Genomic DNA, 55,412 nt, shown 5'->3' with positions numbered 1-55,412 from the left:
GACGAGATCGTAGAAAAACTGTTCGACGGCACGCCCCCGCGCAAGTTCCTGCGCGGCTTCGATCGGCCGAACATCCATCTGGCCTTTGCCGCCAAGGACAGCCCGCGCAAGCAGATCCTGGATTTCGCAGACGCACGCCGCGGCCAGTCGGGCATCGTTTATTGCGGCACCCGCAACAAGACCGAAGTGCTGGCGCAGGCCCTGCGCGAACAGGGCCACAGCGCCTGTCACTATCACGGCGGGATGCAGGCCGAGGACCGCCGCATCGTCGAAACCCGCTTCGCGCGCGAGGACGGGCTGATCGTGGTGGCCACCGTGGCCTTCGGCATGGGCATCGACAAGCCCGACATCCGCTGGGTCGCCCATGCGGACCTGCCGAAATCGATCGAGGCCTATTACCAGGAAATCGGCCGCGCTGGCCGCGACGGTGGACCGGCCGAGACTCTGACCCTGTTCGGCCCCGATGACATCCGCCTGCGCCGCAGCCAGATCGACGAGGGGCTCGCCCCGCCCGAACGCCGCGCCGCCGACCATGCCCGCCTGAACGCGCTGCTGGGTCTGGCCGAAGCGCTGCACTGCCGCCGCCAGACTCTGCTGGGCTATTTCGGGGAAGAGGCCCAGCCCTGCGGCAAATGCGACCTGTGCGACAGCCCGCCCGAGCTTTTCGACGGCACCACCCCGGTGCGCATGGCCTTGTCTGCCATCCTGCGCACCGAGGAATGGTTTGGTTCGGGCCACCTGATCGACATCCTCTTGGGCAACGACACCGACAAGATCCGCGCGCGGCGGCATGACGAATTGCCCACCTACGGCATCGGCAAGGACTGGTCGCGCCCGCAATGGCAGGCGATCTTCCGGCAGATGATGGGCCACGACCTGGTGCGCCCCGACCCCGAACGCCACGGCGCCCTGCGCATGACCGAGGCCGCCAAGCCGATCCTGAAGGGCGAGGCGCAGATCACCCTGCGCAAGGACACGCTGCGCAAGGCCACCCGGCGGCCCGCGGTCAAGATGATGGTCTCGGACGAGGACGCGCCCCTGCTGTCGGCGCTCAAGGCCAAACGCCGCGCCCTGGCCGAGGCCGCCCGTGTGCCCGCCTATGTCATCTTCCCCGACCGCACGCTGATCGAGATGGCGGAAAAACGCCCCATGACCCTGGACGAGATGGCCCGGATCGGCGGTGTCGGCGCCAAAAAGCTGGACCGATACGGCGACACCTTCCTTGAGGTGATCGCGGGCGAGGCGCAGGCGCTGCACCCGGCGCGCCGCAAGCTGGCCGGGCGCGAACAAGGCGATATCTACGACCGACTGCTCGAGGTGCAGGCGCAGCTGGCCCGAGGCCCCAACGGGATCGACAAACCGCTGAGCTGTTCCGCCTCGCAACTGGCCAAGGTGGCACAGATGCGCCCCGACGACGAACGCGCGCTGGAGCAGGTGCTGGGCGACCGCCGCGCCGAACGTTTCGCGGCCGCCTTTCTGGACGTGCTGCGCGCGGCGGGCTAGGTATCGACGGGCAGGCACGAACACGGGGGCAGACATGCTGGTGGTGATCTCTCCGGCCAAACGGCTGGACTGGGCAGAACGGGACGTGGCGCCGACCCGGCCCGATTTTCAGGACGACGCGATCCGGCTGGCGAAGACCGCGCGCAACCTGACGCTGGGGGACCTGAAAAAGCTGATGAGCCTGAGCGACGATTTGGCCCGGCTGAACCGCGACCGGTTCCGCGCCTTTGCCGAGGCACCACAGCCCGAGGCCACCCGCCCGGCCGCGCTGGCCTTTGCCGGCGACACCTATCAGGGGCTCGAGGCCGCCTCGCTGGACGCTGACGAACTGGCCTGGGCGCAGGACCATCTGCGCATCCTGTCGGGGCTTTACGGCCTGCTGCGCCCGCTGGACGCCATTCAGCCACATCGGCTGGAGATGGGCAGCCGGCTGAAGACCCGGCGCGGCAAGAACCTGTACGACTACTGGCGCGACCAGCTGAGCAAGGCCCTGAACGCGCAGGCCGAGGCGCTCGGCACCGACGTCCTGGTGAACTGCGCCAGCCAGGAATATTTCGGCGCGGTCGATCCCAAGGCGCTGAAACTGCGGGTCATCACCCCGGTCTTCATGGAGGACAAGGGGGGCACGCCCAAGATCGTCAGCTTTTTCGCCAAGAAGGCCCGCGGCGCCATGGCACGGTACATCATCCAGCACCGGCTGACCGATCCCGCCTCGCTGACCGAATTCGACACAGGGGGCTATGCCTATCGCGCAGACCTGTCCGCGCCGGACAAGCCGGTATTCGTGCGCCCCTATCAAGGCTGACCGCTCCTCGCGGCACCCCGAGCCATCTGGACGATCGCGGCCGCGCCGGAGGTGGCGGCGGGGCACGACCCGTTGATCCCGACAGACCCCCCGTCTGCAGCCCCGAGCGTTTCGGCATTCGCGGCGCGGGCGGCATCTTGCGCGGCCCCGGCCTTCAGGACCGTTTGCCTGGGCCCGACGACAACGGCCAGCACCTTCGCAGCGGCATCGGAAGTCGCCACAGCCGACCCGCCACGCACAGCCATGACCGGCGTGAACGGACGTGCCAGCTTCGGCGGGGCGGCAGGTTGCCACGCACCCACGACGTCGGGACCGCTCAGCCCGCTTCGGCAGGTTCGGCGAGGACGGGCTGAGCTTCGTCGGGGCAATGCGTCTGGATCATCTCGCAGATCAACTTCTTTTGCAGGGGCTTGGTCAGGAAGTGATCCAGACCCGCCGCAAGGATGTTCTCTCGGTCGCCCATCATCGCATGGGCCGTCAGGGCCACGATCGGGACGTGCCGGCCCGTTCCGATCTCTTTGCGCCGGATTTCCTCGGTCGCCTGCTTGCCGTCCATCTTCGGCATCGAAATATCCATGAAAATCAGGTCGGGCTCAAATTCGTCATAGGCCGCGACCGCCTCGAGCCCGTTGGCCGCCAGCCGCAGCTCGATGTTCAGGCCCTTGGTCATTTTCGTCAGAATCAGCTGGTTTGTCCGGTTGTCCTCGGCCGCCAGAACCCGCATGAGCCGTCGGTCCCCGCTTGCCCTGCGCACCGGGGGCGGGGCAGCCTCCGCCGCCTTGGGCCGCGGCAATACCCCGCCGCCCAGATCCATCAGGCGCGAGAACAGTTCGGCCCGCGGGATCGGCTTTTGCAGAACGCCCTGGATCAGGTGGTGGTTGGGGTCGGCATGAATGATGCCCGGATTCGCCGAAATCAGCACGATCGGCACCTTGTCCCAGCCCCGGCTGCGCAGCGTCGCCGCCAGTTCCAAACCATCCATGTCGGGCAGATCATGGTTGCACAGCACCAGATCCACCGACCCCTGCATCGCCGACAAGGCCTGGGTGCCGGTGACGCAATCCGTCACCTCGGCCCCGAGCCGCCGCAGCTGCTTGCCCAGAATCGCCCGGTTGATGGCAAGATCCTCGACCAGGACGACATGTTTCAGCCGGTCCGCAAGATCCGGCGGCGGAGCGGGCTGCGCCCCCTCGGCGGTGGGCAGCGTCAGGCGGAACCCGAAACAGGAGCCTTTGCCCGGATCGCTTTCAACCCAGATGGCACCGCCCATCATCGTGATCAGCCGCTTGCTGATGGCCAGCCCCAGCCCGGTGCCATCGAACTCGCGGGATTTGGCGTCCTCGATCTGGTTGAACTCGCCGAAGATGTGGTCGATCTTGTCGGCCGGAATCCCGATGCCCGTATCCTCGATCGCGACGTGGATGTCGCATGTCTTCCGTTCGGCATTCGGCACCCCGGTGACCCGGATCAGCACATGCCCCTGAGGCGTGAACTTGACCGCGTTGCCCACCAGGTTGGTCAGCACCTGCCGCACGCGGCCCGGATCGCCCACGAACAGCGTCGGCAGGAACAGGTCGTAATCGACCAGCAGGGTCAGGCCCTTGTCGCGCACCGTGGGCTGCAGCAACGTCGCGACCTCGAGGATGCAGCGCTCCAGGTCGAATTTCTCGGGATGCAGTTCAAGCTTGTCGGCCTCGATCTTGGAATAGTCCAGAACGTCGTTGATGATGACCAGCAACGCCTCGCCCGAGGCGCGGATCGTATCGACATAGAGCCGCTGTTCGTCGTTCATCGGAGTTTCCGACAACAGATCGGTCATCCCGACGATGCCGTTCATCGGGGTTCGGATTTCGTGGCTCATGTTTGCCAGAAAGGCCGACTTGGCCCGGTTGGCCGCCTCGGCCTTGTCGCGCGCGGCCTGCAGTTGCGCCTCGTGCTGGACCGAGGCGGTGATGTTCAGCGCCAGGCTGACCACGTCGCCCCCTTGACCGCGCTGGTCGATCAGCTTGATGTACTGCCCGTTCCACAGCTGGATCACCTCGGGCGGCGGGGTCATCCGGGCCCAGCGCCGCCGCATCCGGGCTTTCCACGCCTCGGCCTGTTCGTCGGCGATGATGATGATCCCCTCGTCGGTCAGCAGATCGAGTATGCGTTGATACGAGACGCCCGGCGCGACCTCGTCCAGCCCTTCGAACACGCTCAGATAGGCGGTATTGGCGCTGATCAGGCGGTCATTGCCGTCAAAGAACGCGAACCCGTCCTGAATGGTCTGGATCGAATGCCACAGGCGACGCTCGGCCACCTCGATCTTGGCTTGAGCGATGGTCAGATCGGATTTGACCCTTTCGTTTTCGTCCCGGACGGTCTCAACCTCGGCCTGAGTTTCGCCGATCCGCTTGGTCAGCGCCAGGGCATACTCACCAAGCTTTCGGTTGGCCGATGACAATTCGGCCTGTTTCAATGCCAACATACGCTCGGCGGCCAGCCGCGCCCGCCGTTCCTGTGCCAGTTTTTCTGCAAGACCCATGATCACCTTCCCGGTCCGTTCGGACACAGGATTCCGGCAGAGCGTGAAAATCTGTTTAAGGCGCCTCAGCCGCGCCCTTCGCGCAACCAGCCGGCCAGCAGGAAGCCCCCGGCCAGCAACAGCACCAGCCAGGGCGGCAGCAGGCCCGCCTGGGTCACGTCGCGGGTTTCATAGGCGTTGCGCGGGGTCAGCCCGATCCAGCCGCGCCCGGCCGCCGGTCGCCCCGCGCGCACGTTGCGGATGGTCGGCAGCCCGTCCTCGACACGGATCGCGCCGCCACGCAAGGAGGCCATGACCGGCGCGAGGATCTCGGGGGTGGCGATGGTGCGCTCGAATTCCCGCGGCGCGGCCGGGCCCAGGCCGATCACCGCGGTCAGATCCCCTTCCTGCAGGCGATAGAGGCCGATCTCGGGGCCGAAATACTGCGCCTCGAACCGGCCGGGCGACATCTCGCGCAGCGGCACCTCGAACGTTTCGCCATTGGGTCGGGTGACGGTGACGGGGCCGACCTCTTCGTTCAGGGTCTGGCGGATGATGCGCATCGACTGGCCGTTGGCCTCGGCCCACAGCGCCTCTTCCTCCAGCTCGGGCTCTTTCATCATCCAGTGGGCCAGGCGGCGCAGCAGTTCCAGCTGCGGGCCACCGCCCTCGTATCCGCGGCTCCACAACCAGGCGTGGTCCGAGGCCAGCAGCGCCACGCGCCCTTCGCCCACCCGGTCCAGCACCAGCAGCGGGCGGTCGTCGACTCCGGTCATCAACACCTCGCCCGTGCGGTGTTGGACGTCGATCTGACGCAGCCATGCACCCCAATCCCCGTCCTCGCCCAGATCCGAGGTCACCGGGTGCCGCCGCCCCAGATCGGTCACCTTGGGCACATAGCGCTCCTCGATCACGCGGGCCGTGGGCTGTGCGGGCAGGATCGCGGACAGGGGCGATCGGAAGATGCTGTCGGCGGTCGCGAAATCCGGCCCGGCCGCGATCAGCACCGCCCCGCCGTCGTTGATGTAGTTGGTCACATTGTCCAGGTAGATCGCCGGCAGGATGCCGCGCCGCTTGTAGCGGTCAAAGATGATCAGGTCGAAATCGTTGATCTTCTCCAGAAACAGCTCGCGCGTGGGGAAGGCGATCAGCGACAGTTCGTCCACCGGCACGCCGTCCTGTTTCTCGGGCGGGCGCAGGATGGTGAAATGCACCAGATCGACCGAGCTGTCGGATTTCAGCAGATTGCGCCAGGTGCGCCCGCCCGGATGCGGCGCGCCCGAGACCAGCAGAACGCGCAGCCGGTCGCGCACGCCGTTCATCTGGATCAGCGCGGTGTTGTTGCGGTCGGTCAGCTCGCCTTCGGCCTGCGGAACGGTGAACTGGATGACGTTGCGCCCGCCATGCGGCAGGGTCAGAGGCAGCTCGACATCCACGCCGATCGGAATGCTGAACTGCTGTGGCTCCCCGCCGTCCACGGCAATCTCCAACGGGGCCGAGGCGGCACCGGCGGGCGCCGCGCCGCTGTCTTCGACCCGCAGGGTCAGCGTGACCGGCTCGCCGATGATGGCAAAGGCGGGGGCGTTGCGCACGATCAGGCGGCGGTCCCAGTCCTGCGCGCGCCCGGTCAGCAACAGGTGCATCGGCGCGGGCAGGTCCGGGGCCTGATCGACGTCATGCACGATGCCGTCCGACAGGACCAGAATACCGGCGATGCGCGCGCGCGGTTCCTCGGCCAGCGCCGCGTTCAGCGCCGCCATGACCTGGGTGCCTTCGTCCCCGTCGCCGTCGCCCACGGTGATGCGGCGCAGTTCGGTGTTGTCGCGGGCCTCGATCTCGGCGGCCAGGGCCTCGGCGGTCTGCGCGGTCTGGTCGGCGCGGTCCGACAGGGTCTGGCTGGCGCTTTCATCCTCGATCATCAGCACGATGTCGGTCAGCGGGGCGCGGTCCTCGATCTGGTAGACCGGGCCGGCCAGCGCCGCCAGCAGCACCAGCGCCGCCAGCCCACGCAACGCCCAACCCGACAGCCCGCGCCACAGCGCCAGAACCGTCGCGGCCAGAGCGACCGCCCCGACAACCGCCAGAACGGGCCACGGGATCAGCGGGTCAAAGATGACGGAACCGGTCATTGGCCCAACCTGTCAAGCAGAGCAGGCACGTGCACCTGATCGGATTTGTAGTTCCCGGTCAGCACGTGCATGACCAGATTGACGCCGAACCGGTTGGCCAGCTCGCGCTGGCGTTCTCCGGCATAGCCGCGCCCGACCGGCAGCAGCGCCTGCCCGTTCCGGTCGATCGCCCAGGCTCCGGCCCAGTCGTTGCCCCCGATCACCACCGGGGTGACGTTGTCGTTGAGGTTGCGGAAGGGCATGCCCTCGATCTGTTCGGCGTCGGGTGGCGCGGCCTCGACCCAGACCTCGGTTCCGGCATAGCGGCCCGGGAAATCCTGCAACAGATAGAAGGTTCGGGTCAGGACGTGATCGCGCGGAACAGGCTCCAACGCGGGGATATTCAGCGGGGTCGCCAGCTGTTGCAGCTTGCGCCCATTGGGGCTGGCCGCGCCGAACCCGGCGATGTCGGCATCGCGCGTGTCGAACAGGATCATCCCGCCCGATCGCAGATAGGCGTTCAGCTTGGCATAGGCCTCAGCCGAGGGCTGGGGCTGATCCGGCGTGATCGGCCAGTAGAGCAGCGGGAAGAAGGCCAGTTCGTCACGCTCGAGGTCCACGCCCATCGGCTCGGCCGGTTCGACGGATGTGCGATAGGTCAGGGTCTGCGACAGGCCGCGCAGCCCGGCATGGGCGAGGTCGTCGATCTGGTCGTTTCCGGTCAGGACATGGGCCAGCACCAGATCCTTGGTCGCCTGCAAGGCGAATTCGGTCTCCTCGGGCGTCTGCGCCTCCGCCTGCGGCGCGATCAGAACCGCGCCCAGCGCCACCGCCGCCGCCCGCGCCAGCCCCAGACGCCCCGACAGCGCCAGCGAGGCCACCACGTCAACCGCCAGCAGGATCAGGGCCAGGCTCAGCAGCAGGCCTCCGACCGGCGTTTCGGCGCTGACCTCCTGCCCCTTGATGGGCACATCCGCAGGCCAGCTGATCGGGCGCAGCACGCTGTCCTCGGTCAGCACGTTCAGGGCCAGCTTCTGCTTGCCGCTTTCATACAGACCCGGGCGCAGGTCGGGGCCCAGGGCGCCGGATACCAGCGCCGGGCCATCGACACCGGCCAGATTGCCGGCGTCGGACAGGGTTCCGAACCCGTCCATCACCTGAATCGGCTCCCATGTGGTGCCTTGCAACTGTTCGACCTGCCGCGTCTTGGCGGCCGAGGCCACGGCCAGCCGATCCAGCATTTCGACGAACAGGCCCGACAGCGGCAGCGTCGACCATTCGGCATCGGCGGTGACGTGGAACAACACCACCTGACCCAGACCCAGCGGCTTGCGCGTCACCAGCGGCGTGCCATCCGACAGCGCGGCGATCACCCGGTCGGCCAGGTTCGGATCGGGCTGCGCCATCACCTGGGTGCTGACGGTCACGTCGTCGGGGATGCGCAACCCGTAGAAGGGCGAGCCCTCCTGGAAGGGCGCCAGCCCCTTGGCCTCGCCCCAGCTCATCGCGCCGCCGACCGAGCGGCCACCGCTGCGCAGCCGCACCGGCAGCAGCGTGTCTTCGGCATCGCGGCCCAGATCGCTGGCGGCCATGTGCGGACCGGCAAAGCGCAGCAACAGCCCGCCCTGCTCGACCCATTCGACCAATCCGGCCTGTTCGGCGGGGGTCAGCTTGGCCACATCGGCCAGCACGATCACATCCGGGTTGGCGGGCAGAACCTCGGTCAGCCCGCCCTCGACGAAATCGGCGGTTGGGATCAGCACCTGTGTCAGGTAGTGCAGCGGCGACAGCAGCTCCAGCCCCTCGCGGTTGACGGTTCCGGCGATCAGGGCGACCTCGCGCCGGCGCAGGCTGTCATCGGTCAGCGACACCGCCCCGGCCGACCGCTGGCCCTGCAGCTCGAACCGCGTGATGCGGGCGCGCAGTTCGGATGGCAAGGCCAGATCGGCCTGTGCTTGGGTCGCGCCGCTGTCAAAGCTGACCTCGACCGATTGCAGCAGGCGCATCACGCCCGCCGGGTCGCGCCCCTGCGCATTGATGGTGACGGTCTGCGCCGGACCGGGTGTGGCGCGCACCGCGGTCAGCCGGATCGCCCCGTCCTGATAGGTGGCTGGCCGCAGCGCCAGGATGGGCGCCGCCGCGCGATAGACCGTGACCGCGCCCCGCGCCTCCAGCGCAGTCAGCAGGGTTTCGCGGCCCGGATAGTCCAGCTTGTCCGTGAACCAGTGCGTGTCGAAGCCGCCCTCGACCGCCGACAGGTCGGTCAGGGCCTGTTCGATCTGAGCCGTGTCCGGCTGCCACGGCTGCGGAACCAGTCCGGGCAGGCGATTGCGCCAGGCTTCGGCGGCCTGGAAGACCGGCGGTTCCGGCTCGGTCAGTCGCAGAATCGACACGGGGCGCCCGGCCCGTCCGGCTTCGGTCAGCTGCGCGTCGATCTGATCCAGCGTGGCGGGCCAGCGCGTGGCCCCTGCCCAGCTGGCATCCAGCACCAGCAGCAGTGGCCCCGATCCGGTCTGGTCGCGCGACGGGTTCAGAACCGGGCCGGCCAGACCGATGATGATCGCCGCCGCCGCCAGCATCCGCAGCAGCAGCAGCCACCACGGGGTGCGGTCGGCTACGCTCTCGTCGTCCTTCAGGCCCAGCAACAGGGTCACCGCCGGGAACAGCCGGCGGATCGGCGCGGGCGGCACGGCGCGCAGGACCAGCCACAGGATCGGCAGGGTCAGCAGACCCAGCAACACCCATGGCGCGGTAAAGCCGATGCCCGCCAGAACCGTCATCGCGCCCCTCCGTCCAGCGCACGATAGAGCCACAATAGTGCCGCCTGCGCGCTGTCGCTTGTATGGTGCAGCCCCAGCTGCCAGCCGGTCACTCGGCACAGGCGCGTCAGGTCATCCTTGCGCCGCGCCAGCCGCGCCAGATACCGCTCTCGCAGGTCGCCCGCCTTCAGTGTCTCGTGCCGGACCGTACCGCCGACGCTTTCGAAGATGGTGCGCCCGCGATAGGGGAAGTTCTCCTCGCCCGGGTCCAGAACCTGCAGCAGCACACCGCGCACGCCGCGGTCGGCGGCCTTAGTCAGGGCCAGTTCGACCTCATCCAGCGGGCCCAGAAAGTCAGAGATGAACACGGCGCGGGCATGGGGGATCATTGCGCGGTGCTCGGGCGGGGCATAATCGGCCTCGGTATCTTCGGAAAGGGCCTGCGCCAGCCGGATGATCTGGGCGTTGCCGCGCCGGGGCGGCAGGGTGGTGCCGGTCAGGCCCACACGCTCGCCCCCGCGCACCAGCAGGATCGCCGTGGCCAGCCCCAGAAGGCGGGCGCGGTCGGCCTTGGTCGGCAGCGGTTTGTCGGACGCAAAGCGCATCGAGGCGCCCTGATCGACCCACAGCATGATCGACTGCGCGATCTGCCACTCGCGTTCGCGCACATATTGCTGATCGCCGCGGGCCGAGCGCCGATGGTCGATCATCCGCCGGCTGTCGCCGATCTGGGCCGGCCGGTATTGCCAGAAATCATCGCCCAATCCCGAACGCCGCCGGCCGTGATCGCCCAGCAGCACGGTTCCGGCGAGGTGTTCGGCCCGCGCCAACAGCGGCGGCAGCCGGGACGCCTCGGCCTCGGATCTTTCGCGAAGGGTGCGGGCCGCGTTCACGCCGCCGCCTCGGCCCGGACAAGCCCGGCCGCGGTGGTTTCGATCAGGTCGGCCAGGCTGTCACCGCGCGCCCGCGCGGCGAAGTTCAGCGCCATCCGGTGGCTGAGCACCGGGCGCGCCATGTCCAGCACGTCTTCGGCATTGGGGGCCAGCCGGCCCTGCAGCATCGCCCGCGCCCGCACCGTCATCATCAGCGCCTGCGCCGCGCGCGGACCGGGGCCCCAGGCGACGGTCTCGGACACGCGCTCGGACACGCCGGGTTCCTCGGGGCGGAACGCGCGCACCAGATCGAGGATCAGTTCGACCACCGACTCGCCCACCGGCATCCGGCGCAGCAGAACCTGCGCGGCCAGCAATTCTTCCTTGGTGAAGATCTGGTGCGCCTCTTCCTCGGCCACGCCGGTGGTGGCCAGCAGGATGTCACGCTCGGTCTGGCGGTCGGGATAGTTCACGTCGATCTGCACCAGGAACCGGTCAAGCTGCGCCTCGGGCAGCGGATAGGTGCCTTCCTGTTCGATCGGGTTCTGGGTGGCAAGCACATGGAACGGCACGCCCAGCGCGCGATCCTCGCCCGCGACGGTCACCGTGCGTTCCTGCATCGCCTGCAGCAGCGCCGACTGGGTGCGCGGGCTGGCGCGGTTGATCTCGTCCGCCATCAAGAGTTCACAGAAGATCGGGCCAGGAATGAATCGGAAATGGCGGCTGCCATCCTCGGCGGTGTCCAGAACCTCGGACCCCAGAATGTCGGCCGGCATCAGGTCGGGGGTGAACTGGATGCGGTTGCCATGCAGGCCCATGACGGTGGACAAGGTTTCGACCAGCCGCGTCTTGCCCAGGCCCGGCAGCCCGATCAGCAGGGCATGACCGCCACACAGCAGCGCCGTCAGCGTCAGGTCGACGACCCTCTCCTGCCCGATGAAGCGGCGGGTGATCGAGGATTTGGCCTGTTGCAGTTTCTCTTCCAGCGCTTCGATCTCGGACACGAGGTCGGCGGGTTCGGTCATGACTTTCCCTTCCGTGGACTTATTATAGATGAAGTGTATCGCGCTGCGAGGAAATGGCAAAAACAATGAGCGGACAAAATCCTGTGAAACCGTCGCCCGAGGGTCTGGCGGCCTCGGTCAAGGCAGTCAAACCGCGGGGTCTGCCCCCTGTGGACAAGTGGAATCCTCCGTTCTGCGGCGATCTTGACATGCGCATCGCGCGCGATGGCACCTGGTATTATCTAGGGTCGCCCATCACCCGGTTCGAGTTGGTGAAGCTGTTTTCATCGATTCTCAAGAAAGAGGGGGATGCCTATTTCCTGGTCACCCCGGTCGAAAAGGTCGGCATCACGGTCGAAGACGCGCCATTCGTCGCGGTCGATTTTGACCGCTCCGGCGCGGGCGAGGATCAGGTTCTGACCTTTACCACCCATGTCGGCGATACGGTGACGGCCGGGCCGGATCATCCGATCCGGGTGGTCATCGACCCGGAAACAAACGAGCCCAGACCGTATATATTGGTGCGGTCGAACCTCGAGGCGCGGATCGACCGCAAAAGCTTCTATCGGCTGGTGGACATCGCCACCCATCACGACGGGCAGTTCGGCGTCTGGTCGGGCGGGCAATTCTTTGCCATCGCGCCGTCGGACGCGGTGGGCGACGGCTAGGCCGTCTGCCGCCCGGGTCGGTCCTGCGCCAGCACCACGGCCAGCGCCACCACCGCCGCGCCCAACGCACGGGTCCAGTTCCACTCCTCGCCCAGCACCAGCATGATGACCATCACATAGAACGGGGCCACGTTGATGTGGAACGAGGCCAGCGCCACGCCCAACTTGCCGACCGAGGCGATGAACAGAACCTGGCTGAGGCCCAGCGATATCAGCGCGTAGATGACCAGCATCCCGGCCTGCTGCGTGTCGATGGGACGTTGCGGACGAATGTCGAACCCGGCCAGGCTGGCCAGCCCGATCAGAACCGAGGCCACGATCGCGCCACCGGCCAGCGTGATCGTGGTGCGGCCGGTCTGGCTGAGGTCGGGGAAATCGCGTGACGTGGCCATGCTGCCCCAGCAGAACAACGTGGTCGACCCCACCGCACAGAGCGCGCCCAGCCCCAGCTGCGCGGGCGCGATGGCGCTGGTGGCGATCAGCCCGCCGATGATCGAAACGACCACGCCCAACGCGAAGTTCCACCGCAATCTGCGGGTTCCCGCCGCCAACTCGAGCAGCGTCGCAATCAAAGGCGCGCAGGAGGCGATGATGGCAACCGTCACGGGGTCGGTCAGCTTCTGCGCCAGGATGATCAGGAACATGCCCAGCCCCAGGCCGAAACCGCCGACCCGCACCGCATGTCCCCAGCGGGCGCGCAGCACGGCGCGGGGTCCGTCGATCCAGATCCAGACCGGCACCATCACCGCCACCGCCAGCAGCGCTCGCGCCGCCCACAGGGCGACGGGCGGCCAGGACTGCAACAGGATCTCGGCCGCCGGGAATCCGGCCGCCCAGGTCAGCATCGACGCCACCGCCAGCCCGTTTCCGGACAGGGCGGATTGCCGCGCGCCGGGCGCAGCGAAACTGGGCCCGCGAACGGGGTCCGGACTCATCGCCATCGGTTTCAATCCTTTTGTTGGTGCAGCGCCACGAAAATGATTCGCTGCAATACCCCGACCCTTCACAATCGGCCCGCGCCGGTCTGGCCGATTTTCGACATATTGTCGTTTTCAAACCCTTCCTCTGCACGCCGCACGCCACTATGGTCGGCGCGCCGTCGGACCGAGGGGACAATGCCCAGATTTGCCGCCAATATCTCGCTGCTCTTTGCCGAGCTGCCTTACCTCGACCGGTTCAAGGCGGCAGCGGATGCAGGGTTCAAGGCGGTCGAGATTCTGTTTCCCTATGACCTGGCGGCCAAGGAAACCCGCCGCGCGTTGCTGGCAAACGGGCTGGACCTGGTGCTGATCAACGCGCCGCCGCCCAACTATGCCGGCGGCCAGCCCGGCTATGCGGCCGTGCCCGGGGGCGAGGGGCGGTTCCAGTCCGACATCCGCCGCGTCCTGCGCTATGCCGAGGCGCTGAAGCCCGGCCTGATCCATGTGATGGCGGGCTATGCCTCGGGGGCGGACGCGCAGGACTGTTTCATGCGCAACCTGCAATGGGCCGCGGATTTTGCGCCGCATCAACGGTTCACGATCGAACCGCTGAACCCGGTCTCGCAACCGGGATACTTCCTGAACGACTATGATCTGGCCGCCGCGTGCCTGGACCGGATCGACCGCCCGAATGTGGGCCTTCAATTCGACAGCTTTCATGCCCGGATGATCCATGGCGATGCACAGGCCGTCTGGGACAGATTCCGCGGCCGGATCGTACATATTCAGATCGGATCGGCCCCCGACCGCTCGGAACCCGGCCGGGACGAGACCGATTTCCCCGCCCTGTTCGCAGCGATCGACGACAGCGGCTATGACGGCTGGGTCAGCGCCGAATACACGCCTTCGACCCGGCGCACCGCTTCCTCTCTGCGCTGGATGCAATAGGCCTGTGCGCCTGCGCACTGGAAATCACATTTCGAGTGCTGCATATGAAAAGGCAAATCAGCAGAGGAAGTGCCGCATGATCCCCGCCCGCTTTGCCCCCGTCCTGTTCGGATTGATCCTGTCTGGGTTGATGTCCTGCATCGTGACCTGCATCGCAACGGTCAAAGAAATCGGGCTGGGCCCCGAGACCTTTGCCAGCTGGATGGGCGCGTGGAGCATCAGCTGGCCGGTGGCCTTCGCAGTGGTTCTGTTCGTGGCTCCGCTGACCCGTCGGCTGGTCGCGCTGTTGGTCAGGCCCGAGGCCTGACCTGCCGCAAAGATGGCCCGCCGGGCCTGATGAGCGGCACGGCGCTTGCCTAATGCGCCTCGGCCCAGTTGGCGCCCTTGCCCGCATCCACCGTCAGTTTCACGTCCAGCTTCACCGCCGGATCGGGCGCGTTCTCCATCACGTCGCGTGCAATCTCGATGGTCTTGTCCACCGCATCCTCGGCCACTTCGAACAACAGTTCGTCATGCACCTGCAGCAGCATCTTGGCCGGCAGCCCGTCGATCGCCTCGGGCATGCGTACCATCGCCCGACGGATCACATCGGCCGCCGTGCCCTGGATCGGCGCGTTGATCGCCGCCCGGCGCGCGAACCCCGCATGCGGCCCTTTGGCATTGATTTCCGTCGTGTGGATCTTGCGCCCGAACAGCGTCTGCACATAGCCATGCTCTTTGGCAAAGGCGATGGTGTCATCCATGTAGCGCCGGATGCCCGGGAAGCGTTCAAAATAGCGGTCGATGAAGCCCTGCGCCTCGGCCCGCGGAATGCGCAGGTTGCGCGCCAGGCCAAAGCCCGAAATGCCGTAGATCACGCCGAAATTGATCGCCTTGGCCTTGCGGCGGATCTCGGGCGTCATCTCGTCCAATGGCACGTCGAACATTTCCGAGGCGGTCATGGCGTGAATGTCCAGCCCGTCGGCAAAGGCCTGTTTCAGGGCCGGAATGTCAGCGACATGTGCCAGAATACGCAGCTCGATCTGTGAATAGTCGAGCGACACCAGAACATTGCCCGGCTCGGCGATGAAGGCCTCGCGGATGCGGCGGCCTTCTTCTGTACGCACCGGGATATTCTGCAGATTGGGGTCGGTCGAGGCCAGACGCCCCGTGTTCGCCCCGGTGATGGCATAAGACGTATGCACCCGCCCCGTGTCGGGGTTGATATGAGTCTGCAACGCGTCGGTATAGGTCGATTTCAGCTTGGACAGCTGCCGCCAGTCCAGCACCTTGCGTGGCAGCTCATGCTCGGTCGCCAGATCTTCCAACACGTCGGCGCCGGTCGAATACTTGCCGGTCTTGCCCTTCTTGCCACCTTCCAGGCCCATCTTTTCAAACAGGATCTCGCCCAGCTGCGCGGGCGAGCCGACATTGAAGGTTTCTCCGGCCAGCTCGTGGATTTCAGCCTCCAACGCGGCCATTTTCTGGGCAAAGGCGTTCGACATGCGGCTCAGCACGTCGCGGTCGACCTTGATGCCATGCATCTCCATCCGGGCAAGAACCGGCACCAAGGGGCGCTCGAGCGTTTCATAGACGGTGGTCACCTGAACCCGGTGCAGCTGCGGCTTGAACAGCTTCCACAGGCGCAGGGTGATGTCGGCATCCTCGGCGGCATAGGCGGTGGCCTCGTCGATCGGCACCTTGTCGAAGGTGATTGCCGATTTGCCCGAGCCCAGCAGCGGCTTGATCGGGATCGGCGTATGACCCAGATAGCGTTCCGACAGCGTGTCCATGCCATGCCCATGCTCGCCCGCATGCATGGCATAGGACATCAGCATCGTATCGTCGATCGGGGCCACCTCCACGCCATAGCGCGCAAAGATCTTGGCATCGTATTTCATGTTCTGCCCGATCTTCAGGATCGACGGATCCTCAAGCACCGGCTTGAGCAGCGCCAGCGCCTCATCCAGCGGCATCTGCCCCTCGGCCAGCGCGTCCGAGCCGAACAGGTCGTCGCTGGCCCCGTCGCGATGAGTCAGCGGGATGTAACAGGCCTCGCCCGGCTCGATGCACAGCGAGATGCCGACCAGATCGGCCACCATCTCGTTCAACCCGGTGGTCTCGGTGTCCACCGCCACCCAGCCGCGTTCCTGCGCCTGATCGATCCATTTCCGCAGGGCCGCGGCATCGCGCACGCATTCGTATTTGCTGGCATCGAACGGGATCTCCTCGGCCTGCGGCTCGTCTGCCGCCGGGGCCGGTGTATCCGCGATCACCGGCGGCTCGACCCTCAACTTGTCGGCGATCCGCTTGGAAAGCGTGCGGAATTCCATCTCGGCCAGGAACGACAACAGCTTGTCCGGGTCCGGGTCGCGCAGCTCCAGATCGTCCAGCGTGAAATCCAGCGGCGTCTTGCAGTCCAGCTGCACCAGCTTCTTCGACAGCTCGATCTGGTCGCGTTTCTCGATCAGGGTCTGGCGGCGCTTGGGCTGCTTGATCTCCTCGGCGCGGTCCAGCAGCGTCTCCAGATCGCCGAACTCGTTGATCAGCAGCGCCGCCGTCTTGATCCCGATCCCCGGCGCGCCCGGCACGTTGTCCACGCTGTCACCGGCCAGCGCCTGCACATCCACCACACGCTCGGGGTAGACGCCGAATTTCTCGAACACCCCCTCGCGGTCGATGCGCTTGTTCTTCATGGCGTCCAGCATTTCGACACCGTCGCCCACCAACTGCATCAGGTCCTTGTCGGAACTGACGATGGTCACCCGGCCCCCTGCCTTGCGCGCCTGACAGGCCAACGTGGCGATGATGTCGTCGGCCTCATAGCCCTCCAACTCCTTGCAGGGAATGTTGAAGGCCTCGGTCGCCTGCCGGGTCAGCGGGATCTGCGGGCGCAGATCCTCGGGCATCGCCTCGCGGTTGGCCTTGTAGAGGTCATACAGATCGTTGCGGAAAGTGTGCGAGCCCTTGTCGAAGATCACCGCCAGATGGGTCGGCGCATCGGGGCCGTGGTCGCCATCCACGTACCGTTGCAGCATGTTGCAAAAGCCCGAAACGGCGCCGATCGGCATCCCGTCCGACTTCCGCGTCAGCGGCGGCAGCGCGTGATAGGCGCGAAAGATGAAGGCCGATCCGTCGATCAGATGCAGATGGCAGCCTTTTCCGAATTTGCTCATGCGCGCTCTCCCTGTCGGTCAGGGACGGTTCTGCCACAGGGTCAGCCGGGTGACCAGTCAGGAACGCGCCCTAGCCGCCAAACAGACCGCTGAAAACATCCGAGAAACTGTTCAGCAGCGCCATGATGACCAGCACGCCGAGAAACGCGAAAAACGCCATCGCGAAGAACTGGAACAGGATCGCGCCCGTTCCGATGACCACACCGGCGATGGCCGGGCGGCGTTTTTCGTGCCGCAGGATGCCGATGACCGAGACGACGATCGCCAACCCGCCCAGCATGGCGACGCCGATCTGCAGAAAGTCATCCAGATCGCGGGTGGGGGCAACCGGCGGGGGCTGCTCCATCCCCGCGGCGGCCCGCAGGGTCGATTTACCCAACTCGGCGGCCAGTTCGCCCAGCGTCACGCCGTTGGATTGCTGCGGCGCAAACGGCCCCGCCCAGAACACGAACAGGGCTGCGAACAGGGCCAGTGCGGCAAGACAAAAGCCGGCCCAACCAAAAACCGGATTGCCGGAATCAGCAGCAGTCATATCGGACATCATGCGCACCCACGTTGGTCACACCAACGCACTAGGCGAAAATCGCGGCAAGATTTGGGCGGACTGCGGTTGGGCAGGCAATCAGTGTTGCCGTGCGTCCTTCAGCACGTATTTGCAATCGCAATAGGGGCACTCGACCCAGCCCTGATCCTCGGGGATCTGCAACCAGACGCGCGGATGGCCCAGCGCGCCCTCGCCGCCGTCACAGGCAACGCGGCTTGTCTCGACGATCTTGGTTTCCGGAGCTTCGATTGTCACGGCGTGCGATCCTTCACTGGTTGTCGGCCTCGCGGGCATGCATTAGGTGCGTTTATGAGGGATCAGGAAACCGGGGGCAAGAGCCAGCAATGACCGATGCAGCGATCAGCCTTCGCGGCCTGCGCAAAACCTATCGCGGCAGCAAGGGCCAGCCCGAGAAACACGCGCTGAAGGGCATTGACCTGGAGATCCCGCGCGGCTCGGTCTTTGGCTTGCTGGGGCCGAACGGGGCGGGCAAATCGACCCTGATCAACATTCTTGCCGGGCTGGTGGTAAAAACCGCGGGCCAGGTGACGATCTGGGGCTTTGACCAGGACCGCAACCCGCGCCAGGCCCGCGCCGCCATCGGCGTTATGCCGCAGGAGCTGAACCTTGATCCCTTCTTCACGCCGCGCGGCGCGCTCGAGGTGCAAGCGGGGCTCTATGGCGTGCCGAAATCGCAACGCCGCAGCGACGAGATCCTCGAACTGGTGGGCCTCAGCGACAAGGCCGAGGCCTATGCCCGCACGCTGTCGGGCGGGATGCGCCGGCGGCTGCTGCTGGCCAAGGCGCTGGTGCACCACCCGAAAATTCTGGTGCTGGACGAACCCACCGCCGGCGTGGACATCGAACTGCGCCAGATGCTCTGGGCCAATGTACGCAAGCTGAACCAGCAGGGCATGACCATCATCCTGACCACCCACTACCTGGAAGAGGCGCAGGAGATGTGCGACGAGATCGCCATCATCAACCACGGCGAGAAGGTCGCGCAGGACAGCACCGCCAACCTGCTGGGCCGCATGGACGGCCGCACCATGGTCATCACCCCCGAGGCCCCCGTGACCGCCCTGCCCGCCGCCCCCGGCGTTCAGGCCAGCCTGCGCGACGACGGCAGCCTCGCGCTGCACTACCGCAGCCCGGAAACCAGCGCCGAACAGGTGCTCGAGGCGGTCCGAAAGGCCGGCATCCGCATCCGCGACGTGCGCACCGAAGAGGCCGATCTCGAGGACGTTTTCCTTGCCCTGACCTCCTCACGCGCCGAGGACCCCCCCGCCGACGATCAGGACCAGCCGCGCCGGGGCCTGCACCGGGTCAAGCTGTGACCGTTGCTCCCGTCAGCCCTGCCTCTGCCGGGCCAGTTACCCCGTGAAATCGAACGGCGATGCTGCGTGTTGGACGCCCTTGCCCGATCTTGGCAGCCAAGGGTCGCTTCTCAAACACCACAGGACTGTTCGCTGCGCCGCCCTTGAAGGGGAGAAGTGCGGGACGAAGCGCCAAGTCGCTGCGTGCTCTGCCTGCAACGCTCTGAGCGGCAGTTTTGTACGGTTAGGGTAACGTCAAAACTACCTATCTTCGATATATTTCGACATATCATCATAAATAGAGCACATGAAATCTTGAAGGAAACTGTTTCCCCCCGAAGAGATTTGCCCCTTAATATCGGCTAAAGCGTGATTGAGATCATCACTACTGCGTGGCATTTTCCCGTTCAATATCTTGAAAGCCGCCAAGGGAGAAAGCGCAATGCTTCCAAACCCTTTTCGGGCCTTGGGGAGTCCGCCTTCGATTGGTCCAAAGCCGCTATTTGAACTTTTGTAGGTCGGGAATATTGCAATCCAAGAATCGGGGAAGTCTTTGAGCATGGTTCTGGCAGCAATGTGATCAGCGTCGAGTGCGCTCAAGTCATGAACATTATGGAATTTTTTGCCACAAACTTCATTGCCTTGCGGTAGTCACTGTAGGAGTTTTTTACCCACACTTGCTCCAGATAGGTGAAGCGCTGATCCGTTATTTCAACGCGAATTGCATTTTTTCCACCGAATAATGGTTGAACTTCATAATTGTAAAATTCATCAGTCAGCCATTTTTCCAGATCCATACGGCTTTCAAATGCAACCCTGGGCGGTTCCGCCATTTGCTCAAGAAAATATATGTAGTCCATTCTGCTTTGCGCTACAAAACCAGAATCCTCAGGCTCAAGCGGCGACCATGCTTCGTTCATTCTTCTTTTCCAACTGCTCAAGTTATGTCCCGGCGACGCTCCTAACTAAATATTCCCAATTTTGCCATAGTATTTCTTTGCCATAGTATTACAGTCCAATGTTCTTGAACAATAACGCCTGCCTCCAGTTTTGATCTGCGCAGCCAAAGCAGCTAAACAAGTCGACGGCAAGCTATCGACAACGACAGCCTTGGGCTGAGAGCGGGAGAATGCACCTGCAGGAAAGCTTCTGTTCAGTCGCGGTAATTTGGCCTCAAACCAGAACTTCACCGCACCTGAATCGACACCCTGCTTCCTGCGCAATGCAGACAAGGACTCGAAAAAGAACAAAACAAGAATATAATGACGACTCGCCATGTATGCCGAGCTGTCGATCACGTCGAACTTCACCTTCCTCACCGGGGCCTCGCACCCCGAGGAGTACATGGAGCGCGCCGTCACCCTGGGCCTGCCCGCCATCGCCATCGCCGATGACAACTCGGTGGCGGGCATCGTCCGCGCCCATACCCAGGCGCGCGAGATCGCCCGCAAGGTGCACGAGCGCCGCGCGTGGGAGGCGCAGAACACGCCCATCGGCCCGCCCTGCCCCGATCACATCCCGAAACCGCCCTCGTTCCCGGTGCATGCGGTGCCGCGCCTGATCCCGGCGGCGCGGCTGATCTTTACCGACGCCCCGCCCGTTACCGCCCTGCCCCTCAACCGGCAGGGCTGGGCCAGCCTGTGCCGCCTCCTGTCCACCGGACGGCTGCGCGCGGCCAAGGGCGACTGCATCCTGCACCTGTCCGACCTGCTGGAGTTTTCCGACGGTCTGCACCTGCTGCTCTGGCCACAGGCGGGCGGTCCGACCGGCGGCGCGAGCGGGTGGCGGACACAGGCGCAACAGCTGACGCGCCGCTTTGCCGGGCGCATGCATCTGCTGATGCATCCCCGCTATGACGGGGCGGATGCGGCATTTTTCTATTTGTTAGAGACTGAATCGCACCATCTGGGCCTGCCCACCATCGCCAGCGCCGCACCGATGATGCATCACGGCTCGCGCCGCCGGCTGGCCGATGTGCTGACCGCGATCCGGCTGCGCCGCAAGGTGGACGATCTGGGCCGCCATGCGCTGGCCAATGGCGAACAGCGCCTGCGGTCCAAGGCCGAGATGCTGCGCATCTTCAAGGGGCATGAAGGCGCCGTGGCCCGTGCGTATGCGCTCAGCGAACAGCTCACCTTCTCGCTGGACGAGCTGCGCTATGAATACCCCAGCGAGGTCAGCGGCACCGAAACCCCCGCCCAGCGCCTGCACCGTCTGGCACATGAAGGGTTGAAATGGCGCTATCCCGCCGGCGCACCCGAAAAGGTCAAGGCGATGCTGGCGCATGAACTGACCCTGATCGGCAAGCTGAAATACGAACCCTATTTCCTGACCGTCCGCGACATCGTGCAGTTTGCCCGCGGCCGCGGGATCCTGTGTCAGGGGCGCGGCTCGGCGGCCAATTCGGTGGTCTGCTACTGCCTGGGCGTCACCTCGGTCAGCCCCGAGATGGGCACCATGGTGTTCGAACGCTTCGTCTCCGAGGCGCGAGACGAGCCGCCCGACATCGACGTGGATTTCGAACATGAGCGCCGCGAAGAGGTGATCCAGCACATCTATGAACGCTATGGCCGCCACCGCGCGGGGCTGTGCGCCACGGTGATCCACTATCGCGGCAAGCGCGCCATCCGCGAGGTGGGCCGCGCCATGGGCCTGACCGAAGACACGATTTCCGCCCTGTCCTCGCAGCTGTGGGGGTTCTTCTCGGCTGCGGGGCTCGAGGCGGAGCGAATGCGCGAAATCGGCCTCGACCCCAAGGATCGCCGTCTGAAACAGACCCTAACACTGGTGCATCAGATCAACGGCTTCCCCCGCCACCTGTCCCAGCATGTGGGCGGGTTCATCATCACCGAGGGCCGTCTGGACGAGCTGGTGCCCATCGAGAACGCCACGATGGAGGACCGCACGGTCATCTGCTGGGACAAGGACGACATCGACTCTCTGGGCATCCTCAAGGTCGATGTCCTGAGCCTTGGCATGCTGACCTGCATCCGCAAGGCCTTCGACCTGATCGCCCAGCACCATCAGACGAGTTACACACTCGCCACCCTGCCGCCCGAGGACCCGGCGGTCTATGACATGCTGTGCCGCGCGGATTCGGTGGGCGTGTTCCAGGTGGAATCCCGTGCGCAGATGAACTTCCTGCCCCGGATGCGGCCGCGCAATTTCTATGATCTGGTGATCGAGGTCGCCATCATCCGCCCCGGCCCCATCCAGGGCGACATGGTGCATCCCTATATCCGGCGTCGGAACGGCGAAGAGGAGGTCAGCTTTCCCTCGGACGCACTGGGCGAGGTGCTGGGCAAGACGCTGGGCGTGCCGCTGTTTCAGGAACAGGCGATGCAGATCGCCATCGTCGGCGCGGGCTTCACCCCCGAACAGGCCGACCGGTTGCGGCGGTCGCTGGCGACCTTCAAGAAGCACGGCAATGTCAGCGAATTCCGCTCCCTGTTCCTGCGCGGGATGCAGCGCAACGGCTATGACGCCGAATTTGCCGAGCGCTGCTTCTCGCAGATCGAGGGGTTTGGCTCCTACGGCTTCCCCGAAAGCCACGCGGCCAGCTTTGCGCTGCTGGTCTATGCCAGCGCCTGGATCAAATGCCACCATCCGGGCATCTTCGCCTGCGCGCTGCTGAACTCTCAACCGATGGGGTTCTATGCCCCCGCCCAGATCGTGCGCGATGCGCGCGAACATGGCGTGCAGGTGCGCCCGGTCTGCATCAATGCCAGCTTCTGGGACAACGTGATGGAGCCCGACGGCCATGGTGGGCTGGCCCTGCGGCTGGGCTTTCGCCAGATCAAGGGCCTCAGCGAGGAAGACGCCAGCTGGCTGACCGCCGCGCGCGGCAACGGCTACCATCAGGTTGAGGATGTCTGGCGCCGCGCGGGCCTTGGCCCCTCGGTGATCGAGCGGCTGGCCGAGGCCGATGCCTTTGCCGCCTGCGGCCTGACCCGGCGCGAGGCGCTGTGGCAGGCCAAGGCGATCGCCACCGCCCGGCCTCTGCCGCTCTTCGCGCAGGATCTGGAGGGCGAAGCGCTGGACGAGCCCGCCGCCCATCTGCCGCAGATGTCGCTGGGCGAGCAGGTGGTCGAGGATTACGTCGCCACCCGCCTGAGCCTGCGCGCGCATCCCGTGGCCCTGCTGCGGCACCTGCTGACGCCGGGGCAGCGCGACAATTCCGCCCCTGCATCCGGGCCGGAAAACGCGGTATCTGCCCGGAACAGAGCCTGAATCGAAAGCCCCGATCATGACCCGGCCCGTGCTGCCTCCACGATTTCCCGCCACGCCCGACCAGATCCGGGCGCAGGTCGCCGCGTTCTACGCCCGCGTCCGGCAGGACGCCGTGCTGGGCCCGATCTTCAACCGCCACGTCACCGACTGGCCCGCGCATGAGGACCGGATCGCCGCCTTCTGGCGCAACGCCATCCTGTACGAGCGCGGCTACAGCGGCAATCCGCAGCGCGTGCATATCGAGCGCCCGGACGTGAAACCCGAAATGTTCGCCCATTGGCTGGACCTGTTCGAAGAGGTCGCCCACGGCACCCTGCCCCCGGAAACGGCCACGCCCTGGGTGGCGCTGGCCCGCCGCATCGGCACGGGGATGCAGGCCGGTGTCGCGGCTGCCCGCCAACCGGCCGGGGCGCCGCCGATCCTGCGCTGAACGGCCGGCCCCGCAGGGGTGTTAGCGGTAAAGTTTGGACTATCCGACTCTGCCGATTGGGTTTAATCAGGCCTCAGACACCTGTCACAGCATCCAACCGCCCGGGACCAGCCAGATGGGCACACAGAACTCGACCCTGCAGGGACTTGGCTTTGCCTTTCTCGGGTTTGCCGTCTTTGCCACCCATGACGCGCTGATCAAGACGCTGGGCGGCACCTATTCCGTGCTGCAGATCATCTTTTTTGCCACGCTGTTTTCCTTTGTGCCGATGGCGGTCACGATTCTTGCGGACAGGGCCACTGGAAACTTCCTGCCCCGCCATCCATGGTTGGTCATGCTGCGCTCGGGGCTGATGGTCACGGGTATGTCCTGTGCCTTCTACGCCTTTTCGGTCCTGCCCCTGGCCGAGGTCTATTCGCTGCTGTTTTCCTTTCCGCTGATCGTCACCGTCCTGTCGATCCCGATTCTGGGCGAGGTCGTGCGCGCCCAACGCTGGGCCGCGGTCGGCGTGGGTCTGATCGGGGTACTGATCGTCCTGCGCCCCGGCGCGACCGAGATCACCCTGGGCCATCTTGCCGCCCTGACGGCCGCGTTCTGCAGCGCGTTCGCATCCGTGCTGGTGCGCAAGATCGGAAACGAAGAACGCTCGGCGGTGCTGATCCTGTATCCGATGCTGCTGGCGATCGCGGTCATGAGCCTGGCGCAACCGGCGGTCTATCAGCCGCCTTCGCTGATCCATCTGGCGATGATGGCGCTGGTCGGCGTGTTCTCGGTGATCGCCCAGCACCTGATCATTCTGGCCTATCGGGCTGCGCCCGCCGGCGTGGTCGCGCCCAGCCAGTACAGCCAGATCATCTGGGCCACGATCTTCGGCGCGGTGTTCTTTGGCGAAAGGCCCGACAAATGGGTGGCCGTGGGGGCCGCGATCATCATCGCATCGGGCATCTTCGTCGTCTGGCGCGAAAGCCGCGCGGACGTGTCGCCGAATAAACCGGTTCTGCGCGTCCGCTCGCCGCGGTCCGACACCGGCGCCTCGGCGCGGCCGGGGGCGTAGAGTCACCACGCGGCCAGACGGCCGCGTTACCTCTCTTTGCAGCGGATCCTGATATTTCCGCTCTCGCCGGATTCCTCGAACTTTCCGATTTCACGAACCAGATCGCTCAGCCGGTTGAACCCGTAGGTCCGCGTATCGAAATCCGGGTAATTCATGCTCAGCTGGCGGCCGACCCAACCCAGGGTGACCCAGCCATCCGGCTCGTCGGATTTGAGCACGACATTGCGGATCAGCTGATAGGCATGGTTCAGGTCTTTCTTCGACGGAGCCTTCTTGGTCTTTTCGCCGCCGGCGCTTTCTTTCTTGATGTTTTCGATCAGAATGAACCGGTTGCAGGCCGCCACGAAAGCCTTGGGCGTCTTGCGCTCGCCAATGCCGTAAACCCTCAGCCCCTGTTCGCGGATACGGCTGGCCAGGCGGGTGAAATCGCTGTCGGACGACACCAGAACGAACCCGTCGAAGCGGCCCGAATGCAGAATGTCCATCGCGTCGATCACCAGGGCGATGTCGCCCGCGTTCTTGCCGGTGGTATTGGCGAATTGCTGGTGCGGTACGATGGCGTATTCCGCCAGTTTCTCGGCGCTCCAGCCCTGCGGGATACCGCCGGAAAAATCGCCGTAGATCCGGCGCAGGCTCGCCTCTCCCAATGTGGCGACTTCTTCGAAGATTTCGGCGACGTGTTTTGCCGGAACATTCTCGGCATCAATCAGAACGGCAAGGCGTTCTGTGGTGGTATTGGTCAACTTGGTCTCTCAATTCAGACGTAAAATTCTGAACTGAACATAGGCGGAAAAGCGGGCGGGTGTAACCCCGCCCTTGCAATTTCCGGCCTCAGTAGATCACCACCGACCGGATGCTTTCGCCCTTGTGCATCAGGTCGAAGCCTTTGTTGATGTCGTCCAGTCCCATGGTGTGGGTGATCATCGGGTCGATCTCGATCTTGCCTTCCATGTACCAGTCGACGATCTTGGGCACATCCGTGCGCCCACGCGCGCCGCCGAAGGCGGTGCCGCGCCACGACCGGCCGGTGACCAGCTGGAACGGACGGGTCGAGATCTCGGCCCCGGCAGGCGCCACGCCGATGATGATGGATTCGCCCCAGCCCTTGTGCGCCGATTCCAGCGCCGCGCGCATCACCTGCACGTTGCCGGTGGCGTCAAAGGTGTAATCCGCGCCGCCCTTGGTCAGGTTCACCAGATACGGGACAAGCTCGCCCTCGACCTCGGACGGGTTCACGAAATCGGTCATGCCGAACTTCTCGGCCATCTCGCGCTTGGCGGGGTTCAGGTCGACGCCGACGATCTGGTCGGCCCCGGCCAGACGCAAGCCCTGAATCACGTTCAGGCCGATGCCGCCCAGGCCGAACACGATGGCGCGGCTGCCGATCTCGACCTTGGCGGTGTTGATCACCGCGCCGATGCCCGTGGTCACGCCACAGCCGATATAGCAGATCTTGTCGAACGGCGCGTCCTCGCGCACCTTGGCCAACGCGATTTCGGGCAGGACCGTGTGGTTCGAGAAGGTCGAGCAGCCCATGTAGTGCAGGATCGGATCCCCATCCAGCGTCGAGAAACGCGAGGTGCCGTCGGGCATCAAACCCTTGCCCTGCGTCTCGCGGATGGCCTGGCACAGGTTGGTTTTGGGGTGCAGGCAGTATTCGCACTCGCGGCATTCGGGGGTGTAGAGCGGGATCACGTGATCGCCCGGCTTCAGGCTGGTCACGCCCGGGCCGACCTCGACCACCACGCCGGCGCCTTCATGGCCCAGAATGGCCGGGAACAACCCCTCGGGGTCGGCCCCCGACAGGGTGAATTCATCGGTATGGCAGATGCCGGTGGCCTTGATCTCGACCAGAACCTCGCCGGCCTTGGGGCCTTCGAGGTTCACCTCCATCACTTCCAAGGGCTTGCCCGCCTGAAGGGCAACGGCGGCACGAGTACGCATGTTGCTTGTCTCCCTGTCTTGTTTGACCCGACCCTGCGTCAAATACAGGGTGTTTTCAACTGCGCTTTCATGGCAGTCTCTGTAAGCTTTTGATATTTCAGAAACGACATTGCCGAAAAGAGGAGCGCCAATGTACCGGTTCATCCCGATCCTGATCGTCCTGGCCGCCTGCGCCGAAACCGACCTGCCCGAACCGGGCTCTGCCGAGGTGGATGCCGCACCGGTGGATCTGGCCTTCTGCAAGGGCGAACCCTTTGCCGATTCCGTGGGGCAACCGGTCTCGACCATTCAGGCCAGCCTGCCGGAACGGGCCCGCGTTCTGGGCCCCGATGACATCGCCACGCAGGATTACCGCATCGACCGGCTGAACGTGTATGTCGACGGGGCCGGGATCATCCAGCGGCTGACCTGCGGATAAGGGCGGACTCGACTCAGGCGGCGATTCTCATTTAGAACGAAATGAGAACATTTTGATGTCTGCCCGATGCCCAAACGCCGAATACTCTCGCTGTGGTTCCCCCGCCTGGGGGCCGAACGGCTGATCCGCGCCGCCCGCGGCCTGCACTCCGGCCCGCTGGCGGTGGTGGCCGAACAGTCGAACATGCAGGTCATCACCTCGCTGAACGCTGATGCACAGGCCGCCGGTCTGCGCGTGGGCCAGCCGGTGCGCGATGCCCATGCCATGTGCGCGGCCCTTGTCACCCGCCCCCGCAACGCCCCGGCCGAGGCCGCTTTTCTGACCGCGCTGCGCCGCTGGGCGGGCAAGTTCAGCCCCTGGGTCGCCGAAGAGGCGCCCGATGGCCTGATCGTCGATCTGTCGGGCTGCGCCCATCTGTTCGGCGGCGAAGAGGCGCTGCTGGAGGTGATCGAGACCGACTGCGCCGACATGGGGCTGAGCGTGCAGATGGGCATCGCCGACACGCTGGGCGCGGCCTGGGCGCTGGCGCGCTATGCCGGGCACACGGCCACCTCGGACCGCAATGGAGACGCCATTTCCCAAGAGGCCCGCGCCACCCGCGCCCGCGCTGGCAAACGGCGGCACTGGACCAAGGGCGGCACCGCGCCGCAGGTGGTGGCCGTGGGCGGCGGGGCCCGGATCGCACCGCCGGGGCAGGCCTATGGCGCGCTTGCCCCCCTGCCCATCGCGGCGCTGCGGCTGGACGATCAGACCGTGGCGCAGCTGAACCGGCTGGGCCTGCGGCGGATCGGCGACCTGCTGGGCCAGCCGCGTGCCAGTTTGGCCCGCCGGTTCGGGCGCGGGCTGGTGCTGCGGCTGGATCAGGCGATGGGCAGCGCGCCCGAGCCGGTCTCGCCCGCGCGGCCCCCGCATCACTTTGCGGTGCGGATGACCCTGCCCAACCCGATCGGCCTGGCCGAAGACGTGATGGCCGCCATCGACCGGATGCTGCCGACCCTGTGCGCCCGGCTGGAAGAAAAGGCGCGCGGGGCGCGGACCCTGCGGCTCGAGGCGCACCGCACCGATCAGGCGGCCGAGATCATCGAGATCGGGCTGGCCCGCCCGAGCCACGACAAACACCGCATTCGCCCTTTGTTAGAGATGAAAATCGACCAGATCGACGCGGGCTATGGAATCGACATGCTGCGCCTTGCGGCGGTGCAGACCGAGCCGGTGCATGCCCGCACCCTGACCGGCCATGCCGAAGCCAGCCGCGCCGTGCGCAACCGGCTGGAGGGGAACACGGCGCTGGATGACCTGATCGGCAAACTGGGCGCGCGGGTGGGGCTCGAGGCGATCACACGGCAACACCCGGCGGCCTCGCACATCCCCGAGAAAACCGCCCAGACGCTGGCGGCGGCCTGGTCGGAACCGGCGCGCGACTGGCCCGCCCCGCCGCGCCCGCGCCCCCTGCTGATGTGGCGGCCCGAGCCGGTGATGGCCCCTGACCACCCCGATGTGCCCGCCAATTTCCGCTGGCGCGGGCGCGACTGGCACCTGGCGCAGGCCACAGGCCCGGAGCGGATCGCCCCGGAATGGTGGCTGGACGACCCCAACTGGCGCAGCGGCGTGCGCGATTACTGGGTGGTGGTGACCGAACAGGGCGAGCGGCTATGGCTGTTCTACGGCCATGGCGGCACCATGTCGGCGGGCTGGTTCTGTCAGGGACGCTTTGGTTAGAGTCTATTTTCCGCGATAGACCAGAAGATCCGGAAGGTAATCGATCAGCCGGATGACCCACGAGAACGGCGCTGGGAAGTCGGTACGGAAGCGCCGGCGCGCCATTGCGCGCAGCACGCGCTGCGCGGCATCTTCGGGCTCCATCAGCATCGGCATCTTGAAGCTGTTCTTGTCGGTCAGCCGGGTCTTGATGAACCCCGGATTGACGATGCGCACCGTCACCCCGGTTCCGGCCAGGTCATGCCGCATCGTTTCGGCCAGCGAAATCAGCGCCGCCTTGCTGGACCCGTACCCGATCGCCGCCGGCAACCCGTGATAACCCGCCAGCGACCCGATCAGGGTGATGTCGCCGCGCCCCGCCTGCACCATGGCCGGCACGGTTTCCCCCAGAACCCGCAGCGCGCCTGAATAGTTCACGTCGCTGATGGCCAGCGCGGCTTCGGTCTGCCAGTCCTGCGCGCGCATCGGCTCATAGGCCCCGGCATTGTAGACCAGACCATCGACCGGGCCGATCTCGGCCACGGCGCGGCGCACCTGCGCCAGATCGGTCACGTCCAGCGGCACCGCACGGGCATGAGGCAGCGCGGCGCAGATCTGCTCCAGCCGCTCGGCATTGCGCGCGGACAGCACCAGGTGCGCGCCCTGACCGCCCAAGCCTCCGGCCAGCGCCCGGCCCAGCCCCTCGCTGGCACCGATGATCCAGTAGGTTTTTCCGTCAAAACTGCTCATGCCGGGCGGCTCAGATGTGCCGAAGCGTGAACTGCCGCGGTCTTGGAGTGGGTGGTCTTGATCATAACACCCCTTTTTACGCGGACGGGCAGGCCCCGGATCACCAGCAACCGCGATCGAGGCAATCCTGACGCACAACCCGGCTATCAGCGGCAATCAGGGAAAAACATCGCCCGGATTTGATCCGCTCCGGCCCGCCCTGCGTATCCCCTTGTAAACTGTCGCAGAATGAGGATGGCATGTTCGACGAAACCCGGGGCGTACGGAAAAAGATCGCAATTGTGGGTGCAGGCATCTCGGGGATGTCCGCAGCTTACTACCTGTCAGAAAGCCACGACGTCACCCTGTACGAGGCCGAACCCCGTCTGGGCGGACACGCGCGCACGGTGATGGCCGGGCGCAATGGTGACCAACCGGTCGATACCGGGTTCATCGTCTTCAACTATGCCACCTATCCCTATCTGACCAGGCTGTTCGGCGAGTTGGATGTGCCGGTCATCAAAAGCGAGATGAGCTTTGGCGCCACCATCGACAATGGTCGCATCGAATATGGCCTCAACAACCTGCGCACCATCACCGCGCAGAAGCGCAACCTCGTGCGGCCCTCGTACTACAAGATGATCGCCGACATCCTGCGCTTTGGCAAAGAAGCGCCCGAGGCCGCCCGGGATGATGACACCACGATTGGTGAACTGGTTGACCAGATGCGGTTGGGCCACTGGTTCCGCAACAATTACCTGATGCCGATGTGCGGCGCGATCTGGTCCACTCCGGTAGAGTTCGTCGATCAGTTCCCGGCGCGGTCGCTGGTGCAGTTCTTCCGCAACCATGCCTTGCTGTCCAGCAAACGCGGCGCCCAGCACCAGTGGTGGACCGTCAAGGGTGGCAGCATCGAATATGTCCGGCGGCTCGAGTCCGCGCTGCGCGGCCGGGGCTGCGACATCCGCCTCGGCGCGCCGGTCTCGAGCGTCGAGCGCGACGCCTTGGGCGTGACCGTACAGGCGCAGGGTCGCTCGGATCAGTATGACGAGATCATTCTGGCCACCCATTCCGATCAGTCGCTGGCCATTCTGGGCCAGAACGCCACCGCCGACGAGGCCGCGGCCCTGGGCGCGATCCGCTATCAGCCCAACCGCGCGGTGCTGCATTGCGACCCCAGCCAGATGCCGCGCCGCCGCGCCTGCTGGTCCAGCTGGACCTACCGCTCGCAGGCGGGCAACGTGGGCGTGACCTACTGGATGAACCGGTTGCAGAACATCCCAGAAAGCGACCCGTTGTTCGTCACCCTGAACCCGTCTTCCGACATCGCGCCCGACAAGATCTATGACGAGGTGGAATTCGCCCATCCGGTGTTCGACAAGGCCGCGCTGAAAGCGCAGGCCCAGATCCGCCAGATGCAGGGCCGCAACCGGACCTGGTTCGCCGGTGCCTACAACCGGCACGGGTTCCACGAAGACGGAATCGCCAGCGCGATGCATGTTGTCGGGCTGTTGACCGGCGATCCGCAAACCATCGGAGCTGAAAATGCGATACCTGATCCAAGCGTCGCTGTCCCGGTTACGGCCAGCCCGTAACGCAGCGATCCTGAGCCTGGTTCTGCTGGCCCCTGCCGGGCTGGCGGCCACGCCCGTCACCAACGTGCTGCCCGATGCCGAGCTGCGCGGCACCGCCACCTTCCGGTTCCTCGGTCTGCCGATCTATGATGCGCAGCTGTTCACCAAAGGCGGCGGCCCGCTCAGCTGGTCGCAGGATTTCGGGCTGAAGCTGACCTATCGGAAATCGCTGAAGCAGAAGGCGTTGATCGAATCCACGCTGGACGAGATGGCCCGGCAAGGCAACAGCGCCCCGATCGAGGCGCAGTTGAAAACCTGCTATCGGGCGGTCAACGCCGGGGACAGCTATGTGGCCGTCACCAAAGGCCCCGATGCGATCGAGTTCTGGCGCAACGGGCGCAAGACCTGCACCCTCTCCTATCCGGGGATCAAGCGCAGCTTCATGTCGATCTTTCTGGGCAACAACACCCGGTCCGCTGCTTTCACGCGCCAGCTGCGGGGTCAGTGATGCTGTATCCGCGTGTCAGCCTCTATGCGCTGATGCTTGCTGCGGCGGGTATCCCGCTCTACATCCACCTGCCGCGCTTTGCGGCGGTGAACCTCGGGATCGGCCTGGGCGTGATCGGCACGGTTCTGCTGCTGATCCGGCTGGTGGATCTGGTACAAGACCCGCTGATCGGCTGGGCCATTGACCGCTGGCCCGGCGCGCAGATGGGTTTTGCCGTCTTGGCCGCCGGAGGCCTGGCGGTCGGTTTTCCGCTGTTGTTCTCACTGCCGCAGGGGGCGAGCGTCGGCGCTCTTGTGGCGATCCTGATCCTGCTGTTTTCCGCCTACAGCCTGGGCACCATCCTGCTTTATGGCCGCAGCGCGACGCTGGCGAAACAGGCCACCCCGCGCGAGTTGATGACCCTCGCCGCCTTTCGTGAGGGCGGGCAGCTGGCCGGCGTGGTTCTGGCCGCCAGCGCACCGGCGCTGTTCGTGGCCTTGGGCGCGGGCGCGCAGGGCTATCCGGCCTTCGGGCTGTTTCTGGGCGCACTGGCGCTGGTCACCATGGTGCTGACATTGCCGATCTGGCGGCGCGCGCCCATCACCGGGCAGGGGCTGTCGTTCGACGGGCTGGGTCAGGCCGGGGCCCTGCGTCTGCTGGCGCTGGCGCTGGTCAACAGCCTGCCGGTTGCGATCACCTCGACCCTGTTCCTGTTCTTCGTCGAAGACCGGCTGCAATTGCCGGGCAAGGCCGGGCCGCTGCTGATCCTGTTTTTCCTCAGCGCCGGGGCGACCGTGCCGCTCTGGGCGCGGCTCAGCAACCGGATCGGCCCGAAACAGACTCTGATCATCGCGATGCCGCTGGCCATTCTGGGCTTTGTCGGCGCGGCCATGCTGGCACCCGGCAACCTGGCCGGGTTCGCGGTGATCTGCCTGGCGTCGGGGGCGGCGCTGGGGGCGGACATGGTGGTTCTGCCGGCCATGTTCTCGGTGGTGCTGACACGCGCGGGGCTGAATGCCTCGGCCGCCTTCGGCATCTGGTCTTTCGCCGGCAAACTGGGGCTGGCATTGGCCGCATTCTTCACCCTTCCGCTGCTGGAACGCAGCGGCTTCGTGCCCGGTCAGACGAATTCGGCGCAGGCGTTGGAAACGCTCAACCTGGCCTATGCCGTGCTGCCCTGCATCCTGAAACTCGGCGCGTTCGGAATGGTCCTGACGCTGCCTACAGAGGTACCCGCAAAATGACATTCCTTCTGATTGCCGCACTGGCCGTATTGGCCCTGATCGCGGTCAAAACCTGCCTTCTCAGCTTTCGCGCGCAATCGCCGTCGGACTATGCCGGAACCGGCCCCGATTTCTCGCTGAAGGACAACCTGAACGGGGAAATCCTGTCCGAAGGGCTGATCTATGGCCCGACCGGCAAGATGTCGAACAGTTTCGTGGCGCGGATGATCGGGGAATGGACCGGCAATTCCGGCACCCTGACCGAGTATTTCACCTATTCGAACGGCAAGCAGATGACCCGCAAATGGTACCTGACCATGGGCACAGGCAACAGCTTTGCCGCAACCGCCGAAGACATCGTCGGCGAAGGCCGCGGCGTGATCTCGGGCGCGACGGTCAAGCTGACCTATCGCATCGTTCTGCCCGAAGACGCCGGGGGCCATACCCTGGATGTGACAGACTGGATGTACCTGACCGAGAGCGGGGCGATCATGAACCGCTCGGAAATGCGCAAGTTCGGGCTGAAGGTGGCCGAGCTGGTCGCCACGATGCGCCCCGCCCAGCCGGAAAAGACGGCGCATGTGCCCGGCGCAAACGGTCATGACCGCACCGCCGACCCGAGGGCTCTGCAATGACCCGGCTTGTGAAACGACTGGCCTTCGCCTGCCTGCTGCTGACGGCGGCCTGTGCCTTCAAACCAAAAGTCCCGACCACTTTCCTGTCGGACCGCCAGCTGAACCTCGAAGAGTTCTTTGAGGGCCACACCGTTGCCTATGGACAGTTCCAGGACGTTCTGGGCAATATCCCGCGGCGGTTCACGGTCGACATCAACGGAACATGGGACGGCCAGACGCTGACCCTGGTCGAGGATTTCGTCTATGACGACGGCGCCACCGAACAGCGCATCTGGACCCTCACCAAAACCGGCGAGGATACCTGGACCGGCACCGCGCCCGGCGTTCTGGGCACCGCGTCGGGAACCGAGCGCGGCGACACGTTCAACTGGAAATACCGCATCGACCTGCCAGTGAAGGACGGCACGATGCGCGTCGATTTCGACGACTGGATGTGGCTGCTGGACGACGACCGCCTGCTGAACCGCGCCTATGTCTCGCGCTTTGACATCCGGCTGGGCGAAGTCGTTCTGTTCTTCGAAAAGAAGTAACTGCGCGGCGTCTTGGTCAGTCTTTGGAAAAAGTGGTGAGCCGTGCAGGATTCGAACCTGCGACCCACTGATTAAAAGTCAGTTGCTCTACCAACTGAGCTAACGGCCCACTCTTTTCATCGGATCGTTGCGATCCGTGGCGCTGTCTAAGGCATTTTCCCCACCGGGCACAAGCCCTTTTTTGCACCGCGTTCCGCCTGAAATCATTGTGTTCCCGGCGTCCCGATAGGCGGCCTAATTAGGGTTGAGGCGGCGGGGGGTCAACCCCTTTTTTCAGGAATCTTCGCGCCGGGCTGGATTCATGTCTGCGGCAAGGCTATATGCCCGCCATGCAACAACGATCCGACACCGGTTTGCCCTTCATGAAGATGCACGGGCTTGGCAATGACTTCGTCATTGTCGACGCGCGCGCGCACCCGGTGCAGATCACGCCGGCGTTGGCGCGCGGGATCGGACACCGGCAGTTCGGAGTCGGATTCGACCAGCTGGCCGTCATCGAAGACGGCGAATCGGATGCGCATCTGGTGTTCTACAATGCCGACGGGTCTATCTCGGCCACCTGCGGCAACGCCACCCGCTGCATCGCCCGGTTCCTGATGCAGGAAAGCGGCATGTCCGAACTGACGCTGACCACCAGCCACGGCACGCTGCAGGCGCGGGACGCGGGCGATGGGCTGACCTCGGTCAACATGGGGCACCCGCAGCTGGACTGGGCCGATATTCCGCTGGCCGAAAAGGTGGATACGCTGGAACTGCCGATTGAAGGCGGACCGGTGGCCACCGGCATGGGCAACCCGCATTGCACCTTCTTCGTCGAAGACGCCGAGGCGATTTCGCTGGCAGAGTTTGGCGCACGCTATGAGCATCACCCGCTCTATCCGCAGCGCACCAATGTGCAGGTCGCCCAAGTCATCGGGCCGGATCACATCCGCATGCGGGTGTGGGAGCGCGGCGTGGGCATCACGCTGGCTTCGGGATCGTCGTCCTGTGCCACGGCCGTGGCGGCTGCCCGGCGCGGCCTGACCGGACGCAAGGTGCAGATCGAGCTGGACGGCGGTACCATCTGGATCGACTGGCGCGAGGACGGCGTCTGGATGACCGGCCCCACCTGCCATGTCTTCTCGGGCACGCTGACGCCGGAATTCCTGAGGGCGCTGGGATGAACCCGCCGAAATTCACCACGCTGGGCTGCCGGCTCAACGCCTATGAGACCGAGGCGATGAAAGAACTGTCGCAGCAGGCCGGGCTGACGGATGCGGTGATCGTGAACACCTGCGCCGTCACCGCCGAAGCCGTCCGCAAGGCCCGGCAGGAGATCCGCAAGCTGCGCCGCGAGAACCCCAATGCACGCCTGATCGTCACCGGCTGTGCGGCGCAGACCGAACCGCAGACCTTTGCCGAGATGGACGAGGTCGATGCGGTGATCGGGAACACAGAAAAGATGCGCCCCGGAACCTGGAAGGGCATGGCCGCCGATTTCATCGGCGAGACCGAGGCGGTGCAGGTCGATGACATCATGTCGGTCACCGAAACGGCAGGGCACCTGATCGACGGGTTCGGCACCCGTTCGCGCGCCTATGTGCAGGTCCAGAACGGCTGTGATCATCGCTGCACCTTCTGCATCATCCCCTATGGCCGCGGCAACTCGCGCAGCGTCCCGGCGGGCTTGGTGCTGGACCAGATCAAGCGGCTGGTGGACCGGGGCTACAACGAGGTCGTGCTGACCGGAGTCGATCTGACCTCATGGGGCGCCGACCTGCCCGCAAGCCCCAAGCTGGGCGATCTGGTCATGCGCATTCTGAAACTGGTGCCGGACCTGCCGCGCCTGCGCATCAGCTCGATCGATTCGATCGAGGTGGACGAGAACCTGATGCAGGCGATCGCGACCGAGCCGCGCCTGATGCCGCATCTACACCTGTCGCTGCAGCATGGCGACGATCTGATCCTGAAACGGATGAAGCGCCGCCACCTGCGCGACGACGCCATCCGCTTTACCGAAGAGGCCCGCAAGCTGCGCCCCGAGATCACCTTTGGCGCCGACATCATCGCCGGCTTTCCGACGGAAACCGAGGCCCATTTCGAGAACTCGCTGAAACTGGTGACCGACTGCGACCTGACCTGGCTGCACGTCTTTCCCTATTCCAAGCGCGAAGGCACCCCGGCCGCCCGCATTCCGCAACAGGTCAACGGCAAGGTCATAAAGGAACGTGCTGCAAGGCTGCGCGAGGCGGGTGACGCACAGGTCGCCAGACATCTGGCGGCCCAGCTGGGCAAGACCCATCACATCTTGATGGAGAATCCCCACATGGGCCGGACCGAGCAGTTCACCGAGGTGACATTCACGACTCCGCACCCCGAAGGACAAATCGTGACCGCCCGGATCACCGGTCACAGTCAAACCCAGCTGATTGCATGACGGCGGCGTCGGCCGCCATTCATTGCCCGACCACGGCAGCAAGGGCGGCCGTGTCGTAGAACTCCTGATATTCGCAGACCCGGGCGCCGCGGAAGCTGCAAATGACAACGACCGGCGTTTCGACCGTCTGGCCGCTGGCCCTGTGGGTCCAGGCCGTGACGCCCACCCCGACGACCCGGTCGTCCTGAGCTATGGTGTCGTTCAGCGTCCAGTGGACCATTTCGAAGGCATCCGTCAATTCCTTCAGGTATTGATGCATCTGATCCCGCCCGTTGCGGGCGCAACTGAAGTCCAGCCCGTTTTTTCCGTCGGCAAGGGACCGGATGCACAGATCCTCGGTCGTGTAGTCGTCCCACATGCTCAGATCCGAGCCCTTGGTTTCGTTCCATCTGGCATAAGCCTCGCGCAGTTTCGCGGCATTCGACAAAGCGTTCATGACAATTCACTCCGAAATGACTTCTACAATGCACCAAGCGTCGCGCCGCACGGGGTCCGCGTCAAGGAAGGTGTCGTCGAACGGTGTCAAAGAAAAAGCCCCGCGCGACGCACGGGGCTCTTGAAGTGTTTGGACTCTTCCCTGGCGGATCAGGCGGATTTCTTGCCTTTGACCGGCGCCCACAGGCGCTTGTTCACCAGGTACAGCAGCACCGACAGGACAGTCAGGAACAGCACGCCGACAAAGCCGGCTTTCTTGCGGTCCATCATCTTCGGTTCGGCCGTCCACATCAGGAACGCGGCGACGTCCTGCGACATGGATTCGACGGTTGCTTCGTGGCCATCGGCAAATTCGACCTGATCATCCGACAGGGGCGGGGCCATCGAGATCCAGCCGCCGGGGAAGGCAGTGTTTTCATAAAGAATCGTGCCGGCCTCTTCCTTCTCCTTGCCAGTATAACCGTCCAGCAACGAGGCGATGTATTCCGCACCACCCATGCCTTTGACCAGCTGGTTGATTCCCAGACCGTAAGGCCCGTGGAAGCCCGCACGCGCCTTGGCCATCAGGCTCAGGTCCGGTGCGCCGACACCATCGTTGGCCGGGAAATGGTCGGTCGGAATGGCCGGGCGGAAATCGTCCAGCTCGGGGTCGAACACCTCGAAGTTGCCAGCCGCATAGGCGATGACTTCTTCTTCCGAATAACCCAGCGCCTTGAGGTCGCGCAGCGGCACGTATTTCAGGCCGTGGCAGGCCGCGCAGACCTCGGTATAGATCTGCAGGCCACGCTGCAGCTGGTTCTGGTCCCAGGTGCCGAACGGCCCCTCGAACGAGAACTCGAAGTCTTCGATGTGCTGTTCGCCGCCCCCGGCTGCGGAAACCGCAGCAGGAGCTAGAGCGATGGCAAACGCGGCGCCGATTGCAAGTTTCTTGAACATGGTTTCCCGTCCCTCTTCTTACTCGGCCGGCGTGGCGTTGGCGTCAGCCTTGCCATAATGCGCGTTGAAGTCTTCTTCGATGGTTTCCGGCTGCGGCTCGGGCTTCTCGATCACGCCCAGGATCGGCAGGATCACGAAGAAATAGGCGAACCAGTAGGCCGAACCAATCAGCGCGAAGGTCGCATAGGGCTCCTCGGCGGGCATCGCCCCCAGCCACATCAGGGCGAAGAAGTCGACGACCAGCAGCAGGAACCACCACTTGAACATGGGGCGGTACTTGCCCGACCGCACGCTGGAAGTGTCCAGCCAGGGCGCCAGCGCCATGGCCAGGATCGCGCCGAACATCGCCAGAACACCAAAGAACTTGGCGTCGATGATGCCGCCGGTGATGAAGCTGGCGAACTGCACGACCCAGACTTCGCCTGTGAAGGCACGCAGGATCGCGTAGAACGGCAGGAAGTACCATTCGGGCACGATGTGCGCGGGCGTAACCAACGGGTTGGCCTCGATATAGTTGTCGGGGTGGCCCAGGTAGTTCGGCATGAAGCCGACGATTGCCCAGAACACGACCAGTACGACGGCCAGTGCGAACAGGTCCTTGATCACGAAATAGGGCCAGAACGGCAGGGTGTCCTTCTCGGCCTCGGCTTTCGAGGTGCGGCGGACCTCAACACCGGTGGGGTTGTTGTTGCCGGTGGTGTGGAAGGCCCAGATATGCACGATGACCAGCGCCGCGATGACGAAAGGCAGCAGATAGTGCAGCGAGAAGAAGCGGTTCAGCGTGGCGTTGTCCACGGCGGGTCCGCCCAGCAGCCAGGTCTGGATCGCGTCGCCCACGAAGGGGATCGCGCCGAACAGGCCGGTGATCACGGTTGCGCCCCAGAACGACATCTGACCCCAGGGCAGAACATAGCCCATGAAGGCGGTGCCCATCATGCACAGATAGATCAGCATGCCGATGATCCAGGTCACCTCGCGCGGGGCCTTGTAGGATCCGTAGAACAGGCCGCGGAAGATGTGGATGTAGACGGCGACAAAGAACAGCGACGCGCCGTTTGCGTGCAGGTACCGCAGCATGTAGCCGCCGTTCACGTTGCGCATGATGTGTTCGACGCTGGCAAAGGCCAGGTCCACATGCGGAGTGTAGTGCATCACCAGAACGATGCCGGTGACGATTTGCAGCGCCAGGCAGAAGGCCAGGACGATGCCCCAGATCCACCACCAGTTCAGGTTCTTGGGCGTGGGGATCATGATTGTGTCGTAGATCAGGCCGAGGATCGGCAGGCGGCTGTTGAGCCACTTTTCGCCCTTGGTCTTCGGCTCGTAGTGATCGTGCGGGATACCGGACATGAGCGCGCCTCCTTAACCCAGCTTGATGGTGGTTTCGTCGAGGAACTCGGCGACCGGAACCGGCAGGTTCTCGGGGGCCGGGCCCTTGCGGATGCGGCCCGCGGTGTCATAGTGCGATCCGTGGCAGGGGCAGAACCAGCCATGGAAGTCGCCTGCACCGTCACCCAGCGGCACGCAGCCCAGATGGGTGCATACGCCCATCATCACCAGCCATTCGCCGGCTTCGTCCAGGGTGCGGTTCTCGTCGGTGGCCGGCAGGCCCGGCTTGTTGGCGTTGCGGTCGATCGGGTCCGGCAGCTCGTCCAGCGACACTTCGCGTGCCATCTGGATCTCTTCTTCGGTGCGGCGGCGGATGAACACCGGCTTGCCCAGCCATTTGACGGTGATCTGGGTGCCGACCTCGACACCGCTGACATCCACGCGGATCGAGGACAGCGCCTGAACGTCCGCCGAGGGATTCATTTGGTTGATCAGGGGCCATACGGCGGCACCCGTCGCAACGACACCTGCGCCGCCGGCGGCGTAGTAGAGGAAATCTCTGCGGGTGCCTTCGTGGTCTTCTGCGTGGGACACGAGGTTTTCTCCGATTCCAGCGCCCGGCTTTCGGGCAAACATGCATCAGCACCGCATCAAAGCGGCGTCTCATCGCGGGTATCTAGCCGGGAGAAAACGGTTCGTCCAGCGGTCATAGGCGCGCACTACGCCGCATCTGGGCATTCATGTCACAATGCGGGGGTCATTTTTCAAGAACTTTCCCTCGAAACGGCGAAAATCCCCGGGTGAACGCGCGAATCACGCGGCAGGTGAATCCCGGGGCGTCGTCGCTCGGGCCTGGCGGTGATCCCAGCGCGCGAACAAGGAGCGCCGGGCACCACCGCGCGGACCGGCAGGCCCCCGACCATCCGGGGCCATGGCCGACGGAAAATCCGCCAAACATTTATTTTCAAGTCATTTTTTCGACAACCATGGCGTGCATTTTCGGGTTGCGGACCAGTCAGATTTGACGCAAGTCGGCGCGCGCGCGAACGCAGTGATCGAGGAGTCCCATGACATCATTCAGAACCGCCGTGCTGCTGGCCACGGTCGTCGTCGCCCATCAAGCCTGGGCCGAAGGCGACCCCGCGCGCGGAGAGAAACTCTACAACCGCTGCTCGTCCTGCCACGCCATCATCAAGGATGGCGAGGTTTTGGTCAAAGGCGGCATCACCGGCCCGAATCTCTATGGTGTGGTCGGCAGGACCGCCGGAACCGAAAACGATTACCTGAACGGCAGTGAACGGCTGCCCATCGGCATGTTCACCGATGACATGATCCGCGCCGGTGAAAACGGCCTGGTCTGGACGCAAGAGAACATCGCCGCCTACGCCCGCGATCCGATCGGGTTCATCCAGGACTTCCTGAACGACGACACCGCCCGCCCGAACATGAGCGTCAAGCTGAAGAAAGGTGCCGAGGACATCGCCGCCTATCTGGCCACGTTCACCGACTGAACCCAACCCGGCACCGGTCAACTGTCCCGCATCAGGGCGGCCAGTTGACCAAGCTCGGTGCCGATCCCGGCCTGTTCGACATGCCCGGCCGCGGCCAGCCGCGCCGCCTCGGGCTTGTTCTGGTTCAGTTTCCAAGTGCCGTCGATCTGGGTGATCTGCATCCGGCAGGGCACGATCATGCGCATCATGCGCTCCAGCGCCGCCGGGTCCATCTTGTCGGCGCGCCAGGGCGGCTTGGGTTGCAGCCGCTGTTCGAAAAACGCCGATTGCCGGTCCAGAAGATCGCGCAACCGGTCGGGGGGCTGCAATTCCAGCCGGCCGGTCAGGTGGACCGCCACATAGTTCCATGTGGGGACCTGATCCGCGACCCCGTACCAATCGGGCGAAACATAGCCGTCGGGCCCCTGAACCGCGATCCGCGCCTCCTGCGGGTTGGCCAGCGCCCGCACGATCGGGTTAGACCGCACCAGATGCAGCTCGGCCACCGCGCCGTCCTTTGACAGCAGAAAGGGCACATGGCTGATCAATGGCGGGCCGTCGACCGACAGCGCCAGCACGCCGAACCCTCGGCCACGGGCAAACTCCACATGACGGGCGCGGTCCTCGGCGCGAAAGGCTGGGTTGGGGTGCATGGCCGTCCTCCTGCAGACAGGTCTTGCAGATCGCGCGCACGCTTGGCAAGGTCGCGCCGTTCTCAGGGCGGGGCGAAATTCCCCACCGGCGGTATGCGGGCCCCGGCCCGTCAGCCCGCGAGCGGCTCTGTCATCCAACCGACAGAGTGTCAGCAGATCTGGTGAGAGGCCAGGGCCGACGGTTACAGTCCGGATGAAAGAGAACGAGCAGCGCGCCCCGCCAAGGGCGCGTCTGTCCGTGATCGCCTTGGGTGACGTGTCATGCCACGCTGGCCGCGAAACCGTTCGCACCCGCCAGCAGGCCACCAAGCTGAAAGGAGATCACGATGACACACACCCGCTATGCTTTCGTCAAAGCCAATTGGCATGCCGATATCGTCGACCGCGCGCTGGACGGTTTTCTGGAGCTGATCCCCGCCGATCAGGTCGATGTGTTCGACGTGCCGGGCGCGTTCGAGATGCCCCTGCTGGCCCGCGACCTGGCCCAAACGGGCCGCTATGCCGCCGTGGCCTGCGCGGCCTTTGTGGTCGATGGCGGCATCTACCGGCACGATTTCGTCGCGCAGGCCGTGGTTGACGGGCTGATGCGCGCGGGGCTGGAAACCGGCGTGCCGGTCCTGTCGGTGTCGCTGACGCCGCACCAATACCAGGAAACCGACCATCACACCGCCATCTACCGCGCGCATTTCGTGGAAAAGGGGCGCGAGGCGGCCCGGGCGGCGCTGAAAATCGTCGAAACCCGCGCCGCACTGACCCGTGCGGCCTAGGCACACCGGGTTGGGGCAGCGATGCCCCAACCGCAAATCCGCTTGAGGCGGCAGGCTCTCGCCGTTAATCACGACCCTCAAAGGAGCACGCCCCATGTCGATGAACAGCTTTGGACACCTTTTCCGCGTCACCACCTGGGGTGAAAGCCACGGCCCCGCACTGGGCGCCACGGTGGATGGCTGCCCGCCCGGCGTCCCGATCGACGAGGGCATGATCCAGCACTGGCTGGACAAGCGCAAACCGGGGCAGAACAAGTTCACCACCCAGCGACGCGAGCCCGATCAGGTGAAAATCCTGTCGGGCGTGTTCGAGGGCCAGACAACCGGCACGCCCGTCCAGCTGATGATCGAGAATACCGATCAACGCTCGAAGGATTACGGGGACATCATCGACAAGTTCCGCCCCGGCCATGCTGACATCACCTATTGGCAGAAATACGGCATCCGCGACTATCGCGGCGGCGGGCGCAGCTCGGCCCGGGAAACGGCGGCGCGGGTGGCTGCGGGCGGGCTGGCGCGCGAGGCGATCAAACAGTTCGCGCCCAATGTCCAGATCACCGGCTACATGACCCAGATCGGCCCGCACCGGATCGACCGGGCCAACTTTGACTGGGCGCAGATCGAACAGAACCCGTTCTGGACCCCGGATGCACAAGCCGCCGAGGACTGGGCGGCCTATCTCGATGACCTGCGCAAATCCGGCAACTCGGTCGGCGCGGTGGTCGAAGTGGTGGCGCGTGGCGTTCCCGCGGGCCTGGGCGCGCCGGTCTATGGCAAGCTCGACACCGATCTGGCAGCGGCGATGATGTCGATCAACGCCGTCAAAGGCGTCGAGATCGGCGAAGGCATGGCCGCCGCCGAGCTTACCGGAGAGGCCAATGCCGACGAAATCTTCATGGGTCAGGACGGCCCGCAATACAGCTCGAACCACGCGGGCGGCATCCTGGGCGGCATCTCGACCGGGCAGGACATCGTGGTGCGTTTCGCGGTCAAGCCCACCTCGTCGATCCTGACCACCCGCAAGACCATCACCAAATCGGGCGAAGAGACCGAGATCATCACCAAGGGGCGCCACGACCCCTGCGTCGGCATCCGCGCCGTGCCGGTGGGCGAGGCGATGATGGCCTGCGTGATCCTGGACCACCTGCTGCTGCATCGCGGCCAGATCGGTGAGAACCGTGGACGGATTGGCTGAGCTGCGCGACCGCCTGCGCGCGGTCGTCGCGCAGCGGATGATCACCGACCCGGCCCATGACCTGGCCCATCTGGACCGTGTCTGGGTCAATGCCCGCGCCATCGCCGACGCGCAGACCGACAGGACCGTGCTGCTGGCGGCCTGCTATCTGCACGATCTGGTCAACCTGCCCAAGAACGACCCCGACCGACACCTGGCCTCGCGCCGGTCGGCCGAGGAGTCCGAGCCTGTTCTGCGGGAACTGGGCCTGAGCGATGCCCAGATCGCCGCCACCCGCCACGCAATCGAGGCGCACAGTTTTTCCGCCAACATCCCGCCCGAGACGCCCGAGGCGCGCATCCTGCGCGATGCCGACCGGCTGGATGCGCTGGGCGCCATCGGGATCGCACGGAATTTCTCGGTGTCCGGCGCTTTGGGGCGGACGCTCTATGATCCGGCCGATCCGTTCGCATCGCACCGGCCGCTGGACGATCTGCACTATTCCATCGACCATTGGAAGGTGAAGCTGCTGGCCCTGCCCGACGACATGCTGACCCAGGCCGGACGGCAGATCGCGCAGCAACGGGTCCGGCGCATGATCCGGTTTCTGACCGAATTCGCCGAAGAGATCGGCAGCCCCCTGCCCGACAGCTGGACACGCCCCAATCCGACCCGTTGATCTTTGCCGCGCAAAGGCGCAGGGTCGCGCCGATGGCCCAATCCCTGACCTCTCATCGCCCCGTGCTGGCCGTGACGCTGAAACTCAGCGCGCTGTTCCTGTTCACGGCGATGTCGGCGCTGGTCAAGGCGCTGTCGGCCGATTTCCCGCCGGGCCAGATGGTGTTTTTCCGTTCGCTTTTCGCGGTGCCGGTGATCGTGGCCTGGCTGATCTCGCGCGGGGAACTGGCGCAGGGCTTCGTCGTCAGGAAACCCATGGGCCATTTCTGGCGCGGAGTGCTGGGCACCACCGCCATGGGCCTGACCTTCACCGGGCTCAGCCTGCTGCCCCTGCCCGAGGTCACGGCGATCGGCTATGCCACCCCGATCTTCACCCTGATTCTTGCGGCGCTGCTGCTGGGCGAGCGCATCCGCCTGATCCGCATCGGCGCGGTGGCGATCGGGCTGCTGGGTGTGCTGATCATGATCTGGCCCCGGCTGGGCTCGGCCGATCTGGGCACCGGCGCCACGATCGGCGCGCTGTGCGTGCTGGGCGCGACCGTGGCCCGTGGCTTTGTACAGATCCACATCCGGCAACTGGTGCAGGTCGATCACCCCGCCGCGATCGTCTTCTATTTCTCGATGACCGCCACGCTGCTGTCAGCGCTGACCGTGTTCTGGGGCTGGACCATGCCGACCCTGAACCAGCTGCTGATCCTGATCACGATGGGGTTGATCGGCGGCGTTGCGCAGATTCTGGTGACCTCGTCCTACCGGTTCGGGCAGGCCTCGATGCTGGCGCCCTATGACTATACGTCGATGCTGTTTGCGATCTTCATCGGCTATGTCTGGTTCGACGAGCTGCCGACCCTGGCGATCCTGCTGGGGGCGGCGCTGGTGATCGCCGGCAATGCGGTGGTGATCTGGCGCGAACACCAGCTGGGTCTGGAACGCGGCAAGGCGCGGTCGCTGACCGATCACAAACCCTGACTTTACCTTTCGCGCCCATCGCCTAGGGTGGCGCGGACAATCAACGAGGTTTTGCCATGAGCGACGCACGGGACCACAAACAGAAGATGCAACAGGTGCAGGCCCAGCACCGCAAGAAAGTGTCCGAGGCCGTGGATCCCGGCCGCGGGCTGGTGCTGATCAACACCGGCAAGGGCAAGGGCAAATCCTCGGCCGCGTTCGGCGTGGTGATCCGCGCATTGGGCTGGGGCCACAAGGTCGCCGTGGTGCAGTTCATCAAGGGCAAATGGAAGACCGGCGAGCGGCGGTTCTTCGAAGAGCGCGATCTGGTCACCTGGCACACGATGGGCGAAGGCTTCACCTGGGACACCCAGGACCGCGAGCGCGACATCGCCGCCGCCACCGCCGCCTTCGACAAGGCGCGCGACCTGATGTCCAGCGGCGACTATGACCTTGTGGTGCTGGACGAGATCAACATCGCCCTACGCTATGAATATCTGTCGGTGGACGCGGTGATCGAGGGGCTGAAGGCCCGCTCGGACCGGACCAGCGTGTTCCTGACCGGCCGCGACGCGCCGCAGGCGCTGCGCGACTATGCCGATCTGGTCACCGAAATGACCGAGGAGAAGCACCCGTTCCAGGCCGGCATCAAGGCCCAGCGCGGCGTCGATTTCTGATCGGTCAACGCGGGACGGCACCACTTGCCGGTGCCGCCGGCGTGCTCTGTGGGACAGTGGCGATCCGGGCGTCCGCGACCCCGGCCGCCCGGTCACAGCGTCCGTCCTGGCATTTGCAGTCCAGGTAGGCCACCAGGTCGCCATCGGCGCAGCACCCGCTGCCAAGGGGCAGGTCTGAACTGGACAGAAGTTCAAGTATCGGGTCGCGCATCGCGGAGCCTTTCCGAGATCGTTTCCGAGACGGTGGCGCGCCCTCGCGGGTGTACGGCTTGGCGTGCAGGCCGTCTCGGAATCAAAGGCTTGATACCGGGGTATCTGGCGTTGGGCTAAAACTGACAGTTTCTGTCGGACTTTTCAAGACCAAAATTCGCCCCGGCCAAATGGCCGGAGCAAGGGGTCAGGCGGTGGCTGTCTGGTCAGGCGCGCTGAGCGAGATTACGGCCACCACAGCGGCGCCATTCAGCCAGTAGTAGACCGCATCCAGACCGGTGAAGCCGAACAGGCTGGGCGCGAACAGGAAGGTGAGCCCCACCAGCAGATCGACGGCCAGGTGAAACCTGTAGGGCAGCACGCGCCAGACGCCCAGGTGATGATCCGTCAGCACCGTCAGCACGAAAGCCGCCACGCCGGTGGCCACCGACAGCCACAGCGCAATCGGGTTCGACGCGCCCAGTCCCAGAAGAAATGGCAACCCCATCAGGGCCAGGGCAACCGGGTAGTCCAGATAGGCATGAATGGTGCGGGTAACGAAACGCAGAGACATGAAGTTTCCTTTCCTTGATTGACGATGGATCAAGGATATGTTCGCCAGCCCGAACGCAGCAGCCCAGATCGTTTGAAATATCTTGCAGATCGTCCGCCAGTTCGCCGGATCAGTGCATCGCCCTGTAGGCGGCCGGAGACAGACCGATCTGCTTCTTGAAAACCCGCGAAAACGCCGCCTCGGAGGCATAACCGACCTGAGCCGCCGCGTCGGCCACGTTCCAGCGGCTTTCGATCAGTCCGTGGCAGGCGATCTGCATACGCCAGTCGGTCAGGTATTGCATGGGCGTGGCGCCCATCTTCTGGGTGAACAGCTGCGCGAAGGTCGTGCGCGACATGCCGGCTTCACGCGCCAGCGATGCCACGCTCCACTCGCGGGCCGGGTCGCGGTGGAAGGCGCCCAGCGCGCGCGAGATACGTGGATCGGCGAAGCCCGACAGGGCCGCATCGGTGGGGCTTTGATGTTTCAGATAGGCGCGGATCGCCTGGGCGAACAGAACCTCGGACAGTTTCAGCGCGATCAGGTCCCCGCCGATCCGGGCGCCCGCAACCTCGGATTCGATCATCCGCAGCGTCGCCTCGATCCAGGCCCCGGCGGATTCGCCGTAATTCTCGATCAGGATATAGGGCGGCAGACGGTCGATCAGCATATGCCCGGTGCCGCGCCGCCCGGCCGGACCGGCAAACGAGAAATGCCCGCAGATCAGTTGCGTGTCGCGGTCCTGCTCGGCTCCGCCATAGACCAGCACACCGTCACCTTTGTAGCCGGCCCGGTCCAGGACCTGCTCCAGCGGCAGAGCATCCACGGGCCGGACCTCGTTGCACAGCAGCGCATGCGCGGCTCCGTGCGGGATCAGGATCAGATCCCCCTGCCGCAACCGCAGGGTCTCGCCGGTGGTGGACACATGCACCTTCAGCTCTCCGCGCTGGACGAAGTGAAACCGGGCGACGTTTTCGAATGCAGGCACCTGCACGCCGAAGGGCGGCGTGAACGAGGTGCGGAAATACAGGGTACCCCGCAGGGACAGGCGCGTCAGGATATCGCTGAGCAGGTCCAACATGCGCCAAGGATACGGATTCGCACCCGACCGTCCAGCGCAGCGGACGATCTGCAACAAACCCCGGACGGGCGGCAAGGCCGGTCGGCCACCGCCCGCGCGGATGTCGGATCAGCTGCGGACCAGCTGTTCGTAATCGTTGGCGATCTCGCGGGTCAGGTCGCCGACCTCGAAAGTATACTCTCCGATCTGGCCCACCGGCGTAACCTCGGCCGCGGTGCCGGTCAGCCAGCACTGTTCGAAATCGGCCATCTCCTCGGGCAGGATGTAGCGTTCGTGGACGGTGATGCCTTTGTCTTTCAGCATCTGGATCACCGTCTGGCGGGTGATCCCGTTCAGGAAGCAGTCGGCCAGCGGCGTATGCACCTCGCCATCCTTGACGAAGAACACGTTGGCACCGGTCGCCTCGGCCACATAACCGCGGTAATCCATGAACAAGGCATCCGAACAGCCCTTGGCCTCGGCCTTGTGCTTGGAGATGGTGCAGATCATGTACAGCCCCGCCGCCTTGGCATGGACCGGGATGGTTTCCGGGCTGGGCCGTTTCCATTCAGCGATGTCCAGCTTGGCGCCCTGCATCTTGGCGTCACCGTAATAGGCGCCCCAGGGCCAGACCGCGATGGCCATGCGCACCGGGTTGCGCGCCGAGGCCACGCCCATGTCCTCGCCCGAGCCGCGCCAGACCAGCGCGCGCACATATGCGTCCTTGAGGCCGCTTTTTTCCAGCGTTTCGGCCTTGGCGGCCTCGATCTGATCGACCGTGTAGGGCATCGGCATGTCCAGCGCCTCGGCCGATTTGATCAACCGCTCGGAATGTTCGCGGCTTTTGAAGATCTTGCCGTTGTAGGCGCGCTCGCCTTCGAAGACCGAGCTGGCATAGTGCATCGCATGGGTCAGGACATGCACCTTGGCATCGCGCCAGGGCACAAATTCGCCATCCATCCAGATGACACCGTCACGATCGTCATATCCCGCCATCCGAAACCTCCTGACCCGGGCCACATTTCCGATTGTTGCGTCAATTAGGTCCGACCCGGACACAAAATTGCGCAAAAACTGCGATTCGATACCTGTCCGCCCTTGGAATGTCAATAACGCTGACTTAAAGTCGGGGCGTGTAACGAATGAGGCCCGATATGTCCGAGATCCGCCCCGCCCCGGTCTTTGGCGGAGAAAGCCTGTTGTTTCTGACGGACGAACAGCTTCGGCAGGGGATCGAGGCGATGTTCTTCGCCTATCGCGGCTTTACCGCCGACCCCGACCGCATACTGAGCGAAATGGCCTATGGCCGGGCGCATCACCGAGCGATCCATTTCATCAACCGCGCGCCTGGCACCACGGTGAACAACCTGCTGGCGATCCTGGGGGTGACCAAGCAGTCGCTGAACCGGGTGCTGCGCACGCTGATCGACGACGGCCTGGTCGAGAGCCGGGTCGGCACCGTCGACAAGCGCGAACGCCACCTGTACCTGACCGAAAAGGGCAAGGCGCTGGAAGCGCAGCTGTCGGACGCCCAGCGCGCCCGGATGCGCGCGGCCTACAAGGATGCCGGCCCCGAGGCGGTTGCCGGATTCCGCAAAGTTCTTGAAGCGATGATGGATGCTGATATGCGTCGGGCCTATGTGAAACTGCGGGATTCAACTTCATGAGCGATGTGGACGCCCACCTTCTGATCGTCGATGACGATGAACGTATCCGCGATCTGCTCAAGAAATTCTTGATGCGCAGCGGATTTCTGGTGACGGCGGCGCGTGATGCCGCCCATGCGCGGCGGGTCCTGTCAGGGCTGGATTTCGACCTGATCGTGATGGACGTGATGATGCCGGGCGAGGATGGCGTCAGCCTGACCCGGGCCCTGCGCGAGACGCATGACACGCCGATCCTGCTGCTGACGGCACGCGGCGAGACCGAGCACCGGATCGCCGGGTTGGAAGCCGGGGCCGATGATTACCTGGCCAAACCGTTCGAGCCCAAGGAACTGTTGCTGCGGATCAACGCGATCCTGCGGCGGATGCCGGAAACCACCGCGCAGAACACCGCCACCAAGATCCTGCATCTGGGGCCGATCCGCTATGACATCGAACGCGGCGAGATGTGGCAGGGCGAAGAGCCGGTGCGGCTGACCGCCACCGAAAGCCAGCTGATGAAGATCTTCTCGGCACAGCCGGGCGAGCCGATCAGCCGGTCGAAGCTGGTCGAGGAACTGGGGCGCGACAAGGGGCAGGCGCAGGAACGTGCGGTGGACGTGCAGATCACGCGCCTGCGCCGCAAGATCGAGCAGGACCCCAAGCAGCCGCGCTATCTGCAGACGGTTCGGGGCGCGGGCTATATGCTGGCGCCGGATTGATTTTGCCGCTGCGCGGCGTTTTCTTGCCTTCGGCGAGGATATTTTTGGCCAGATGAAGTGGGGGAGTTTCATGAAGACTGCTGTTTTGACGCATGCCGACTGTCTGGGTCATGTCACCCCCGAAGGGCACCCCGAGCGGGTGGCCCGGCTGGAACATATCCTGCATGCGCTGGAGCCGCTGGACCTGCAGCGGGTGACCGCGCCGCTGGCGGCGGATGATGATCTGCTGCGCATCCATCCCGAGAGATACATCCGCGAAATCCGTGACAGCCGCCCCACCGAGGGATTTCGCCAAATCGACGGGGATACGTTCATGTCACCCGGCTCGGTCGATGCGGCCTATCGGGCGGCGGGGGCCGTGGTGCGGGCGGTGGACATGGTGCTGGGCGGTGAGGCGCCGAATGCGTTTTGCGCCATTCGGCCGCCCGGCCATCACGCCGAACGGGAAACCGCCATGGGGTTCTGCCTGTTCGGAAATGCCGCTCTGGCGGCGAAACATGCGCTGGATCATCACGGGCTGGATCGGATCGCGGTGGTGGATTTCGACGTGCATCACGGCAATGGCACGCAGGATCTGCTTTGGGACGAGGCCCGCGCGCTGGTGATCACCAGCCAGCAGATGCCGCTGTGGCCGGGTTCGGGACGGCCGGATGAAACCGGGGCGCATGACACCATCTTGAACATCCCGCTGGCCCCCGGCACCGGCGGGGCCGAGATGCGCGCGGCCTACGAGGCGCAGGCCTTTCCCCGGCTGCGCGCGTTCAAGCCCGAGCTGATCATCATCTCGGCCGGATTCGACGCCCATCAGGACGATCCGCTGGCCAATCTGAACTGGTCCACCGACGATTTCGCCTGGATCACCGCGCAGCTGTGCCGGATCGCCGATGAATTATGTGGGGGCCGTATCGTCTCGACTTTGGAAGGCGGGTATGATCTGAACGCACTGGCCGAGGCCACACGCGCCCATGTTGAAGAACTGATGAAGGCAGCCCGATGACCGAGACCCCCGTTGAACAGATGACATTCGAACAGGCGATGAAAGAGCTGGAGGCCGTGGTCGGCCAGCTGGAGCGCGGCGACGTGGCGCTGGACCAGTCGATCGCCCTGTACGAGCGCGGCGCCAAGCTGAAGAAACGCTGCGAGGACGAGCTGAAGCGCGCCGAGGAGAAAGTGGCCGCCATCACGCTGGATGCCGATGGTCAGCCCACCGGGACGACCCCTGTCGAAGGTCTGTAATGTTTTCCGAAAGGCTGGTGCAGGATGCGGCGCTGATCCAGGCGCAGTTCGATCTGGTTCTTGGCGCGCTGGACGATGTCGATGTCACCCACGCGATGGCCTATGCCACGCAGGGCGGCAAGCGGCTGCGCGGATTCCTGGTGCTGGAAAGCGCCCGGCTGCACGGAATGGACGAGACCTGCGCGATCTGGCCCGCGACCGGGATCGAGGCGCTGCACGCCTACAGCCTGGTGCATGACGATCTGCCCTGCATGGACAATGATGACCTGCGGCGCGGTCGTCCGACCGTGCACAAGCAATGGAACGACGGCATCGCGGTTCTGGCTGGCGACGCTTTGCAGGCGCTGGCGTTCGAGCTGTGCGCCCGCCCCGAAGTGGGGCCGGCCGAGATCCGTGCCGACCTGGCCCTGACGCTGGCGCAGGCGGCGGGCGCGCGCGGCATGGTGCTGGGGCAGGCGCTGGACATTGCGGCCGAGACGGCGCAGCAACCGCTCTCGCTGGAGGACATCACCCGGCTTCAGGCCGGCAAGACCGGGGCCTTGATCGAATGGTCCGGCTGTGCCGGAGCCCGGCTGGCCGGCGAAAACCCCGAACGCATGCGTCAGTATTCCCGGGCGCTGGGTCTTGCTTTCCAGATCGCCGACGACATCTTGGATGTCGAGGGCGATGCCCAAAAGGCGGGAAAGCGCCTGCAAAAGGATGCCGAGGCGGGCAAGGCAACTTTCGTTTCGCTGCTGGGTCTGGATGCGGCGAAGGCGCGCGCGGCTGAGCTGGTCGATGAAGCCTGCGCCGCGCTCGACAGTTACGGAGAGCGGGCCGAAACCTTGAAGGAAGCCGCCCGCTTCGTTATTGCGCGTGAAAGCTGAACCGTAAGGGATGCCATGTCAGACCGTCCGAACACCCCGCTTCTGGACCTTGTGAACCGCCCGGCGGATCTCAAGCAGTTTTCGGACGCGCAGCTGCATCAGCTGGCACACGAGTTGCGGGCCGAGACGATCTCGGCCGTATCGGTGACCGGCGGGCATCTGGGCGCGGGGCTGGGCGTGGTCGAGTTGACCGTGGCCCTGCACGCGGTGTTCGACACGCCGCGCGACAAGATCATCTGGGATGTCGGGCACCAGTGCTACCCCCACAAGATCCTGACCGAGCGGCGCGACCGCATCCGCACCCTGCGCCAGAAGGGCGGCCTCAGCGGGTTCACCAAACGCAGCGAAAGCCCCTATGACCCGTTCGGCGCGGCGCACAGTTCAACCTCGATCAGCGCGGCGCTGGGCTTTGCCGTGGCGCGCGACCTGGGCGGGGTCACGCCCGAGGGGCTGGGCGACGCGATCGCGGTGATCGGCGACGGGTCGATGTCGGCCGGGATGGCCTTCGAGGCGATGAACAACGCCGGCCACCTGAAAAAACGCCTGATCGTGATCCTGAACGACAACGAGATGAGCATCGCCCCGCCCGTGGGTGCGCTGTCGAACTATCTTTCGCGCATCTATGCCGAAGAGCCGTTCCACGATCTGAAGGCCGCCGCCAAGGGGGCGGTGTCGCTGCTGCCCGAACCGTTCCGCGAAGGCGCCAAGCGCGCCAAGGAGATGCTCAAGGGCATGGCCGTGGGCGGCACGCTGTTCGAAGAGCTGGGATTCTCCTATGTCGGCCCGATCGACGGGCATGACCTGGACCAATTGCTGCCGGTGCTGCGCACGGTCAAGGCGCGGGCGACCGGGCCGATCCTGATCCACGCGCTGACCAAAAAGGGCAAGGGCTATGCCCCGGCCGAGCAGGCCCGCGACAAGGGCCATGCCACCGCCAAGTTCGACGTGGTCACCGGCAAGCAGCAGAAGGCGCCGTCGAACGCGCCGTCCTACACCTCGGTCTTCGGCAAGACCCTGGTGGACGAGGCCAGCCGCGACGACAAGATCGTGGCGGTGACCGCGGCGATGCCCGACGGCACCGGGCTGAACCTGTTCGCCGAACGCTACCCGTCGCGCTGTTTCGACGTGGCGATTGCCGAGCAGCACGGGGTCACCTTCTCGGCCGCGCTGGCGGCGGGGGGGATGAAGCCGTTCTGCGCGATGTATTCCACGTTTTTGCAGCGCGGCTATGACCAGGTGGTGCACGACGTGGCGATCCAGCGCCTGCCGGTGCGCTTTGCCATCGACCGCGCGGGGCTGGTGGGCGCCGATGGCGCGACCCATGCCGGGTCGTTCGACATCGCCTACCTGTCCAACCTGCCGGGCATGGTGGTGATGGCCGCCGCCGACGAGGCCGAGCTGGTGCACATGGTCGCCACCGCCGCCGCGCACAACGACGGACCGATCGCGTTCCGCTATCCGCGGGGCGAGGGCGTGGGCGTCGATCTGCCCGAACGCGGGCGGGTTCTGGAAATCGGCAAGGGTCGCCTGATCCAGTCGGGGGCGCGGGTGGCGATCCTGTCCTTCGGCACGCGCTTGGCCGAGGTACAGAAGGCCGCCGAATCTCTGGCCGCCCGCGGCATCACGCCGACCATCGCCGACGCCCGGTTCGCCAAGCCGCTGGACCGCGACCTGATCCTGGACCTGGCCGCCAACCACGAAGCGCTGATCACCATCGAGGAAGGCGCCATCGGCGGGTTCGGCAGCCACGTGGCGCAGCTGCTGGCGGATGAGGGCGTGTTCGACCGCGGCCTGAAATACCGCTCGATGGTATTGCCGGACATTTTCATCGACCAGGCCAGCCCCGCCGACATGTACGCGGTCGCGGGCATGAACGCCGAGCATATCGAGGCCAAAGTTCTCTCGGTGCTGGGTGTGGCGTCGATCGGCGAACGACGCGCCTGAATCCCGGCGTCTTTCATCAAGGGGCCGATTGCGCCACGCCACCGACCCAAGGTCACGGGTCAGGCCGCCAATCGCTCTTGCAAGGCGGCAAGCCTTGGTTTAAGGGACGCCCCGAGGTCGCCTCCACCGACGCGTCCGGCCACGATTGCCCCGGTCGGACAAGGTGCAGGGACCCGCAGGGCCATCACGGCCCATGACGCAAGAAGGATGCCGCTGTAGCTCAGCTGGTAGAGCACGTCATTCGTAATGATGGGGTCGGGGGTTCGAGTCCCTTCAGCGGCACCATCCTTCTTTGGACCCAGAGACATTCGGCAGATCGCGCGGCGGGACACATCGGTTTCGGCCATTCCGCAGGACGGTTCGGGACCATGTCACCGGGCCGAGGCCATCGACTGTCGGAACCGGCGCAGGGCCAGCGCGAAGAAAGCCGCCCCCAGACCTGCCATGATCGCCATCTGCGGCCAGACAATCGCAGGACCGGCCCCGCGATAGAGGATGGCCTGGGCAAAGGCAACGAAATGGGTCGAGGGGGACATCTGCATCGCCATGCGCAGCCAGTCCGGCATGCTTTCCATCGGGGTCGTACTGCCCGACAGCAGGTTCATCACGATCAGCACCGGCAGCGCCAGCAGGCCGAACTGGGGCATCGACGACGTGAAGGTCGCCAGCAGGATGCCCAACCCGGTCACCGAGGCCAGGTAGATGACGGCGCCCAGCACGAACAGCGGAACCGAGCCCGCAACCGGCACGTTCAGGGCCGTCTGAACCACCAGCCACAGCGACAGGATGGCGGCCACGATGATGGCCAGACCGTTGGCGCAGATCTTGGCTGTCATGATCTCGGACGGGGTGACGGGCATGACCAGCAGATGTTCGATGGTTCCATGCTCGCGCTCGCGGATCAGCGCGGCGCCGGTCAGCAGGACCGACAGGATCGAGATGTTGTTGATGATCTGCATGACCGACGAGAACCAGACGGCGTTCAGGTTCGGGTTGAACCGGATGCGCACGACCATATCCATGGGCGCCTGCACGTCGCTGCCCGTCTCCGTCAGGAACCTGACGGTTTCCTCGCGGATGATCTGCTGCAGAAAGGCCGCCCCGTTGCCGGCCTGCGCCATGGCGGTTGCGTCCACGTTCAGTTGCACGGCAGGGGTGCGGCCGCGCAGGACGTCGGCTTCGAAAGATGGCGGAAAGGACAGGACGAAAACAAAGCGGCCCGAATCCATCGCAGCGTCCACCGCGTCGGCGCGGATCTCTTCGGGGGGTTTGAAGTTGGGGGGCAGGATCGCCCCGACGATCTGCCGGCTCAGCGCCGACCGGTCCTGATCGACATAGGCGACCGATGCGTTCGTCACCTCGAGCCGGACGCCGGTTGCCACCAGATAGACCGCGACGCTGAACACATAGAAGATCAGGACGAACATCACCGGATCGGCCCGCAGGCTTCTCAACTCTTTCCGGCTCAGCAGCAGAACGTTTCGGACCCAGGCGCGCATCTCAGGCCTCCTGCTTGTTCAGCAACAGAATCGACGCGGTGACGAACAGGACGAAGAACCCGGCCAGAACCAGGTGGTTGGGCCACAGATCGGCAAAACCCAACCCCTTGGCGAAGGTGCCGACGCTGATCTGCTCG

55 protein-coding genes, 2 tRNA genes and 1 riboswitch (2 of these 58 cut by a window edge) are annotated in these 55,412 nt (G+C 65.1%); of the genes, 31 read left to right on the top strand and 26 right to left on the bottom strand.

Features of this window, described 5'->3' with window-relative positions:
* On the top strand, window positions 1-1,503 hold the 3' portion of the coding sequence (gene recQ / locus F3H26_RS01050; protein WP_149774208.1) for a DNA helicase RecQ. The gene continues 537 nt to the left of window position 1, outside the view; only the last 1,503 of its 2,040 coding nucleotides appear in the window; its start codon lies off the left edge, out of view; the stop codon is at window positions 1,501-1,503.
* A gap of 34 nt (window positions 1,504-1,537) precedes the next feature.
* Window positions 1,538-2,308 (top strand): peroxide stress protein YaaA, encoded by a 771-nt coding sequence (gene yaaA, locus F3H26_RS01045; RefSeq protein ID WP_149774207.1) that lies wholly within the window; start codon window positions 1,538-1,540, stop codon window positions 2,306-2,308.
* A 316-nt stretch (window positions 2,309-2,624) separates the two neighbouring features.
* On the opposite strand, the gene F3H26_RS01040 is transcribed toward yaaA, so the two are convergent.
* From F3H26_RS01040 to F3H26_RS01020, 5 genes are all read right to left on the bottom strand, one after another.
* On the bottom strand, window positions 2,625-4,835 hold the full coding sequence (locus tag F3H26_RS01040; RefSeq protein ID WP_149774206.1) for a response regulator: 2,211 nt from the start codon (window positions 4,833-4,835) through the stop codon (window positions 2,625-2,627).
* Window positions 4,836-4,900: 65 nt separating this feature from the next.
* Complete coding sequence (locus F3H26_RS01035) at window positions 4,901-6,943, bottom strand: hypothetical protein (protein WP_149774205.1); 2,043 nt, start codon at window positions 6,941-6,943, stop codon at window positions 4,901-4,903.
* Entirely contained in the window at window positions 6,940-9,702 is a 2,763-nt protein-coding gene (locus F3H26_RS01030; protein ID WP_149774204.1) for a DUF4159 domain-containing protein, read from the bottom strand. The genes F3H26_RS01035 and F3H26_RS01030 overlap by 4 nt, the downstream gene beginning before the upstream one ends.
* A complete protein-coding gene (locus tag F3H26_RS01025; protein ID WP_149774203.1) occupies window positions 9,699-10,574 on the bottom strand; it encodes a DUF58 domain-containing protein in 876 nt (291 codons plus the stop codon). Before F3H26_RS01025 ends, F3H26_RS01030 begins: the two co-directional genes overlap by 4 nt.
* Window positions 10,571-11,578 carry an AAA family ATPase gene (locus F3H26_RS01020; protein ID WP_149774202.1) on the bottom strand — a complete coding sequence of 336 codons (1,008 nt, stop codon included), beginning with the start codon at window positions 11,576-11,578 and terminating at the stop codon, window positions 10,571-10,573. The genes F3H26_RS01025 and F3H26_RS01020 overlap by 4 nt, the downstream gene beginning before the upstream one ends.
* Before the next feature lie 65 nt (window positions 11,579-11,643).
* Here F3H26_RS01020 and F3H26_RS01015 point away from each other — a divergent pair, with 65 nt between their 5' ends.
* The gene (locus F3H26_RS01015) at window positions 11,644-12,225 is read left to right on the top strand and encodes a DUF1285 domain-containing protein (RefSeq protein WP_149774201.1); all 582 of its coding nucleotides are present in this window, start codon (window positions 11,644-11,646) and stop codon (window positions 12,223-12,225) included.
* Here F3H26_RS01015 and F3H26_RS01010 read toward each other — a convergent pair.
* Entirely contained in the window at window positions 12,222-13,160 is a 939-nt protein-coding gene (locus F3H26_RS01010) for a DMT family transporter (RefSeq protein WP_223162398.1), read from the bottom strand. The two genes, F3H26_RS01015 and F3H26_RS01010, sit on opposite strands and share 4 nt — an antisense overlap.
* Window positions 13,161-13,340: 180 nt before the next feature.
* Here F3H26_RS01010 and F3H26_RS01005 point away from each other — a divergent pair, with 180 nt between their 5' ends.
* Both F3H26_RS01005 and F3H26_RS01000 read left to right on the top strand, forming a co-directional pair.
* Window positions 13,341-14,093 carry a hydroxypyruvate isomerase family protein gene (locus tag F3H26_RS01005; protein ID WP_149774200.1) on the top strand — a complete coding sequence of 251 codons (753 nt, stop codon included), beginning with the start codon at window positions 13,341-13,343 and terminating at the stop codon, window positions 14,091-14,093.
* Window positions 14,094-14,169: 76 nt separating this feature from the next.
* The gene (locus tag F3H26_RS01000) at window positions 14,170-14,400 is read left to right on the top strand and encodes a DUF2798 domain-containing protein (protein WP_149774199.1); all 231 of its coding nucleotides are present in this window, start codon (window positions 14,170-14,172) and stop codon (window positions 14,398-14,400) included.
* A gap of 49 nt (window positions 14,401-14,449) precedes the next feature.
* Here F3H26_RS01000 and polA read toward each other — a convergent pair whose 3' ends face one another.
* From polA to F3H26_RS00985, 3 genes are all read right to left on the bottom strand, one after another.
* Window positions 14,450-17,248, bottom strand: coding sequence for a DNA polymerase I (polA, locus tag F3H26_RS00995; protein ID WP_149774198.1), 2,799 nt, complete (start codon window positions 17,246-17,248; stop codon window positions 14,450-14,452).
* Between the two features lie 70 nt (window positions 17,249-17,318).
* Entirely contained in the window at window positions 17,319-17,780 is a 462-nt protein-coding gene (locus F3H26_RS00990; protein ID WP_149774197.1) for a hypothetical protein, read from the bottom strand.
* A gap of 90 nt (window positions 17,781-17,870) precedes the next feature.
* On the bottom strand, window positions 17,871-18,047 hold the full coding sequence (locus F3H26_RS00985) for a zinc-finger domain-containing protein (RefSeq protein WP_149774196.1): 177 nt from the start codon (window positions 18,045-18,047) through the stop codon (window positions 17,871-17,873).
* Window positions 18,048-18,136: 89 nt separating this feature from the next.
* Between F3H26_RS00985 and F3H26_RS00980 the strand changes: the two genes are divergently transcribed.
* Window positions 18,137-19,129 (top strand): ABC transporter ATP-binding protein, encoded by a 993-nt coding sequence (locus F3H26_RS00980; RefSeq protein WP_149774195.1) that lies wholly within the window; start codon window positions 18,137-18,139, stop codon window positions 19,127-19,129.
* A gap of 240 nt (window positions 19,130-19,369) precedes the next feature.
* Here the strand turns inward: F3H26_RS00980 and F3H26_RS00975 are convergent, their stop codons facing one another.
* The 3 genes from F3H26_RS00975 to F3H26_RS00965 are packed head-to-tail and all read right to left on the bottom strand — an operon-like array spanning window position 19,370 to window position 20,406.
* Entirely contained in the window at window positions 19,370-19,708 is a 339-nt protein-coding gene (locus F3H26_RS00975) for a hypothetical protein (protein WP_149774194.1), read from the bottom strand.
* Window positions 19,705-20,028 carry a hypothetical protein gene (locus tag F3H26_RS00970; RefSeq protein WP_149774193.1) on the bottom strand — a complete coding sequence of 108 codons (324 nt, stop codon included), beginning with the start codon at window positions 20,026-20,028 and terminating at the stop codon, window positions 19,705-19,707. The genes F3H26_RS00975 and F3H26_RS00970 overlap by 4 nt, the downstream gene beginning before the upstream one ends.
* 45 nt (window positions 20,029-20,073) lie before the next feature.
* Window positions 20,074-20,406: a hypothetical protein gene (locus F3H26_RS00965; RefSeq protein WP_149774192.1), complete on the bottom strand. Its 333-nt coding sequence runs from the start codon at window positions 20,404-20,406 to the stop codon at window positions 20,074-20,076.
* Between F3H26_RS00965 and F3H26_RS00960 the strand changes: the two genes are divergently transcribed.
* The 3 genes from F3H26_RS00960 (at window position 20,384) to F3H26_RS00950 (ending at window position 24,822) form a co-directional block, all read left to right on the top strand.
* A complete protein-coding gene (locus F3H26_RS00960; RefSeq protein WP_149774191.1) occupies window positions 20,384-23,338 on the top strand; it encodes an error-prone DNA polymerase in 2,955 nt (984 codons plus the stop codon). The genes F3H26_RS00965 and F3H26_RS00960 overlap by 23 nt on opposite strands.
* A gap of 16 nt (window positions 23,339-23,354) precedes the next feature.
* Entirely contained in the window at window positions 23,355-23,768 is a 414-nt protein-coding gene (locus tag F3H26_RS00955; protein ID WP_149774190.1) for a group III truncated hemoglobin, read from the top strand.
* 115 nt (window positions 23,769-23,883) lie between these two features.
* Window positions 23,884-24,822, top strand: a complete 939-nt coding sequence (locus F3H26_RS00950; RefSeq protein WP_149774189.1) for a DMT family transporter — start codon at window positions 23,884-23,886, stop codon at window positions 24,820-24,822.
* Window positions 24,823-24,848: 26 nt separating this feature from the next.
* Here F3H26_RS00950 and F3H26_RS00945 read toward each other — a convergent pair whose 3' ends face one another.
* Both F3H26_RS00945 and F3H26_RS00940 read right to left on the bottom strand, forming a co-directional pair.
* Window positions 24,849-25,565: an NYN domain-containing protein gene (locus F3H26_RS00945; RefSeq protein WP_149774188.1), complete on the bottom strand. Its 717-nt coding sequence runs from the start codon at window positions 25,563-25,565 to the stop codon at window positions 24,849-24,851.
* Window positions 25,566-25,653: 88 nt separating this feature from the next.
* On the bottom strand, window positions 25,654-26,766 hold the full coding sequence (locus F3H26_RS00940; RefSeq protein WP_149774187.1) for an S-(hydroxymethyl)glutathione dehydrogenase/class III alcohol dehydrogenase: 1,113 nt from the start codon (window positions 26,764-26,766) through the stop codon (window positions 25,654-25,656).
* A 130-nt stretch (window positions 26,767-26,896) separates the two neighbouring features.
* Between F3H26_RS00940 and F3H26_RS00935 the strand changes: the two genes are divergently transcribed.
* Both F3H26_RS00935 and F3H26_RS00930 read left to right on the top strand, forming a co-directional pair.
* Window positions 26,897-27,184 carry an I78 family peptidase inhibitor gene (locus F3H26_RS00935; protein ID WP_149774186.1) on the top strand — a complete coding sequence of 96 codons (288 nt, stop codon included), beginning with the start codon at window positions 26,897-26,899 and terminating at the stop codon, window positions 27,182-27,184.
* Between the two features lie 66 nt (window positions 27,185-27,250).
* Window positions 27,251-28,903 (top strand): Y-family DNA polymerase, encoded by a 1,653-nt coding sequence (locus F3H26_RS00930; RefSeq protein WP_149774185.1) that lies wholly within the window; start codon window positions 27,251-27,253, stop codon window positions 28,901-28,903.
* A gap of 3 nt (window positions 28,904-28,906) precedes the next feature.
* Here F3H26_RS00930 and F3H26_RS00925 read toward each other — a convergent pair whose 3' ends face one another.
* Entirely contained in the window at window positions 28,907-29,632 is a 726-nt protein-coding gene (locus F3H26_RS00925) for an SDR family NAD(P)-dependent oxidoreductase (RefSeq protein WP_149774184.1), read from the bottom strand.
* A 239-nt stretch (window positions 29,633-29,871) separates the two neighbouring features.
* On the opposite strand from F3H26_RS00925, the gene F3H26_RS00920 reads away from it, so the two are divergent.
* The 5 genes from F3H26_RS00920 to F3H26_RS00900 are packed head-to-tail and all read left to right on the top strand — an operon-like array spanning window position 29,872 to window position 34,060.
* Entirely contained in the window at window positions 29,872-31,206 is a 1,335-nt protein-coding gene (locus F3H26_RS00920) for an NAD(P)/FAD-dependent oxidoreductase (protein WP_149774183.1), read from the top strand.
* Complete coding sequence (locus F3H26_RS00915; RefSeq protein ID WP_149774182.1) at window positions 31,157-31,693, top strand: hypothetical protein; 537 nt, start codon at window positions 31,157-31,159, stop codon at window positions 31,691-31,693. The genes F3H26_RS00920 and F3H26_RS00915 overlap by 50 nt, the downstream gene beginning before the upstream one ends.
* Window positions 31,693-32,916 carry an MFS transporter gene (locus F3H26_RS00910; RefSeq protein ID WP_149774181.1) on the top strand — a complete coding sequence of 408 codons (1,224 nt, stop codon included), beginning with the start codon at window positions 31,693-31,695 and terminating at the stop codon, window positions 32,914-32,916. The genes F3H26_RS00915 and F3H26_RS00910 overlap by 1 nt, the downstream gene beginning before the upstream one ends.
* Window positions 32,913-33,530 (top strand): DUF3833 family protein, encoded by a 618-nt coding sequence (locus F3H26_RS00905; RefSeq protein WP_149774180.1) that lies wholly within the window; start codon window positions 32,913-32,915, stop codon window positions 33,528-33,530. The genes F3H26_RS00910 and F3H26_RS00905 overlap by 4 nt, the downstream gene beginning before the upstream one ends.
* The gene (locus F3H26_RS00900) at window positions 33,527-34,060 is read left to right on the top strand and encodes a DUF3833 family protein (RefSeq protein WP_149774179.1); all 534 of its coding nucleotides are present in this window, start codon (window positions 33,527-33,529) and stop codon (window positions 34,058-34,060) included. The genes F3H26_RS00905 and F3H26_RS00900 overlap by 4 nt, the downstream gene beginning before the upstream one ends.
* Window positions 34,061-34,093: 33 nt before the next feature.
* On the opposite strand, the gene F3H26_RS00895 is transcribed toward F3H26_RS00900, so the two are convergent.
* Window positions 34,094-34,169 (bottom strand) — tRNA-Lys (locus tag F3H26_RS00895).
* Window positions 34,170-34,380: 211 nt separating this feature from the next.
* Between F3H26_RS00895 and dapF the strand changes: the two genes are divergently transcribed.
* Window positions 34,381-35,223, top strand: a complete 843-nt coding sequence (gene dapF, locus F3H26_RS00890) for a diaminopimelate epimerase (protein WP_149774178.1) — start codon at window positions 34,381-34,383, stop codon at window positions 35,221-35,223.
* On the top strand, window positions 35,220-36,476 hold the full coding sequence (gene mtaB / locus F3H26_RS00885; protein WP_149774177.1) for a tRNA (N(6)-L-threonylcarbamoyladenosine(37)-C(2))-methylthiotransferase MtaB: 1,257 nt from the start codon (window positions 35,220-35,222) through the stop codon (window positions 36,474-36,476). Before dapF ends, mtaB begins: the two co-directional genes overlap by 4 nt.
* A gap of 19 nt (window positions 36,477-36,495) precedes the next feature.
* On the opposite strand, the gene F3H26_RS00880 is transcribed toward mtaB, so the two are convergent.
* The 4 genes from F3H26_RS00880 to petA all read right to left on the bottom strand — a co-directional run bounded on the left by F3H26_RS00880 (window position 36,496) and on the right by petA (window position 39,770).
* Window positions 36,496-36,912, bottom strand: coding sequence for a nuclear transport factor 2 family protein (locus F3H26_RS00880; RefSeq protein WP_149774176.1), 417 nt, complete (start codon window positions 36,910-36,912; stop codon window positions 36,496-36,498).
* Window positions 36,913-37,061: 149 nt separating this feature from the next.
* Window positions 37,062-37,847 carry a cytochrome c1 gene (locus F3H26_RS00875; protein WP_149774175.1) on the bottom strand — a complete coding sequence of 262 codons (786 nt, stop codon included), beginning with the start codon at window positions 37,845-37,847 and terminating at the stop codon, window positions 37,062-37,064.
* Between the two features lie 18 nt (window positions 37,848-37,865).
* On the bottom strand, window positions 37,866-39,197 hold the full coding sequence (gene petB / locus F3H26_RS00870; RefSeq protein WP_149774174.1) for a cytochrome b: 1,332 nt from the start codon (window positions 39,195-39,197) through the stop codon (window positions 37,866-37,868).
* Between the two features lie 12 nt (window positions 39,198-39,209).
* The gene (gene petA, locus F3H26_RS00865; RefSeq protein WP_149774173.1) at window positions 39,210-39,770 is read right to left on the bottom strand and encodes a ubiquinol-cytochrome c reductase iron-sulfur subunit; all 561 of its coding nucleotides are present in this window, start codon (window positions 39,768-39,770) and stop codon (window positions 39,210-39,212) included.
* 473 nt (window positions 39,771-40,243) lie between these two features.
* Here petA and F3H26_RS00860 point away from each other — a divergent pair, with 473 nt between their 5' ends.
* Window positions 40,244-40,687, top strand: a complete 444-nt coding sequence (locus F3H26_RS00860; RefSeq protein WP_149774172.1) for a c-type cytochrome — start codon at window positions 40,244-40,246, stop codon at window positions 40,685-40,687.
* Window positions 40,688-40,704: 17 nt separating this feature from the next.
* On the opposite strand, the gene F3H26_RS00855 is transcribed toward F3H26_RS00860, so the two are convergent.
* Complete coding sequence (locus F3H26_RS00855) at window positions 40,705-41,319, bottom strand: FMN-binding negative transcriptional regulator (RefSeq protein WP_149774171.1); 615 nt, start codon at window positions 41,317-41,319, stop codon at window positions 40,705-40,707.
* A 54-nt stretch (window positions 41,320-41,373) separates the two neighbouring features.
* Window positions 41,374-41,528, top strand: a riboswitch (FMN riboswitch).
* A 117-nt stretch (window positions 41,529-41,645) separates the two neighbouring features.
* Here F3H26_RS00855 and F3H26_RS00850 point away from each other — a divergent pair.
* The 5 genes from F3H26_RS00850 to cobO all read left to right on the top strand — a co-directional run bounded on the left by F3H26_RS00850 (window position 41,646) and on the right by cobO (window position 45,563).
* Entirely contained in the window at window positions 41,646-42,086 is a 441-nt protein-coding gene (locus F3H26_RS00850) for a 6,7-dimethyl-8-ribityllumazine synthase (protein WP_093964022.1), read from the top strand.
* Between the two features lie 94 nt (window positions 42,087-42,180).
* Window positions 42,181-43,281 (top strand): chorismate synthase, encoded by a 1,101-nt coding sequence (gene aroC, locus F3H26_RS00845; RefSeq protein WP_149774170.1) that lies wholly within the window; start codon window positions 42,181-42,183, stop codon window positions 43,279-43,281.
* Window positions 43,265-43,939, top strand: coding sequence for an HD domain-containing protein (locus F3H26_RS00840; protein ID WP_149774169.1), 675 nt, complete (start codon window positions 43,265-43,267; stop codon window positions 43,937-43,939). Before aroC ends, F3H26_RS00840 begins: the two co-directional genes overlap by 17 nt.
* Before the next feature lie 32 nt (window positions 43,940-43,971).
* Window positions 43,972-44,907 carry a DMT family transporter gene (locus F3H26_RS00835; protein WP_149774168.1) on the top strand — a complete coding sequence of 312 codons (936 nt, stop codon included), beginning with the start codon at window positions 43,972-43,974 and terminating at the stop codon, window positions 44,905-44,907.
* A gap of 56 nt (window positions 44,908-44,963) precedes the next feature.
* Window positions 44,964-45,563, top strand: a complete 600-nt coding sequence (cobO, locus tag F3H26_RS00830; RefSeq protein ID WP_149774167.1) for a cob(I)yrinic acid a,c-diamide adenosyltransferase — start codon at window positions 44,964-44,966, stop codon at window positions 45,561-45,563.
* 397 nt (window positions 45,564-45,960) lie between these two features.
* Here the strand turns inward: cobO and F3H26_RS00825 are convergent, their stop codons facing one another.
* From F3H26_RS00825 to F3H26_RS00815, 3 genes are all read right to left on the bottom strand, one after another.
* Entirely contained in the window at window positions 45,961-46,326 is a 366-nt protein-coding gene (locus F3H26_RS00825; RefSeq protein ID WP_149774166.1) for a hypothetical protein, read from the bottom strand.
* Window positions 46,327-46,435: 109 nt separating this feature from the next.
* Window positions 46,436-47,386, bottom strand: coding sequence for an AraC family transcriptional regulator (locus F3H26_RS00820; RefSeq protein ID WP_149774165.1), 951 nt, complete (start codon window positions 47,384-47,386; stop codon window positions 46,436-46,438).
* A gap of 108 nt (window positions 47,387-47,494) precedes the next feature.
* A complete protein-coding gene (locus tag F3H26_RS00815; protein WP_149774164.1) occupies window positions 47,495-48,361 on the bottom strand; it encodes a branched-chain amino acid aminotransferase in 867 nt (288 codons plus the stop codon).
* Between the two features lie 158 nt (window positions 48,362-48,519).
* On the opposite strand from F3H26_RS00815, the gene F3H26_RS00810 reads away from it, so the two are divergent.
* The 7 genes from F3H26_RS00810 to F3H26_RS00780 all read left to right on the top strand — a co-directional run bounded on the left by F3H26_RS00810 (window position 48,520) and on the right by F3H26_RS00780 (window position 54,061).
* Complete coding sequence (locus F3H26_RS00810) at window positions 48,520-49,032, top strand: MarR family winged helix-turn-helix transcriptional regulator (protein ID WP_149774163.1); 513 nt, start codon at window positions 48,520-48,522, stop codon at window positions 49,030-49,032.
* Window positions 49,029-49,730: a response regulator gene (locus tag F3H26_RS00805; RefSeq protein ID WP_149774162.1), complete on the top strand. Its 702-nt coding sequence runs from the start codon at window positions 49,029-49,031 to the stop codon at window positions 49,728-49,730. Before F3H26_RS00810 ends, F3H26_RS00805 begins: the two co-directional genes overlap by 4 nt.
* Before the next feature lie 70 nt (window positions 49,731-49,800).
* Window positions 49,801-50,727, top strand: coding sequence for a histone deacetylase family protein (locus tag F3H26_RS00800; RefSeq protein WP_149774161.1), 927 nt, complete (start codon window positions 49,801-49,803; stop codon window positions 50,725-50,727).
* Window positions 50,724-50,966: an exodeoxyribonuclease VII small subunit gene (locus tag F3H26_RS00795; RefSeq protein ID WP_005979588.1), complete on the top strand. Its 243-nt coding sequence runs from the start codon at window positions 50,724-50,726 to the stop codon at window positions 50,964-50,966. Before F3H26_RS00800 ends, F3H26_RS00795 begins: the two co-directional genes overlap by 4 nt.
* Window positions 50,966-51,832 (top strand): polyprenyl synthetase family protein, encoded by an 867-nt coding sequence (locus tag F3H26_RS00790; RefSeq protein ID WP_149774160.1) that lies wholly within the window; start codon window positions 50,966-50,968, stop codon window positions 51,830-51,832. The genes F3H26_RS00795 and F3H26_RS00790 overlap by 1 nt, the downstream gene beginning before the upstream one ends.
* Before the next feature lie 15 nt (window positions 51,833-51,847).
* Entirely contained in the window at window positions 51,848-53,776 is a 1,929-nt protein-coding gene (dxs, locus tag F3H26_RS00785) for a 1-deoxy-D-xylulose-5-phosphate synthase (RefSeq protein WP_149774159.1), read from the top strand.
* A gap of 209 nt (window positions 53,777-53,985) precedes the next feature.
* A tRNA-Thr gene (locus tag F3H26_RS00780) sits at window positions 53,986-54,061 on the top strand.
* Between the two features lie 86 nt (window positions 54,062-54,147).
* Here the strand turns inward: F3H26_RS00780 and F3H26_RS00775 are convergent.
* Both F3H26_RS00775 and rbbA read right to left on the bottom strand, forming a co-directional pair.
* Window positions 54,148-55,275 carry an ABC transporter permease gene (locus F3H26_RS00775; protein ID WP_149774158.1) on the bottom strand — a complete coding sequence of 376 codons (1,128 nt, stop codon included), beginning with the start codon at window positions 55,273-55,275 and terminating at the stop codon, window positions 54,148-54,150.
* A 1-nt stretch (window position 55,276) separates the two neighbouring features.
* Window positions 55,277-55,412 carry the 3' portion of a ribosome-associated ATPase/putative transporter RbbA gene (gene rbbA / locus F3H26_RS00770; RefSeq protein ID WP_149774157.1) on the bottom strand. Its footprint extends 2,588 nt past the window's final position, so only the last 136 of its 2,724 coding nucleotides appear in the window; the start codon falls outside the window, past its right edge; its stop codon occupies window positions 55,277-55,279.

The sequence above is a fragment of the Ruegeria intermedia genome, from assembly GCF_900129345.1.
GTDB classification, from domain to species: Bacteria; Pseudomonadota; Alphaproteobacteria; order Rhodobacterales; family Rhodobacteraceae; genus Ruegeria; species Ruegeria intermedia.
The sequence above is the reverse complement of the archived record's forward strand: the minus strand, read 5'-3'. Positions and strand labels throughout refer to the sequence as shown.

Coding starts and splice junctions, on each gene's coding strand:
- yaaA (WP_149774207.1), top strand. CDS start 1,538: ATGCTGGTGGTGATCTCTCCGGCCAAACGGCTGGACTGGGCAGAACGG.
- F3H26_RS01040 (WP_149774206.1), bottom strand. CDS start 4,835: ATGGGTCTTGCAGAAAAACTGGCACAGGAACGGCGGGCGCGGCTGGCC.
- F3H26_RS01035 (WP_149774205.1), bottom strand. CDS start 6,943: ATGACCGGTTCCGTCATCTTTGACCCGCTGATCCCGTGGCCCGTTCTG.
- F3H26_RS01030 (WP_149774204.1), bottom strand. CDS start 9,702: ATGACGGTTCTGGCGGGCATCGGCTTTACCGCGCCATGGGTGTTGCTG.
- F3H26_RS01020 (WP_149774202.1), bottom strand. CDS start 11,578: ATGACCGAACCCGCCGACCTCGTGTCCGAGATCGAAGCGCTGGAAGAG.
- F3H26_RS01015 (WP_149774201.1), top strand. CDS start 11,644: ATGAGCGGACAAAATCCTGTGAAACCGTCGCCCGAGGGTCTGGCGGCC.
- F3H26_RS01010 (WP_223162398.1), bottom strand. CDS start 13,160: ATGAGTCCGGACCCCGTTCGCGGGCCCAGTTTCGCTGCGCCCGGCGCG.
- F3H26_RS01005 (WP_149774200.1), top strand. CDS start 13,341: ATGCCCAGATTTGCCGCCAATATCTCGCTGCTCTTTGCCGAGCTGCCT.
- F3H26_RS01000 (WP_149774199.1), top strand. CDS start 14,170: ATGATCCCCGCCCGCTTTGCCCCCGTCCTGTTCGGATTGATCCTGTCT.
- polA (WP_149774198.1), bottom strand. CDS start 17,248: ATGAGCAAATTCGGAAAAGGCTGCCATCTGCATCTGATCGACGGATCG.
- F3H26_RS00990 (WP_149774197.1), bottom strand. CDS start 17,780: ATGACTGCTGCTGATTCCGGCAATCCGGTTTTTGGTTGGGCCGGCTTT.
- F3H26_RS00980 (WP_149774195.1), top strand. CDS start 18,137: ATGACCGATGCAGCGATCAGCCTTCGCGGCCTGCGCAAAACCTATCGC.
- F3H26_RS00970 (WP_149774193.1), bottom strand. CDS start 20,028: ATGAACGAAGCATGGTCGCCGCTTGAGCCTGAGGATTCTGGTTTTGTA.
- F3H26_RS00960 (WP_149774191.1), top strand. CDS start 20,384: ATGTATGCCGAGCTGTCGATCACGTCGAACTTCACCTTCCTCACCGGG.
- F3H26_RS00955 (WP_149774190.1), top strand. CDS start 23,355: ATGACCCGGCCCGTGCTGCCTCCACGATTTCCCGCCACGCCCGACCAG.
- F3H26_RS00950 (WP_149774189.1), top strand. CDS start 23,884: ATGGGCACACAGAACTCGACCCTGCAGGGACTTGGCTTTGCCTTTCTC.
- F3H26_RS00940 (WP_149774187.1), bottom strand. CDS start 26,766: ATGCGTACTCGTGCCGCCGTTGCCCTTCAGGCGGGCAAGCCCTTGGAA.
- F3H26_RS00935 (WP_149774186.1), top strand. CDS start 26,897: ATGTACCGGTTCATCCCGATCCTGATCGTCCTGGCCGCCTGCGCCGAA.
- F3H26_RS00930 (WP_149774185.1), top strand. CDS start 27,251: ATGCCCAAACGCCGAATACTCTCGCTGTGGTTCCCCCGCCTGGGGGCC.
- F3H26_RS00925 (WP_149774184.1), bottom strand. CDS start 29,632: ATGAGCAGTTTTGACGGAAAAACCTACTGGATCATCGGTGCCAGCGAG.
- F3H26_RS00920 (WP_149774183.1), top strand. CDS start 29,872: ATGTTCGACGAAACCCGGGGCGTACGGAAAAAGATCGCAATTGTGGGT.
- F3H26_RS00915 (WP_149774182.1), top strand. CDS start 31,157: ATGCGATACCTGATCCAAGCGTCGCTGTCCCGGTTACGGCCAGCCCGT.
- F3H26_RS00910 (WP_149774181.1), top strand. CDS start 31,693: ATGCTGTATCCGCGTGTCAGCCTCTATGCGCTGATGCTTGCTGCGGCG.
- F3H26_RS00905 (WP_149774180.1), top strand. CDS start 32,913: ATGACATTCCTTCTGATTGCCGCACTGGCCGTATTGGCCCTGATCGCG.
- F3H26_RS00900 (WP_149774179.1), top strand. CDS start 33,527: ATGACCCGGCTTGTGAAACGACTGGCCTTCGCCTGCCTGCTGCTGACG.
- dapF (WP_149774178.1), top strand. CDS start 34,381: ATGCCCGCCATGCAACAACGATCCGACACCGGTTTGCCCTTCATGAAG.
- mtaB (WP_149774177.1), top strand. CDS start 35,220: ATGAACCCGCCGAAATTCACCACGCTGGGCTGCCGGCTCAACGCCTAT.
- F3H26_RS00880 (WP_149774176.1), bottom strand. CDS start 36,912: ATGAACGCTTTGTCGAATGCCGCGAAACTGCGCGAGGCTTATGCCAGA.
- F3H26_RS00875 (WP_149774175.1), bottom strand. CDS start 37,847: ATGTTCAAGAAACTTGCAATCGGCGCCGCGTTTGCCATCGCTCTAGCT.
- petB (WP_149774174.1), bottom strand. CDS start 39,197: ATGTCCGGTATCCCGCACGATCACTACGAGCCGAAGACCAAGGGCGAA.
- F3H26_RS00860 (WP_149774172.1), top strand. CDS start 40,244: ATGACATCATTCAGAACCGCCGTGCTGCTGGCCACGGTCGTCGTCGCC.
- F3H26_RS00855 (WP_149774171.1), bottom strand. CDS start 41,319: ATGCACCCCAACCCAGCCTTTCGCGCCGAGGACCGCGCCCGTCATGTG.
- F3H26_RS00850 (WP_093964022.1), top strand. CDS start 41,646: ATGACACACACCCGCTATGCTTTCGTCAAAGCCAATTGGCATGCCGAT.
- aroC (WP_149774170.1), top strand. CDS start 42,181: ATGTCGATGAACAGCTTTGGACACCTTTTCCGCGTCACCACCTGGGGT.
- F3H26_RS00835 (WP_149774168.1), top strand. CDS start 43,972: ATGGCCCAATCCCTGACCTCTCATCGCCCCGTGCTGGCCGTGACGCTG.
- cobO (WP_149774167.1), top strand. CDS start 44,964: ATGAGCGACGCACGGGACCACAAACAGAAGATGCAACAGGTGCAGGCC.
- F3H26_RS00825 (WP_149774166.1), bottom strand. CDS start 46,326: ATGTCTCTGCGTTTCGTTACCCGCACCATTCATGCCTATCTGGACTAC.
- F3H26_RS00820 (WP_149774165.1), bottom strand. CDS start 47,386: ATGTTGGACCTGCTCAGCGATATCCTGACGCGCCTGTCCCTGCGGGGT.
- F3H26_RS00815 (WP_149774164.1), bottom strand. CDS start 48,361: ATGGCGGGATATGACGATCGTGACGGTGTCATCTGGATGGATGGCGAA.
- F3H26_RS00810 (WP_149774163.1), top strand. CDS start 48,520: ATGTCCGAGATCCGCCCCGCCCCGGTCTTTGGCGGAGAAAGCCTGTTG.
- F3H26_RS00805 (WP_149774162.1), top strand. CDS start 49,029: ATGAGCGATGTGGACGCCCACCTTCTGATCGTCGATGACGATGAACGT.
- F3H26_RS00800 (WP_149774161.1), top strand. CDS start 49,801: ATGAAGACTGCTGTTTTGACGCATGCCGACTGTCTGGGTCATGTCACC.
- F3H26_RS00795 (WP_005979588.1), top strand. CDS start 50,724: ATGACCGAGACCCCCGTTGAACAGATGACATTCGAACAGGCGATGAAA.
- F3H26_RS00790 (WP_149774160.1), top strand. CDS start 50,966: ATGTTTTCCGAAAGGCTGGTGCAGGATGCGGCGCTGATCCAGGCGCAG.
- dxs (WP_149774159.1), top strand. CDS start 51,848: ATGTCAGACCGTCCGAACACCCCGCTTCTGGACCTTGTGAACCGCCCG.
- F3H26_RS00775 (WP_149774158.1), bottom strand. CDS start 55,275: ATGCGCGCCTGGGTCCGAAACGTTCTGCTGCTGAGCCGGAAAGAGTTG.